At 66.5% G+C, this 46,828-nt stretch carries 46 protein-coding genes, 1 tRNA gene and 1 pseudogene (1 of these 48 cut by a window edge); 16 read left to right on the top strand and 32 right to left on the bottom strand.

Annotated features, from left to right (window positions below):
* The 8 genes from BM199_RS14500 to BM199_RS33870 form a co-directional block, all read right to left on the bottom strand.
* Positions 1–367: hypothetical protein (locus tag BM199_RS14500; RefSeq protein WP_218160346.1), on the bottom strand; the 367-nt coding region annotated here is incomplete at its 3' end.
* A gap of 70 nt (positions 368–437) precedes the next feature.
* Complete coding sequence (locus BM199_RS14495; RefSeq protein ID WP_091673701.1) at positions 438–974, bottom strand: hypothetical protein; 537 nt, start codon at positions 972–974, stop codon at positions 438–440.
* 187 nt (positions 975–1,161) lie between these two features.
* Positions 1,162–1,761, bottom strand: a complete 600-nt coding sequence (locus BM199_RS14490) for a YiiX/YebB-like N1pC/P60 family cysteine hydrolase (RefSeq protein WP_143101831.1) — start codon at positions 1,759–1,761, stop codon at positions 1,162–1,164.
* Positions 1,762–2,167: 406 nt separating this feature from the next.
* The gene (locus BM199_RS33875; protein ID WP_245788361.1) at positions 2,168–2,935 is read right to left on the bottom strand and encodes a CHAP domain-containing protein; all 768 of its coding nucleotides are present in this window, start codon (positions 2,933–2,935) and stop codon (positions 2,168–2,170) included.
* 219 nt (positions 2,936–3,154) lie between these two features.
* A complete protein-coding gene (locus BM199_RS14480) occupies positions 3,155–6,076 on the bottom strand; it encodes an AfsR/SARP family transcriptional regulator (RefSeq protein WP_091673698.1) in 2,922 nt (973 codons plus the stop codon).
* A 131-nt stretch (positions 6,077–6,207) separates the two neighbouring features.
* On the bottom strand, positions 6,208–8,847 hold the full coding sequence (locus tag BM199_RS14475) for a M48 family metalloprotease (RefSeq protein WP_091673697.1): 2,640 nt from the start codon (positions 8,845–8,847) through the stop codon (positions 6,208–6,210).
* Entirely contained in the window at positions 8,844–9,314 is a 471-nt protein-coding gene (locus tag BM199_RS14470; RefSeq protein WP_091673695.1) for a hypothetical protein, read from the bottom strand. Before BM199_RS14470 ends, BM199_RS14475 begins: the two co-directional genes overlap by 4 nt.
* Positions 9,315–10,062: 748 nt before the next feature.
* The gene (locus tag BM199_RS33870; RefSeq protein WP_177242618.1) at positions 10,063–10,203 is read right to left on the bottom strand and encodes a hypothetical protein; all 141 of its coding nucleotides are present in this window, start codon (positions 10,201–10,203) and stop codon (positions 10,063–10,065) included.
* 328 nt (positions 10,204–10,531) lie between these two features.
* On the opposite strand from BM199_RS33870, the gene BM199_RS33295 reads away from it, so the two are divergent.
* Both BM199_RS33295 and BM199_RS33290 read left to right on the top strand, forming a co-directional pair.
* On the top strand, positions 10,532–11,467 hold the full coding sequence (locus BM199_RS33295; RefSeq protein WP_143101830.1) for a hypothetical protein: 936 nt from the start codon (positions 10,532–10,534) through the stop codon (positions 11,465–11,467).
* A 467-nt stretch (positions 11,468–11,934) separates the two neighbouring features.
* A complete protein-coding gene (locus BM199_RS33290; protein ID WP_143101829.1) occupies positions 11,935–13,977 on the top strand; it encodes a hypothetical protein in 2,043 nt (680 codons plus the stop codon).
* Between the two features lie 81 nt (positions 13,978–14,058).
* Here BM199_RS33290 and BM199_RS14465 read toward each other — a convergent pair.
* The 3 genes and pseudogenes from BM199_RS14465 to BM199_RS14455 all read right to left on the bottom strand — a co-directional run bounded on the left by BM199_RS14465 (position 14,059) and on the right by BM199_RS14455 (position 16,157).
* Positions 14,059–14,436: pseudogene (locus BM199_RS14465) on the bottom strand (NUDIX hydrolase).
* 48 nt (positions 14,437–14,484) lie between these two features.
* Positions 14,485–15,273: an inositol monophosphatase family protein gene (locus BM199_RS14460; protein ID WP_091673693.1), complete on the bottom strand. Its 789-nt coding sequence runs from the start codon at positions 15,271–15,273 to the stop codon at positions 14,485–14,487.
* Positions 15,270–16,157: a DUF5919 domain-containing protein gene (locus BM199_RS14455; RefSeq protein WP_091673691.1), complete on the bottom strand. Its 888-nt coding sequence runs from the start codon at positions 16,155–16,157 to the stop codon at positions 15,270–15,272. Before BM199_RS14455 ends, BM199_RS14460 begins: the two co-directional genes overlap by 4 nt.
* Before the next feature lie 203 nt (positions 16,158–16,360).
* Here BM199_RS14455 and BM199_RS14450 point away from each other — a divergent pair, with 203 nt between their 5' ends.
* From BM199_RS14450 to BM199_RS14440, 3 genes are read left to right on the top strand one after another with little or no spacing between them, the layout of a single operon-like run.
* Positions 16,361–16,543: a hypothetical protein gene (locus BM199_RS14450; protein ID WP_091673689.1), complete on the top strand. Its 183-nt coding sequence runs from the start codon at positions 16,361–16,363 to the stop codon at positions 16,541–16,543.
* Entirely contained in the window at positions 16,543–16,851 is a 309-nt protein-coding gene (locus tag BM199_RS14445) for a hypothetical protein (RefSeq protein ID WP_091673687.1), read from the top strand. The genes BM199_RS14450 and BM199_RS14445 overlap by 1 nt, the downstream gene beginning before the upstream one ends.
* Before the next feature lie 29 nt (positions 16,852–16,880).
* Positions 16,881–17,120 (top strand): AMED_5909 family protein, encoded by a 240-nt coding sequence (locus BM199_RS14440; protein ID WP_281245697.1) that lies wholly within the window; start codon positions 16,881–16,883, stop codon positions 17,118–17,120.
* Between the two features lie 198 nt (positions 17,121–17,318).
* On the opposite strand, the gene BM199_RS14435 is transcribed toward BM199_RS14440, so the two are convergent.
* Both BM199_RS14435 and BM199_RS14430 read right to left on the bottom strand, forming a co-directional pair.
* Complete coding sequence (locus tag BM199_RS14435; protein ID WP_091673686.1) at positions 17,319–17,840, bottom strand: hypothetical protein; 522 nt, start codon at positions 17,838–17,840, stop codon at positions 17,319–17,321.
* Positions 17,841–18,050: 210 nt separating this feature from the next.
* Positions 18,051–18,124 (bottom strand) — tRNA-Ile (locus tag BM199_RS14430).
* Between the two features lie 185 nt (positions 18,125–18,309).
* On the opposite strand from BM199_RS14430, the gene BM199_RS14425 reads away from it, so the two are divergent.
* Positions 18,310–18,717, top strand: a complete 408-nt coding sequence (locus BM199_RS14425; protein WP_245788360.1) for a hypothetical protein — start codon at positions 18,310–18,312, stop codon at positions 18,715–18,717.
* A 4-nt stretch (positions 18,718–18,721) separates the two neighbouring features.
* Here the strand turns inward: BM199_RS14425 and BM199_RS14420 are convergent, their stop codons facing one another.
* The gene (locus BM199_RS14420; RefSeq protein ID WP_245788359.1) at positions 18,722–19,078 is read right to left on the bottom strand and encodes a winged helix-turn-helix transcriptional regulator; all 357 of its coding nucleotides are present in this window, start codon (positions 19,076–19,078) and stop codon (positions 18,722–18,724) included.
* Between the two features lie 124 nt (positions 19,079–19,202).
* Between BM199_RS14420 and BM199_RS14415 the strand changes: the two genes are divergently transcribed.
* Positions 19,203–20,066 (top strand): SDR family NAD(P)-dependent oxidoreductase, encoded by an 864-nt coding sequence (locus tag BM199_RS14415; RefSeq protein ID WP_091673681.1) that lies wholly within the window; start codon positions 19,203–19,205, stop codon positions 20,064–20,066.
* Positions 20,067–20,259: 193 nt separating this feature from the next.
* On the opposite strand, the gene BM199_RS14410 is transcribed toward BM199_RS14415, so the two are convergent.
* From BM199_RS14410 to BM199_RS14400, 3 genes are read right to left on the bottom strand one after another with little or no spacing between them, the layout of a single operon-like run.
* A complete protein-coding gene (locus BM199_RS14410; protein ID WP_091673680.1) occupies positions 20,260–20,808 on the bottom strand; it encodes a DUF3618 domain-containing protein in 549 nt (182 codons plus the stop codon).
* Positions 20,784–21,215: a phage holin family protein gene (locus BM199_RS14405; protein WP_091673678.1), complete on the bottom strand. Its 432-nt coding sequence runs from the start codon at positions 21,213–21,215 to the stop codon at positions 20,784–20,786. Before BM199_RS14405 ends, BM199_RS14410 begins: the two co-directional genes overlap by 25 nt.
* Positions 21,212–21,841, bottom strand: a complete 630-nt coding sequence (locus BM199_RS14400; protein ID WP_091673677.1) for a hypothetical protein — start codon at positions 21,839–21,841, stop codon at positions 21,212–21,214. The genes BM199_RS14405 and BM199_RS14400 overlap by 4 nt, the downstream gene beginning before the upstream one ends.
* 204 nt (positions 21,842–22,045) lie before the next feature.
* On the opposite strand from BM199_RS14400, the gene BM199_RS14395 reads away from it, so the two are divergent.
* The 3 genes from BM199_RS14395 to BM199_RS14385 are packed head-to-tail and all read left to right on the top strand — an operon-like array spanning position 22,046 to position 23,696.
* Entirely contained in the window at positions 22,046–22,474 is a 429-nt protein-coding gene (locus tag BM199_RS14395; RefSeq protein WP_091673675.1) for a DUF6292 family protein, read from the top strand.
* Positions 22,471–22,935: a DUF2243 domain-containing protein gene (locus tag BM199_RS14390; RefSeq protein ID WP_218160344.1), complete on the top strand. Its 465-nt coding sequence runs from the start codon at positions 22,471–22,473 to the stop codon at positions 22,933–22,935. The genes BM199_RS14395 and BM199_RS14390 overlap by 4 nt, the downstream gene beginning before the upstream one ends.
* Entirely contained in the window at positions 22,932–23,696 is a 765-nt protein-coding gene (locus BM199_RS14385) for a cytochrome c oxidase assembly protein (protein WP_091673673.1), read from the top strand. The genes BM199_RS14390 and BM199_RS14385 overlap by 4 nt, the downstream gene beginning before the upstream one ends.
* On the opposite strand, the gene BM199_RS14380 is transcribed toward BM199_RS14385, so the two are convergent.
* From BM199_RS14380 to BM199_RS14330, 11 genes are read right to left on the bottom strand one after another with little or no spacing between them, the layout of a single operon-like run.
* Entirely contained in the window at positions 23,671–24,813 is a 1,143-nt protein-coding gene (locus BM199_RS14380) for an acyl-CoA dehydrogenase family protein (protein WP_091673671.1), read from the bottom strand. The genes BM199_RS14385 and BM199_RS14380 overlap by 26 nt on opposite strands.
* Positions 24,814–24,857: 44 nt before the next feature.
* The gene (locus BM199_RS14375; RefSeq protein WP_091673669.1) at positions 24,858–25,469 is read right to left on the bottom strand and encodes a hypothetical protein; all 612 of its coding nucleotides are present in this window, start codon (positions 25,467–25,469) and stop codon (positions 24,858–24,860) included.
* A complete protein-coding gene (locus tag BM199_RS14370; protein ID WP_091673668.1) occupies positions 25,469–26,674 on the bottom strand; it encodes an MlaD family protein in 1,206 nt (401 codons plus the stop codon). Before BM199_RS14370 ends, BM199_RS14375 begins: the two co-directional genes overlap by 1 nt.
* Positions 26,671–27,717 (bottom strand): MCE family protein, encoded by a 1,047-nt coding sequence (locus BM199_RS14365; protein ID WP_091673666.1) that lies wholly within the window; start codon positions 27,715–27,717, stop codon positions 26,671–26,673. The genes BM199_RS14370 and BM199_RS14365 overlap by 4 nt, the downstream gene beginning before the upstream one ends.
* Positions 27,717–28,814 carry an MCE family protein gene (locus BM199_RS14360; protein WP_091673664.1) on the bottom strand — a complete coding sequence of 366 codons (1,098 nt, stop codon included), beginning with the start codon at positions 28,812–28,814 and terminating at the stop codon, positions 27,717–27,719. Before BM199_RS14360 ends, BM199_RS14365 begins: the two co-directional genes overlap by 1 nt.
* Complete coding sequence (locus BM199_RS14355) at positions 28,811–29,815, bottom strand: MCE family protein (RefSeq protein ID WP_091673663.1); 1,005 nt, start codon at positions 29,813–29,815, stop codon at positions 28,811–28,813. Before BM199_RS14355 ends, BM199_RS14360 begins: the two co-directional genes overlap by 4 nt.
* Positions 29,812–30,825 (bottom strand): MCE family protein, encoded by a 1,014-nt coding sequence (locus BM199_RS14350; protein ID WP_091673662.1) that lies wholly within the window; start codon positions 30,823–30,825, stop codon positions 29,812–29,814. The genes BM199_RS14355 and BM199_RS14350 overlap by 4 nt, the downstream gene beginning before the upstream one ends.
* The gene (locus BM199_RS14345; protein ID WP_091673660.1) at positions 30,822–32,093 is read right to left on the bottom strand and encodes an MCE family protein; all 1,272 of its coding nucleotides are present in this window, start codon (positions 32,091–32,093) and stop codon (positions 30,822–30,824) included. Before BM199_RS14345 ends, BM199_RS14350 begins: the two co-directional genes overlap by 4 nt.
* 2 nt (positions 32,094–32,095) lie before the next feature.
* A complete protein-coding gene (locus BM199_RS14340) occupies positions 32,096–32,944 on the bottom strand; it encodes an MlaE family ABC transporter permease (RefSeq protein ID WP_091673658.1) in 849 nt (282 codons plus the stop codon).
* A complete protein-coding gene (locus BM199_RS14335; RefSeq protein WP_091673657.1) occupies positions 32,944–33,753 on the bottom strand; it encodes an MlaE family ABC transporter permease in 810 nt (269 codons plus the stop codon). Before BM199_RS14335 ends, BM199_RS14340 begins: the two co-directional genes overlap by 1 nt.
* On the bottom strand, positions 33,753–34,613 hold the full coding sequence (locus BM199_RS14330; protein WP_091673655.1) for an oxygenase MpaB family protein: 861 nt from the start codon (positions 34,611–34,613) through the stop codon (positions 33,753–33,755). Before BM199_RS14330 ends, BM199_RS14335 begins: the two co-directional genes overlap by 1 nt.
* 150 nt (positions 34,614–34,763) lie before the next feature.
* On the opposite strand from BM199_RS14330, the gene BM199_RS14325 reads away from it, so the two are divergent.
* Positions 34,764–35,960 carry a TetR/AcrR family transcriptional regulator gene (locus tag BM199_RS14325; protein ID WP_091673653.1) on the top strand — a complete coding sequence of 399 codons (1,197 nt, stop codon included), beginning with the start codon at positions 34,764–34,766 and terminating at the stop codon, positions 35,958–35,960.
* Between the two features lie 80 nt (positions 35,961–36,040).
* On the top strand, positions 36,041–36,850 hold the full coding sequence (locus tag BM199_RS14320) for an oxygenase MpaB family protein (protein WP_091673651.1): 810 nt from the start codon (positions 36,041–36,043) through the stop codon (positions 36,848–36,850).
* Between the two features lie 194 nt (positions 36,851–37,044).
* Here the strand turns inward: BM199_RS14320 and BM199_RS14315 are convergent, their stop codons facing one another.
* Genes BM199_RS14315 through BM199_RS14300 form a run of 4 tightly spaced genes read right to left on the bottom strand, consistent with a single transcriptional unit; the run spans position 37,045 to position 41,747 of the window.
* Positions 37,045–38,652: a CocE/NonD family hydrolase gene (locus BM199_RS14315; protein WP_245788357.1), complete on the bottom strand. Its 1,608-nt coding sequence runs from the start codon at positions 38,650–38,652 to the stop codon at positions 37,045–37,047.
* On the bottom strand, positions 38,636–38,995 hold the full coding sequence (locus BM199_RS14310) for an AtuA-related protein (RefSeq protein ID WP_091673648.1): 360 nt from the start codon (positions 38,993–38,995) through the stop codon (positions 38,636–38,638). Before BM199_RS14310 ends, BM199_RS14315 begins: the two co-directional genes overlap by 17 nt.
* Positions 38,995–40,335: an acyclic terpene utilization AtuA family protein gene (locus BM199_RS14305; protein WP_091673646.1), complete on the bottom strand. Its 1,341-nt coding sequence runs from the start codon at positions 40,333–40,335 to the stop codon at positions 38,995–38,997. Before BM199_RS14305 ends, BM199_RS14310 begins: the two co-directional genes overlap by 1 nt.
* On the bottom strand, positions 40,332–41,747 hold the full coding sequence (locus BM199_RS14300; RefSeq protein WP_091673644.1) for a CitMHS family transporter: 1,416 nt from the start codon (positions 41,745–41,747) through the stop codon (positions 40,332–40,334). The genes BM199_RS14305 and BM199_RS14300 overlap by 4 nt, the downstream gene beginning before the upstream one ends.
* A gap of 137 nt (positions 41,748–41,884) precedes the next feature.
* Here BM199_RS14300 and BM199_RS14295 point away from each other — a divergent pair, with 137 nt between their 5' ends.
* The 4 genes from BM199_RS14295 to BM199_RS14280 all read left to right on the top strand — a co-directional run.
* Positions 41,885–42,814 (top strand): LysR family transcriptional regulator, encoded by a 930-nt coding sequence (locus tag BM199_RS14295; protein WP_091673642.1) that lies wholly within the window; start codon positions 41,885–41,887, stop codon positions 42,812–42,814.
* A gap of 133 nt (positions 42,815–42,947) precedes the next feature.
* Positions 42,948–43,391, top strand: a complete 444-nt coding sequence (locus BM199_RS14290; RefSeq protein ID WP_091673641.1) for a protein-tyrosine phosphatase family protein — start codon at positions 42,948–42,950, stop codon at positions 43,389–43,391.
* Positions 43,392–43,659: 268 nt separating this feature from the next.
* A complete protein-coding gene (locus BM199_RS14285) occupies positions 43,660–46,143 on the top strand; it encodes a GcvT family protein (protein ID WP_091673639.1) in 2,484 nt (827 codons plus the stop codon).
* A gap of 34 nt (positions 46,144–46,177) precedes the next feature.
* Positions 46,178–46,828, top strand: the 5' portion of a protein-coding gene (locus tag BM199_RS14280) for a glycine cleavage T C-terminal barrel domain-containing protein (protein WP_091673637.1). The gene runs 552 nt beyond the window's last position; 651 of the gene's 1,203 nt are visible here — the first part of the coding sequence; it begins with the start codon at positions 46,178–46,180; its stop codon lies beyond the right edge, outside the window.

The raw sequence follows: 46,828 nt of genomic DNA, 5'->3' as shown, positions 1-46,828 counted from the left end.
GCTGCAGTCCTGACTTCTCGTTCCCGAAACGGGCCAGTCCGTCCTTGCCGAGGATGTAGTCGCGTGTGTCGTCGCTGAAGAACAGTCCGCGCTCCGACCACGCGATATGCGGCTCGTTCATGCCGCTGGTCTCGATCAGCCGTGTGCCGCCGTCGGCCTGGACCAGGACCAGATAGGCCGGGCGCTTCTCCGTCCCGCTCTTCTCGACCTCGGAGTCCGGGCTGAGGTAGAACGCGACGACGGTGTCGCCGAGCGTCACCTCATCGGGATCGACGATCTCTGCCCCGACCGCGCCCTCCGGCGAGGAACACGCCGCCACAACCAGAACGACACCGGCAACAAGCGCGATGAGTCGGAGCAGGCGCACCATCGAGTCCTCTCGGGCGGCTAAGCGGTGCGGCCCGCGCCAGGCAGACCGCACCACACGCTGGATATCGTTACCTGGTGACGCTGTAAATTACGGTGCCGCTGCTTCTCTTGATGTCATCCGGGTACACGGCAGTTCCACCATTGTGATCAAGATCGACCCGCACGGCCTTGTAGGCCCGCCAGACCAGCTCGGAGCTGTTCAGCTCATGGTCGCCGTTGCCCTTGTTCTTGTTGGAATGCGCGTCGTACGGCTTACCGCGAAGCTTCGTGTAAGCGTAGGTGGCTGCCTTGTCGCGGCTGGCCTGATTGGCCTTGACGTACATCTTGTAGACGGGGCCACACTTGTTGAGCGTAGCCGCCGTACGGGCCTGGCTCTTGCTGCCGGGCCCGGGCGCCTCCACGATCGTCTTCGTCGTGTAGTAGATGCCGACGTGATTTGGGACTCCCCAGCCGGGCTCGGCATAGGAGTGGAAGATATCCCCTCGGTACCGTGAGTTTCCGACTGTCACCTTCTCGAAGCAGCTCTGGTCGGAGGAGATGCTGGCATCCGAATTCGGCGCAGCCGCCTCCGCGGCCTGGGCGGGCGCGACGAGCAGACCGGCCATCGCCGATCCCGCCACAACGGTGACCCCAACAGACGAGGCGAAGATTCGCCCAGTTTTCGACATGTATGTCTCCACTCTTAACCGGTGGTCCTAGCCCTCGCCGGCCACGTACTTCGTGATTTCCAGTGCACTGGTGGCGGCCGGTGCGGCCTACCTCCAGCAGGCCGCACCGCACACCGGAATGTCGTTACCTGCGGGTGCTGTAAATGACGGTGCTACCGTCCTCGTTGATGTCGATGGGGAACACGGCGGTGCCGCCGTCGTTGTCCAGTTCGATATTCACGGACTTGTAGGCCCGCCAGACCAGCTCGGAGCAGTTCAGCTTACCGGCGCCATTGATCTTGTTGGCAAGAAAGTTCTTGTCGTACCCCTTGCCGCGGAGCTTGTTGTAGGCGAAGTTGGCTGCCTTGTTTCGGCTGCTCTGCTTGGCCTTGACGTACATCTTGTAGATGGGGCCACACTTGTTGAGCGTCGCCGCGGTACGGGCCCGACTCTTACTGCCGGGCCCGGGCGCTTCCACGATCGTCTTCGTCGTGTAGAAGATGCCGACGTGATCGTGGGGGACCAAGGCGGTCCTGGCGTAGGAGTGGAAAATGTCCCCCTTGTTCCGCGAGTTTCCGACCCGCACCTTCTTGCTGCAGCCCTTGTCCGAGGAAATGCTGACACCCGAATTCGGCGCAGCCGCTTCCGCGGCCTGGGCAGGTGCGACGAGCAAACCGGTCATCGCCGACCCCGCCACAACGGTGGCCGCCATAGACGAGGCGAAGATTCGCCCAATTCTGGACATGTGAGAACCCTCTCTAGTTCCGGGACCTCGGCCTTGGCGTGTGGTGCGTGGTCGGCACCTCACCACCCACGGCGACCACGGCGATGGTTGCCAGCGGGGAGCCCATCGGGCCCCGGCCGGTTGGTGAGCATCTCGCTCCCATCGGGCATTTCCCGATGCTGGGAACAGTGGCAGGTCCTGGAATACGGCGCGTACACGCCGGGAATACGAGGGCAGTGGACGACTCGAGGGATCTTGATCGACCGTACCAGCATCACTCTGGGCATCGGCGCCAGCGCTGGCGTAGCGACACCTCTCCGAGTCGGTTCCGCGCGCGCCGACCCTGGAGCAGCTCGGCCCCGCATACAGCTCTGGTGCGCCCACCCACTGGTGAGCGCACCAGAGCCGCCGCGAACGCGGAGGACGGTTACTTGAACCGGATGAACTTGCTGAACTGCGAGTTCGCGGTCCCCACCGACGTTCTCCGGTGGCTGTACTTGCTCGTGCCGCCGTAGTTGTACTCGTCGACCTGGAATGTGCCGTTCGAGTTGACCCGGGTCACGAACGCGACGTGCCCCCAGGTCCCACCCTCACGCACCGCGATGTCGCCGGCTTTCGGCCTGCTGTAGACCGGAACCCCCGCACGCCGGGCGGCGTCGTCCCATTCCTTGGCGTTGCCCCAACGTGACTGGCCCTTGTACTGATTGCTGAAGGGGATACCGACTCGGCTGTTCAACGCCCACGCGGCGAAGCTGGTGCACTGTCCTTTGTAGAAGTTCCACCGGTCGACACCGCTGGTCTGCCCCTTGTACGGGTAGTCGTCCTTGGCCGGGTACTCGGATCCCCCGCCACCGGAAAGCACCCTGTGGGACGCGTTGTTGTTCTTCAGTGCTGAACTGAGGTTCTTCTTGGCACCCGCCGCGAACGTCTGATACGTACCGCCGTAGTTGCTGTTGAAGTGCACGCGCACGGTCTTGCCCGTGCGGTTCCAGGCCGCCGCGGCGTTGTTCTTGATGCACTGGCCCTTGCCGTTGCCCGCACCCTTGAAGACGTAGCACGATGGTTGACTGGTTCCGTAGTTGGCGAGCGAGCCGCCATGGTCGGAAATCGACCCCTGGTGGTTGCTGTTGTAGTAGAAGCAGAACTCGCCGCTGTTGCAGACTCCGTCGCGGGACGCCGCCTGAGCAGGCGCCACACTGAACAGAGCGGGAACGAGCAGAGCTACAGCAACAGCGCTGACTGCGCGAAGGAAGTTTCTGAACATTTAGCCCTCTTTCCGGGATGCGGCACCGCGTGTTGTGACGCGTACCGCTGTACGGAGAAAGGTAGGAATGAGCGCTGTACCGAGCCTACATTCCGGATATATCGCGGGCGACGTCGCTGGTAGGGGCGAGAAAATCGGCGAGGGGATTCGTCATCGGGCAACGGGTATGGGGTTCTCGAGGCGTTCGAGCGCGCTCTCGGCTTCGGCTGCCTGGCTTGTGTGGTCCGTCGAGCGCCAGAGCATCACGGCTCGCCGCAGATGGCGACGGGCGCTCGGCAGGTCCTTCCGGAGTGCGTACAACCCCCCGAGTAACCGGCAGCACTCCGCTTCCTCGATGCGGTTGCCGTTGGCGGCGAAGACGTCAGTCGCCTGCCGCAGTGCGGGGAAAGCATGAGCGACGTCGCCGTGGGCGGCGTACACGTAGCCGACACGGAGCCGCGTGTGCGCAAGACAGCGCTCGTCACCGATGTTCTCGAAGATCCGCTCCGCGTGCTCGAGCGCGGCGAGCGCGCGGGCGGTGTCGCCGACCCGGTCGTGGAGCAGGCTCAGCTCACGGAGCACGACGGCCTCACGGTGTCTGTCGCCGAGTTCACGACACAGCTCCCACGCCGTGTCGAACGCCGCGCGGGCCTCGTCCAACCTGCCGAGGTTCATCAGTACGACACCGAGCCCGTTGCGCAGGGGCGCCTCAAGCGAACGGTCTTCCGCGGCTGTCGCGATGTGCAGCGCCTGCCAGATTCGATCGAGCGCCTGTTCGTCGCGGCCGAACACACGGTCGATGACGGCCAGGGCGGCCAGGGCCAGCCCCGCACCGCGCTTGTCGCCGATCTGACCGAACAGCGCGAGCGCGTCGCGGGCATTGTCGGCAGCCGCCTGGTACTCGTCGCGGTAGATGGCGATCTGGGCAAGCCCGCGTAACAAGATCGCCTCGCCGCGTAGGTTGCCGTTGGCCCGGCAACTCTCGAGCGCGAGCAGGTGCGTGCGTTGCCAATCCTGATAGCAGCTGCTCAGGTCGTAGTACGGCACCACACTCGCGGCCAGTTGCCACGCCGCCTCGTCCATTCCCCAGTCCGCGGCGAGTTGCACGAGGCCCACGACGGCGAGTCGCTCCGCGTCAAACCATGCCTCCGGATTCCCGACCAGTCTTTTCACCACGGCCTCGGGCAACCGGAAGCGTGGCGTAGCCCCCTCCGGCGACCGGAACAGGCTCGGTTCCATCTGGTCGACAGCTTCGTTGATCAGGTCCAGCCAGGCTCCGAGAAAGCGGCACATCGCCTGCTCGCGTTCCGGTTCCGGGATCGCGCGTGCGTCCTCCACGGCGTAGGTCCGGAGCAGGTCGTGCAGGTGGTATCGGGGTTGGCCGACCGCGTCGGTGCCGACCAGCCGCAGGAGGTTGGCGTCCACCAGAGCGTCGAGTACCTCATCGGCATCCGGCCGGCCGAGCAGCGGTCCGAGCACCCAGCCAGGCACGGCGAGCGGACCGACCAGGCCGAGCAGGCGGAAGGCGTGGAGAGCGTCCTCCGGGAGCAGGTCGATACTGGCGGCAAAACTGGCCCGTACCCCGAGATCGCCGAGCCTTAGCTCGGTCAATCGGCGGGCCTCGTCATCCAGCCGCTCACGAAGCTGGCGCAACGGCCAGGTCGGCCGTCCGACGAGTTTGCCCGCCGCGATCCGGATCGCCAGCGGCAGGTAGGAGCAGGCATGCAGGATCTCCGCGGCCTGGTCGGGTTCGCTGTCGATCCTGCTCTGCCCGATGATGTTGGCCAAGAGCTGATGTGCCGCCTGTTTGGAGAGCACGTCGATCTCGATGTGCCATGCACCGGCGAGGTCGGCGAGCAGTGTGCGGCTGGTAACCACCACCGCGCAGCGGCCGTTCGGGGGCAACATCGGGCGGACCTGCCCGCCGCTCGCGGCGTCGTCGAGAACCAGCAGCATCCGCCGCTCGGCCAGCAGCGCCCGGACCAGGGCTCCCCTGGCGTGCACGCCGTCCGGGATACCGGCACCGGCGACGCCGAGGGTGTGCAGGAGTTCGCCGAGCAACGCGACTGGTTCCCGCGGATGTGCGGTGGTTCCCGCGAGATCGAGGTACAGCTGGCCATCGGTGAAGCTGGCGGCGGCCCTGCGGGCGGCACGCAGCGCCAGGGTCGATTTTCCGATACCGGGGCCTCCGCGAATGACCGCCACCGGTGGCGGTCCATCATCGGCCCGATCTTCGAGCTGCCGCAGCACGGCGTCGAGCTGCCCCCGCCTGCCGACGAAATCGCCGATGTCAGCGGGAAGCTGGCAGATCGGACCCGGTCTCGCAGGGCGCGGCATCGGCGCGGTGTCCTCGTCCAACTCACTGGAGAGGACCCGCTCGTGCAGGCGCCGTAGTTCGCCGCACGGCTCGGTGCCGATTTCCCGGATCAGGGTTTCGCGCAACTCCTGGTATGTCTGTAACGACTCGGCTTGGCGGCCACTGCGATACAGCGCCACCATGAGCTGACCCCACGGTCGCTCGCGCAACGGATTGTCGGCGATGTAGCGGCGCAGCTCCCCAATCAACGCGCCGTGCTCGCCGCAGGCGAGATCCGCCTCGATCCGCGCCTCGAACGCGGCGCAACGCAACTCGGTCAGCCGGTTGGCCTCCGCGGTGACCAGCGGGGTTGGCGGGACGTCGGCGAAGGCCGGTCCACGCCACAGCGCCAGCGCCTGCCGCAGCAACTCCGCCGCCACCTCCGACTCCCCGGAAAGCAGCGCCTCGCGACCGCGGTCGACACGATCGTCGAAAGCGGAGGCGTCGACATCCTGGGCACCAGCCAGCAGTTGGTAGCCCGGTGCGACCGTGCGCAGCGACCGGCCGCTGTCGTCGCCGAGCGCCCGGCGCAACCGCATCACGTAACCGTGGACCTGCGAGACCGCCGTCTTGGGCGGATGTTCAACCCACAACTCGGCGACCAATTGGTCTATCGACACAGGTCCGCTCGGGTGAACAACCAGCACAGCGAGCAGCGCCCGCATTTTCGGCGCTCCGATCGAACGCCACGCGCTACCGTCGAACACCTCCATCGAGCCCAAGACGCGGATCCGCATCCAGGAACCTCCCCGCCCCCAACCGCGACAACCTTGACGCGGACACTACATAGCCTGACCACAAATCGGCCAGCATCAACATTATTATTCACCGTCGACCTGGATCACGCACGCACTTCACCAGCAGTGAGTCATTCGCTCATCGCCCGCAGGGTTGCGATGAGTTCCGTGGCGCGGTCGAATTCCTTCGCCCCGCTGGACAGCATTCGCGTATCGTCCGTCCTTATCGCCGTGTCGATTAGGCGGATCGATTCGTCCACAGTGGACAGCCAGTCGATCCACAACGCGTGAGCCCGCTTTCCTGGCGGGCCAGGCTCGGTCTCGAGCTTGTCGATGGCGCGGGCGGCAGTGCCGAGCCCGGTACGGGCGGCTTCGAAGTCGGGACTGATACCGGCATCCGAGTTGCCCGCAGCCTTGACCATCGCCTGATGGAACGGTTCGAGAACCTCGGCGATCATCCGCTCGCCGTCGGTGTCTCGCCAGAACCGCAGGGCGGCCGGCGAATCGGGGTGCTCGGCCCGCGCAGCGGCCGCCGCCTCGGCGAGCGGTTCTTCTGTCGTCTCCTTCGCGGCGGGTGCGGGCACTACGAGCAGGCAGAGCACGGCGAACACCCCGGCCGCGGCACCGTAGCCGAGCCGCGAGTCGGCCAGCGCGGTGGTTGCTTTCCTTGGCCGGAGCAGGGAAGCGATCGCGTACCCGGCGATGGCGGCGGCGAAACCGCTGACCGTCAGGAGTCCGAAGATCGTCGTTCCGTAGGCGATGTCCACCTGGGCGGGGCAGGTGGTCTTCGCCGCTTGCAGGACCGGCACGCAGGCGTCGGTGACGAACAGCGCCCACAATGCCAGCGCACACATCGTTCCGGTGACAGCACCGGCGAACATGGTGCGCACCAACGACCTGACAAGCCACAGGGACACAACGACGCAGACGGCGAACTGCGCGATGACGACACCGGCGACCTCCCACACCGACAGCACCAATCGAAACGAGGCATCGTCTCTGGCCGGCATCGGCACGTCGGCGCGCAGCGATGCCCGCAGCGCGAGGGAGAACACCGCCCAGACCGCGGCGCCGAGGATCCCGGCAACCAGCGCTCGGCGATCGGCCCGGCGACGCTCCAGGATCAGCGGCACGGCCCACAACAGCAGCAGGCCTACCTTCCCGAGGCCCCCCAGCACGAAAGCCGAGAGGAAGGTCAGCGGGAGCCAGATGCCCATCGTCAGCGGGAGGTCGAGGGCCGTCCAGTCCGCGGCCCCGACCACCTGCTCGATCGGCTGGGCCAGCACCAGGAACGAGCCGACCAGTCCGGGTACGGCCCGCGGCAGGGTGGCCAGGCTGAGCGTGGACACGCACAGGAGCAACACGACCGCGCCGACAGCGACAGCTCCGGTTATGCGTACGCCGCGCTGTCGCAGGCTCACCAGCAGCCCCGAAGTCGCCAGCGCCCATTCGCCGAGCAGGATCAGCGGGATCACCAACAGGACGGCGCCGATAGTGGCGAGTACGCCGACACTCGGCACGTGGGTGTCCACCACCGTTACGTTGTGGCCGATGCCCGTTCCGAGGGCGATGCCGAGTCCGGGCAGCACGACAAGCCGTCGAGCCGTGCCACCCGCCGCGCGGAACTGACGAGCCCGGAGCACGGCGATCCCGAGTGCGGCGGCCAAACCCGTACCCGTCAGGACCTGCCCGATCAACATCACCGAGCCGACCGGTACACCGAAGTAGAACAGGGTGAGCAGGACCTGGGCCACAGCGATCTGCAGGGTGGCGCCCGCGGTCACCGCCTCCCCGAACCCGGGCCGGTACACCAGGGCCGGGTTTGTGAGAACCGCAACCCGATCTGCCGACGTCGGATGTTTTCGCAGCGGTACGGGCAGGCGGCGCCGGTGTGTGCCGGCCAGTCCGGGCAGGAACTCGCTCGGTTCGGTCGAGGCGAGCATGCGCGACGCGGTGATATCCGCGTGGTGCTCGCGAAGCCGCAGAATCGAGTTGCGCGCGAAGAGAACCAGCACGGCCAGCACCGTGACCGGGAGCGTGAGCGTGACCAGCACGTTCGGTTCACGTACCTGGAGCAGGAAGACGCCGACATAGGGCAGCACCGCGGCGACGATGAACGCCCGCCAGATCGCGATCGCGAAGTAGGTGATCGCAACGTCGTTGTTGCGCAGGTGAGCAAGTTCGTGTGTGACCACCGCGCGGAACATGGCCGGGTTTGTCTGGAACTGCGTGACCAGCCCGGCGTCCAGGCAGATCAGTGGTCGCCTGCCACGACCGAACGCGAGTCCGCCGGTGCGCTGGCTGATCGGATCGACCAGGAATCGAGGGCGATGTCGCAACCCCGCGGAAGTGACCATCCGGTCCAGTTCCGTGAGCAGTTCGGGCGCGGCGGTGGACCGCAGTTCGACCAACCCAGCTCGCCGGATTCGCCACCATGGTTGAAGCCGATACAGCAGCGCAGCCAGGGCGAACAGCACCATCAGTCCCGCCGCGATCGACCACGGTCGCCCACCGAACGCGACCGCCTGGCACGCCGAAAACTCGTCGAGCGTTCCCTGAAAACGATCGGCTGTGATCAGGTCGACGGCCGTCAGGTCCGGCCAGCCGGACACCGCCCTGCACCGCTCGACCTCCCGCAGCATTCCGGTCAGCCCAGGAGGAGTGATCAGTAGGTAGAGCACGCTGGCGGACGCCACGGTCATGGCGATCAGCAGCGCCATCCGCAGGGTGGTGCCCGAAGGCATCCGCCAGCGCACGAAGGCGGTGTTCATTCCTCCCCGTGCTGCTGAAGACCGTCCATAATCGCACCGACCAGCAGTTGCACCTGCTCTTCGTCGAGTCCCAGCGCGCGTGCCCGCGCCTCGGCCACCCGGCGCAGTTCGGCGCGCTGTTCATCGGACAGGGGCACATTGGGCACGGGACGACTGGTGTCGATCGCCTTGCGGCGTAGCCGCGCGAGCAGGCGCCCCGCCCCGCGCGTCACCTGCTCGCCTGCCCGATCGACCAGCTGCTGATACACGGCCGCGGCGACCGCGAGGGCAACCGGTGACACCAGCTCGACGATCGTGTCGACGCCGGAGCCAAGCGTCTCGTCGCGGCGCCGTCGCCCGGCGAGCGCCCGTTCGGGATCACGCAGGTAGGCGGAACACGTCGCGGGGAAGAACGGCAACTCCTGCGGTGCCACTGCGGCCACCGCCGAACGCGCGGTCGCCGCGATGAATTCCTCGCCCGAATGCACGACTATGACATCCTCTCGTCCGCGACTGATCCGCGGTAACAAACCGTACCGAAATTCGGACCGCAGCTGGGGAGAAACGTGGGTATCACCCGTTTCGCGCAATGACGTTGCCCAGCGGCACTGCCACGCGTCCTCTAAGTGTGTGGTGTCCAGACAGCGCACGCTGGAAACACCACGGTCCACCTGCTTAGCTACCTCGGCCGCCCCGAACGCACCGCGAATCCCACGGCTTATCGAGGAGACTCGACACCAATCCCAACCAACGAATTCACCGACGCCGAGTTCCGCCGGGTCCAGCAGGCAACTACACGGGCCGCGTGCCACACGATGTCTCAACTGTGGCTATTGGCGATGTGGGCCGGGCGGGGCTCGAACCCGCGGCCAAGGGATTATGAGCCGTGTTGACCTTGAACGGCTCGCATACGCCCTGATTAGGGCATATGCCGCTAGGAAGAGGGCAGGCGCCGCCTGCTGTCCCGTGACTGTCCCGCAGTCCCGGAACCCTCTCCCCTCCCCACCCCGATAAGAAGCCTCGAACGTGGCCGGTGATGCCGTGTCAAGGGTCGTAGATCGCGCAGCGACGCGCCAGCGCCCTTGACGCGGTGTCATCGGCCGTTGTCACGATTCGGCTTCGGGGTGGAGCCGTCGATAACGCGGCGCTCACCGTGAGCGACGACGGAGGGTACGACGCTCAGCAAGGAGGCTCGATCATGTTCCTCCTGGATTGGCGCGCCGCCGTCGAGCGGCGCTACCGGCCCACGACGCCGGGCCGCGCCGCCCGGCCGGTGGGCGGAGCGGAGCGGGAGCCCGCCGTGCCGGGATGGATGCCGCCACGTACGCGACGGGACGGGCCGAGCGCGCCGCCGACGGCGGCGCGCCTTGATCCCATAGAGGCAAATTCGGCAGACATAAGGAGCAATGGCAAAAATTATGCGGAACATGCTTCTTCAAGCCGCTAATCGAGTGACACTCGACGCAAGCAGCTATCATTCCTATAACGCTCATATCGGCTCAATAGCAGGTCACGATGCATACATTAGGATCACAGCTTGCCGATGTTGATCATAAATCGGAGGGGGGAGTATGGCAGTCCGGAGGCACGAGGGGCACTTCGTACCATCAGCGGCCGCCAGTAGACAGCACCTCGCTGCCTACTCATCTGCCGCCATACATTTGAGGCACGCTCGTCCTCATACTCTCAAGATAGGCAGTGGTCGATGACGACGGACGACCTCGCGGATACACCTGCGACCGATCCGGGGGACGCCTTCGAGGAACAGTGCTTGGGGCTCCTTAGACGCCGATATCCACCTTCCGAATTGGTGATTCTACCCGCCCAGATGGGTGGAGACTGTGGCATAGAAGCGTTTTCTACAGACGGAATTGCATATCAGTGTTATGCGGACCGTGAATCAGCATCACTACGGCATCGAACTGACAAGCAGAAGAATAAGCTATATGCGGACACAGAAAAATTAAAGAAAAACGTAAAACGACTGCCAGGAGTACTCGGTGACACTGCAATAAGACATTACTTTCTCCTGGTTCCCGAATATCATGCGGTTGAACTTGTCGAGTACGCGCATAAGCGCAGCGAAGTAGTGCGGCAGTACAATTTACCGTTCATAGACGAACAATTTGCGATCAGAATAAAAACACCACACGACTATCCGACTGAATTTGCAGCCGCACTAAGAGATGACTCGGCAAAAGCACTTGTCCCCGATCCGGAAATTAAAGACAGCAACGTAGACTCATTCGACAAGAGCAAGCCAGAACTAGTGGAACGCCTTGACCAAAAGCTGGCCGTACTTCAACAGCACTCGCCGACCTCAGACGTAGCGGTATTGCGAAACCAGTTTATCCGAGCATTCCTGGCAAAAGAACAAGTGATGGATGGTTTACGTGAATGGCCAGACACATGGGAAGCTGTTGAGGCCAGAAGAACGCATCGCCAGAATACCCTCGAATTAGAAAACGAACTGGACCCAGCGGCTCCATCGCAAAGACTCCTCGACTTGATTCGAAGCTATGGTGAGGAACTCGGGAGTCAGGTAGCAGGAATACGTCTACTTGATGCACAACGGATTTCAATGGGACAGGCGGGCGATTGGCTTATGCGCTGTCCGCTGCGTTTTAGGGCGTTCGAGTAGATGGACGCATGGTACTCCGAGCTTGAATCGGCCCTCAACGTCCCGTTTTCTTTCGAGCGTCGACCCGAACCGCTACCCGCGTCACTCCGGCCTGAAAGGCGCTTACCACTTCTGCTCTTACTTGTCGCAAAGTGTCACGGCGCCAATGCGAGCTGGATGAGCCTTCAGCTTCTTAGTTGGGCTGTCCGTAGTAACGAACACATGAAGCTTATCGTCTCATTGCGGGCCGGTAGCGACGTTCCTGACCGACCCCTCGTGCGTTTCGAGCCAGCTCTAAGTCGAGCAATTGACTTAGCGGTGGGACTAGGTTTCTTGGAACTTAAAGCAAGCCGCACCTATCGACTTACACAAGATGGAAGGCAATTTTTAGGAGAACTACAAAGCAGTAGCGTACTTACATACGAACGCTCACTACTCGATCAGATAGAAGGAAAAATTACTCAGAAAGAAGTGGGTAAGATCTTGGAGTGGCGGCACTTATGAAACTGCGATTTCGCCATCTTCGCCTACGTGCGGAAACACAAAAGGGGCGTTTCGGGGCGGATATACCGCTGTCTGATGGTCTAATGGTGTTACGTGCCGATAACTCGCGTGGCAAGTCGACTTCGATGCAAAGTTTTTTGTTTGCCCTCGGCCTCGAGCGTATGATCACTGCCCGACCTTCAAACGCTGTAACATCTGCCATGCGGGATCGACTAATATTCGATTCAGATACAAAAGGCGAAACACCAGTGCTCTCATCCTGGGTAAGCCTTGAAATCGAAGGTGCCAGTGGCGATATTGCTACACTTACGCGCTGGGTAAAGCACGAGGACATTGATTCAGGACTGGTTCGAGTTACTAGCGGTCCCGCACTCACAGATCCCGGTGATTACGAAGTCCAAGACTACTATGTAGGCCGATCAGGCGCAGTAGCGAACCCTCGCGGCTTTCATAGATGGCTCTCATCTTTTATGGGCTGGCAACTACCGGAGCTGCCCGCGTCGGACGGCCGCTCCGTTCCGCTATACATGGAGCAGGTATTTCCACTGATATTTGTCGAACAACGTCGGGGATGGGGTGGAATCCAAGCTCAAATGCCGTACTTCTCGGGCGTTTCTGACGTGAAGCGACGAGCCATCGAGTTTTTAATGAAATTGGATGTTGGGCGGATTGAATCTGAACGTCTACGACTGCGCGCGGCAGATAAACGCGTTCAGGAAAAATGGCGTGATCTGGTTAAAACGTTCAACGATTCTATTGCAGGACATGGACTGTTGGCTGTACGCTTGCCGACTAATTTGACTATCTCGTGGCCTCCCACTGAAATGCCTTTCGTTGCCGAGAGTCGAGAGGACACATGGGTTCCCTTAGACAACGTGATTAGAGAACTTCATCGGGAAATAGAAATTATCGAAGATGTCCCCGTTTCCGAGGTTGGTGAATCCGCAGGAGAACTAGAGCAGCAACTCGCCGAAGCCGGTGAGCGGTCAGATCTACTAAGACAAGATATCGCCCTGCTGCGAGATGAAGTACTTCAAGATAACAGTGAACTCAGACAAGTACAGAGCCGACTGGAAGCATTACAAGAGGACCTTCGCGAACACCAGGACATATTAACCTTGGAGCGACTAGGTTCGGAAAGCATCTCTCGGATCCATGGCGACTGCCCGGTGTGTCACCAGAATATTCCAACTTCACTACTTGCCACTGTCTCGAATGTTCAGACACTCTCGACCGAAGAGACTGTTAACTACATACGGCAGCAGCTAGATTTATTCACTACAATGGAACGAGACACTCAGCTTACAGTGTCTGCAAAGCGCGAAAGGTTGGCGTCGCTACGACGACAGTCTGCAGAACTACACTCACGCATCAGATCGATTCGTTCAACACTGACATCACCTGATAACACGCCGTCAGAAGAAGATATTGCCTACAAAGTTCGGCTGCGCGATAGAGTCAATGACCTCGGATCTATAACTGAACGGTTTCTTCAGCTCCTAGGAGAATTAGATCGCGTAGCCGAATCCGGCCGAGAAATCCGCTCTGCCCTAGCTGGCCTACCGAAAGATAAGATCTCCGAGAACGACAAGAGGAAGCTCAAATATCTAGAGGGCTCATTCATTAGCCAGTTAAGAGAGTATGACTTCGGGTCGTTCTCCGATGAGCGGCTAGGTATTTCTACCATCGACTTCTTGCCCCGGCGCGACGACTTTGACCTTCAAGCCGATATCTCGGCTTCCGACTCAATCAGGGTAGTGTGGGCCTACCTGCTCGGACTGCTGGAAACATCGGAGAACTTCGACACTAACCATCCACGTCTTCTGATCTTCGACGAGCCTCGCCAACAAAGCGCCAAGGAAATGTCTTTTGCCGCATTACTGAAGAGGGCGTCTGCGGATTCAGACAACAGGCAAATTATATTTGCCACTTCAGAAGATCTATCGTCCTTGCAACGAATGCTGCAAGGCGTTGAGCACACGCTCCACCCTATCGAAGGGTATGTCTTAAAGGCCGTTCAAGAGTGACGTTACCCTCACCTTACTTGACAGGTGGACAACGACTCCTCCTGTATCGATAGGAGTATTCCGGGATATCCGATCGAAACGCTAAGCGTAGTACGGAAGTGGGCGATTCTGGAGTGCGTGTTCGACACGGAGCCTGATCGAGGTGTGAATACCCAGGCTCGGTAGAAAGTCGACGCCCACCCAGTGCACTTTCTTGCTCTCGCTGCTGGTCCGCGTTTCTCCGCCCAGAGGCTTGACACGGAAGCAGATGGAAAACTCCTCGCGGACCTCGCGCACGGCTGCCTGGGTCAGCGTCTCCCCTAGCTCGAGCTGACCGTCCGGAATGGCGTATTAGTCGTTGTCCGTCCGGCGGATCATCAGTATTCGGTCATGCTCGTCCTGGATGAACGCGCTGACGGCGACTGCGATGCTGTTAGCGGCTGGTGCGTTCGGGTCGTGGTAGTAGTCCCTGCGGGCCATTCTGCCTCCTAGAAGGTGACCAACCTCCCTGCCTCGCTGTCGTGCCTGTTACTCCTCCAGCAGGGGACTTAGCTGGGTCCAGATGTGTTCGTTGACCGCGATGGTCTCGGTAGATCGCCTGGAGTGAGGCTTTCCTGCTGCGTCGATCACTAGCGCTTCGCTCTCTCGTGCAACGACTGTTCCGGCTGCCATGTCCCAGGGTTTGTTGCTGAGGATGATGCAGGCGTCGGTGCGGCCTTCGGCTACCCAGGCGAGGTCGAGGGAGGCTGCGCCGATCATGCGGATGCGTTCGACGTTCTCGGCCAATGCCTTGGTGACGGCGAAGCGGCGTTGGTTCTTTTCTTCGGCTCCGGGGCCGGTGGCGTAGTCGCCGATGGTGACGATGGCGCGGTGGAGGTCGGTGGTGTTGCTGGCGTGGATGGGTTGGCCGTTGCAGTAGGCCCCATGGTCTTTGACTGCGTGGTAGCGCTGGTCGAGGAAGGGGGCGGTGATGACGCCGATGATGGGTTCGCCTCGGTGGACGAGGGCGAGTGAGGTGGCGCAGAGCGGGATGCCGTGGGCGAAGTTTGAGGTGCCGTCGATGGGGTCGAGCGCCCACACGTAGTCGGTGGCCTCATCGATCGTCCCGCCGCCTTCTTCTTCGCCGAGGAAGTCGAAATCGGGGGTCGCTTGGTGGAGGTGGTCGCGGATTTCGTGCTGGATTTGCAGGTCGAGGTCGCTGACGTAGTCGCGGTCGCCTTTCGCGCGCACGACGCCGGGGGCTGAGGTGGTCATCAGCTTGGCCCCGATTTCGACGGCTTCCTGGGCGACGCCGAGCAGGTGGTTGAGGTCGTTCACGCGGTGATCTCCTTGCTGCGCGCCCACATGGTGTCGAAGACCTGGGAGAACGTGTCGAACAGTCCCGGCACGCCGGGTTTGCGTTCGGCGACGAGGGTGGGTGACTCGACTCCGCGTGCGTCGGGGAGGTAGGGCTGGATGACGCAGGTGGTGTCGTCGATGACGGTGATGTTGAACCGCACCGGCTCGTCATAGGTGCGCAGCCGCAGGTTGCCGCGTGCTTCTGGGGAGAGTTTGCCGTGCAGGCGTTGCAGGGTCTGGATGTTGAGCGTGGTGAGGGTGGAGAGCACCCCGGCCGGGTGGGACTCTTCGCGCTCGCGTTCGGCGATGTAGCGCCCGTGCGGGTCGAGGAACAGGCACTCGACCACCGTCCCGGTTTCCAACAGGTCGAGTAGCGGCTTGTCCGGGTAGCTCTGGCACAGAATGTTCAGCGACAGCCCGACCATGCTGATCTTCTCGGCGTTGTCGAACAGCTTGTGCGGTGGGATCTCGTGGGAGAACGCGGGGCGGCTGGGGAACACGGCGGTCACGTCGGCCATGCCCTGCGTGCTCGGCAGCGCTGGCTGCGCGGGCGGGGTGGCGGTGTCCTTCGCCTTCGCTGGGGGCTCGGGTACGAATTCGATACCGCCGCTGTGTTCCTGGAAGAGCTGTTCGGCGGTCCAGCCGGGGAACATCGCCTCCAAGATCCGGCAGTGATGCGCATACGGCAGCCCTTGCAGGTCCCGGGCCAGCCACCGGTAGAACTGCGCCTTGCTCGGCCAGCTCCCCACCAGCTCGGCGTCGATCTGCTTGGCGAGCTTGTCGTACTCCCGGCAGAACGTCCGGTGCCCCTGAAGATGCCGTTGCCGCAGCAACACCTTCAGCACGATCGGCTTGTCGGCCATCCCTGTCGTCTCCCCCGGTTGCGGTCGGTCGAGAGACGACCCTACCACCAAGACGAGACACAGACGAGACTCGATGAGTACAGGAAGTTCGAGATGCGACACGCACGGTGACGAGACTGGACCGCCATCCGACCGATTGTGGGGGGTGCCGCCGCACAGGACGGACCCAATAGGAGAAGAACCCACAGGAAAGGTCAACAACAATGGCGATCCCCAAGGGGTACCGGTTCCCGATCGAGTTCGATGAGGCGTTCCCGCAGGGCTTGGTGATGGTGGGCGGGCGCTCGACTCCCTCCGGCAAGTCTTCCGCCGCGTCCGGTTCGGGCGAGTCCACGACCAAGGCCGGCCGCATGAGGGCCGCCGAGTTGGACGCGGAGACGTCGTGATGGCAACCAAGAAGCAGGTCCGGGCCTGGGAAGAAGCCTACCGGCACTACGGCTCGACCTCGGAACTCGTGGCCCGGACCCGGCAGGTAGACGCGGCGACGGCTCAGGACATGGCTTCGGCCTCCTGGGCCGTCGCGGTCTCCTGGCGCGCCATCGCCGGGAACCCGGAGCTGCCGTGGTGGATGCTCGCCGCGCTCGAATCCGCCGCACAGGCCTTCGAGGAACAGGCCCGCCACTGGCAAGCCCGCTCCACCGACAACGCCTGCGGTGTCGCGTCGGTCCGATCTGGCAGCCGGCGGCGCGCATGAACCTCACGCACCGGAAGGGAGGTGACACGGTGAACCAGGACAAGTGGCGGGAGGCCCGGCAAGCCCGCACGTTGATGCAGGCCCACGACGCACTCAGCGCGCTACGCCCGAGCGAGGACGCGGCCCCGGCCGTGTGGCGGGACTACTACCTGCGCAGCGCCCGCGTGTACGCCGAGATCGCGGAAGTCGACCGCGGCCACCACCACGAGGCGCTGTACTGGGCCGACCGTGAGCGACAGAAAGCCATGAAACCGCCATCACAGCATTAGCCCAAACAAAGAGTCCACTGTAGATAATCAACGCAGCTGCAAGGCGTGCCTACCACGTGATAGCCGGGACTTGGACGAGCTATTCACCTACGCCACTGGCATGCCAATACCGCGGGCGAACGTTCTCGCCTCCCCCGACCGGAAATCGGAGCGAGATGGGGGCGCGGTCACGTGAGCACTCGTCTTCGGGCATGCCGGTCAGTGCAGAGGGCACCGGTGCCAGTTGGAATCCAGGTCGCCGGTCTTGATGCCGTTCTCGTCCAGGGCGTTGTAGACGGTTATGCGACCCCCGCTCATCACAAGGCTGAGCGCGATCGTTCCGTTCGCGAGGTCGTCGCGATCGCCGATCCATTCGAGCACGTCGATGGCGTTGAGACGCTCACTTCGGAGGTTTATCTCTCCAGGAAGGACATCTGCACGCCAGGTCAGGCGGAAGTCATGGGAGGTCGGCCACACAGGATCGTTGGTCGTGTCGATGGAGTTCCACGTGATCGAAACTTCTGTGAATTTCCTGTGGTTGACCTCGACCTGTTCGCCGTCGAAGTCGAACACGACCGGGCAGTCCGCGAACCACGTGTCGTTGCTGTGGTCCCAGACAAGCCAGCCGCTAGTGAAACGTCGGCCGATGAGGGACGAGAGCCGCTGGCCATGGCGGGCCGTCACCGAGTCGGCACGGTCGTGCCAGTGCGGTCGGTAGCCCCGGAGACCGAAGTCGAACATCCGGCGAGTGTGCCGGGATCTTCGGCTCCTGTCACAGCGTTTGCTGACTTCGAACATGACTGGAGGTCAGGCCTGATGATCGAGCCAACCATGTAGCTGAAGGATGCGGTGGAACAGACACGAGCGGACCGGATGCCGGTACCGCCAACAGCGGCAGAGCACAGCAGAATCCATGATCGGAAATTCTCGGCGTTTCGCCTGGTCAGAGCGTGGGCCGGGCGGGGCTCGAACCCGCGGCCAAGGGATTATGAGTCCCCTGCTCTAACCAACTGAGCTACCGGCCCCGTCGCGACCTCACGGAGAGCCGGAAACGCCTGCGCACCCGCCCCCTGCGATCGCGGCACTGAACCTACCGTATCGCCGTCGCTCCCTCCCTCAGCGGTCCGCCAAGCCCTCCGTGTCTTGACATCGCATTCGAAACATTGTTTCATAACAGCGTTACCGAGACGAGACGACCTGAGGAGCCCTGGTGTTCAGCCCCGAGACGCACTACCTGGCGGGCGTTGCCCTGCTGACCATCGTGACCATCGAGTTCGGCGGTTGGTTCCTGAGCCGCGTCGTGCGCGGCGCTGTGCCGATGACCGACTTCCAGAAGTCCTTCGCCCGGGCCGGTCACGCCCACGCGGGTGTGCTGGTCATCCTCGGTCTCGTCTGCCTGCTCTACACCGACGCCACGGACCTGACCGGCGCGTGGGTGTGGATCGCTCGGGTCGGGGTGCTCGCCGCCGCGGTTCTCATGTCGGCGGGCTTCTTCCTGTCCTCGATCGGCCGTGACGTGACCCGGCCCAACAGGCTGATCGCCCTGCTGTGGCTTGGCGCGCTGTCCCTGGGTGCCGGTGTGCTCACTCTGGGCGTCGGGTTGCTGACCAGCGCGTGAGTGGTCACGAACCTCCTGCGCGACCGCGTGCCGCACTGATCTCGTCGTGGTGGGTGACCGCCCAGTCGGCGAGTGCGGACAGCGGCTGAAGCAGCGTCGCCCCCAGCCTCGTCAGACCGTACTCGACACTGGGTGGAGTCGTCGGGTGAACCTCGCGCTCAACAAGGCCATCCTGTTCGAGTGTGCGCAGCGTCCTGGTCAGCATTCGTTGGCTGATCCCGTCGACGGCGCGGTGCAGTTCGTTGAACCGGTGCCTGCGTTGTCCCAATAGGACAATCACCAGCACCGTCCACTTGTCCCCTACTCGCCGCAGCACGTCGGTCACGGGGCACGCCTCGTGCTCGCTCGCCGGGACGGGCATTGGTAAATCCGCCGCGAGCACGGAGGGCACATGCGTGTGCGTACCGGACATGAAACTGCCTTCTTCCGCGCTGCCGTTCAGTTCCCGAGTATTGGGGTCCGGACAGAACCTTACTGGAGGACTCATGGCGGACTACCCGGCCAAGACCGTTGTCATCAGCGGTGCGACCGACGGTATGGGAAGGGCTACCGCACTGGAGCGACTCGCTCGTGGTGACACGGTCATCGCCATCGGCAGCAACGAGACCAAGGGGCGATCGCTGGTCGCCGACGCGGCAAGGACCGGGTTCGGTGACCGCCTTCGGTTCGTCCGAGCGGATCTCAGCTCGGTTGCCGAAAACCAACGAGTGGTCACCGAAATCAGCCGCGACCACCCAGCGGTCGACGCCCTGGTGCTCTTCGCCAATCGGCAGAGCCCGCGCAGACAGGAGACGACCGAGGGGCTGGAGCACACCTTCGCGTTGTACTACCTGAGCCGCTACCTGTTGTCGCGTGGCCTCGGGCCCGTGCTGGACGCGAGTCCGGACCCGGTGATCGTCAGCGTCGCCGGCGTCGGCAACACCGCGGGCTCCGTCAACTGGGACGACCTGCAGCTGACCCGCCGCTACAGCACCTTGCGCGCGCAACTGCAGGCCGGGCGCGCGAACGACCTGCTGGGTGTGGCGTTCGCCGAGCACGGTGTCAGCAGGGCCCGCTTCGTCCTGTACCACCCGGGGTTCACCAGGAGCGGCGATCTGTCCCCGCTCAACCCCCTGGTGCGAGTGCTGATCAGGATCCTCGGAACGGTCGCGGCCCGACCCGTCACCGGCGCCGTCCGGCCGGTCCACGGTTTCGTGGACTCTCCACCCCGCGAACCACTGACCGCCATCGACCGGGGAAAGCCGGTGGACCCTTCGCTGAAAACACTCGATCGACACGACGCGCGCCGCCTCGCCGAGGTCACCGAAGAAATCCTGCACGACCTGCCAACGCGAACAAGCCGGGAATAGTCGGCGGCACCCTCTGGTTGTACCCCCTGTCGGCACGTCAACGTGTCCCCCGGGCTCACCCTATTGCCCTCGCGGAGTTCCGTTCGGCTGGAACCGCGTTGCGCCTTCCGCCGAGAGGCGACCGGGCGTGCCGACCCTAAACCCACGAAGGCCCCGCCGTTCACAGTCCGGCGGGGCCTTCGTTCTTCCGGCGCTACATCTGCCGACGCGCCTCGTGCTTGACGTCCTGGCCGGCATGTTGTGCCTGACCTCGTACGTGCTCGGCGGAAGAACCGGCCTCCTGCTTGACCTGCTGCGCCGACTCCTTCGCCCGCTGTTCCACCTGCTGGGCCGCGTCCCTCGTGCTGTGCTTGAGGTTCTCGCCCAACTCCTGGCCTGCCTGGCGGGCCTCGTTCTTGAGCTGGCCCGCGACCGGGCCTGCCTCCTCCGCCAGGGTCTGCGCGGCCTTCCGTTCGGTCCGGCTGGCGGGCGCCAACGACGCCGCCAGCGCGCCCCCACCGAACGCGATCAGGCCCGCAGCGAGCGGGTTGCCCTTGACCCGGCTTTCGGCCTGATGGGCGCCCTCCTCGGCGCTACCCATCACCCTGTCCTGCACGCCGGTCAGGCGCTGCCGGGCACGCTGCTTCCCGCGCTCGGCGATCCGCCGCGGCCGCGTCCGGTCGGTCACCTCGTCGATCGTGTGCCCGAGGTCCTGGCGCGTGCGCTCGATCTCATGCCTCACTTGGTCTGTGCTCGTGCCCACTCTGCATCCTCCTTCAACGTATCCATGGTCTGCCGGGGCATCGGCGACACCTTGCGCATCTGCGAGCGCCCGCTCGCGAACAGCACCGCCGCCACGACCGCGTAGACCACCGCGACGATCAGGAACGCCCAACCGACGTTGAGCACCTCGGCCAGGCCCCACGCCGCGGCGAACGACGCCAGCAACAGCGACAGGTAGCCGATGATGCCCGCGGCTCCGAGCTTGCTTCCGGCCTTCGACGCCTTCGTCACCTCGTCGCGCAGCTCCAGCTTGGCCAGCTGCACCTCCTTGCGCACCAGCTCGCTGACGTCCTGCGTCGCCTCGTTGAGCAACTGGCCGATCGAGTGGCCGTCCTGCGTCTGCTCACTCCCCGGCGCCGTCCGCGTCTGTGTCTGGCTCTGAGTCATCGCGCAACCTCCTGCTGCCGCTGAGCGGGATCCCAGGTCGCACCGGCCGTCCACGAGTCACCCGGTTCGCGGTGACCGTCACCGCTGAACTGCCGCTCGCGTCCCTGGTGCTCCTGCTCCTGGTGAGCCTCGGAACCCCCGCGCAGCGCGCGGCCTGCGAGGAAGCCCGTGGCGGCCGCTGCCGCGAGGAACGCTCCGGGACGCCTGCGGGCGAAGTTCTCGGTGTCCCGCACCACACCGTCGAATCCGCGGGTCTCCACTCGATCCGCGGCCTGCTGGATCTCACCAGCCGCCTGGTCCACGTAGTCCGCCAGCCGGCCCGCCTCCTGGGGACGTCCCTGTGCCAGCGCCGTCACCTGGTCGCCGAGCCGATGCAGCGACTCCGTGACCCTCTTCGTCTGTTCCTGCGCCTGACCGCGAAGCTGGGACTTGGCGTCCTCCATCACATGGCGTGCCTCGGACCTGGCCTGTTCGGCCACCTCTCGGCCCTCGTGGCGCACATCCCGGGACACGTCCCGAGCTTCCTCGGCGGCACTGTGTGCCACCTCACGGCCTTCCTGGCGCGCCGTGCCCGCCGTCTGCCGGGCGGCGTCGGTCGGTTCACGGCGAGTCCGCGTGGAGTGCATCTGAGCTCCTTTCTCCTTCTATGAACGGAAAAACCGAGCTTTGTGGCAATCCGCTGTGCGGAGTCATAGCCGGGCACAAAAGCCACTAAACGTCTCCGGACGGTCGGATAGCAGTCCATTTCACAGCGAGCAGAAGGGTTGGCACAGCAGCAATCGGGCAACCCATGAGGCAGTTATCCAGAGCGACGTCGAGGGGAGCCGCAGATGCGGACCAAGTCAGAAAGAGTTCCGTCGGCGGAGGATGGGCTGGCCGGATACGTCCGTTCGGTGGCAGCTCTCATCGGCGTTCCCCCTGAGGGGACCACCTGCGAGATCAGCGACAGCGCGAACGCCTACCTCGCCGTGGCCAGGCGCTGCCGCAGGCATCCCGACGACGACGTGATGTTGCTGTGGAACGAGCGTGACGGGTGGCACGCCGCGCTCGAAACCCTCCCCGGCGAGCAGCCTGCGGTCCTCGCGTATCTGGGTGGCCCCCTCGTCCCCGCACCGGACGCGGTGGCCGAGTTCGCCGAATCGGTCATCGCAGGCAGGCCGGTCGGGCAACGCAACTCCCCTGATCTCCGCCCCACCGGCACTTCCGATCACCTGGCCTCCGTGCTGGCCGTCTACGCTCCCGACCCCGCGCTCCAGTGACACGTGGCGAGGTCCCCCCGGCGAGGGCCCGCAGACTCAATCTGACGGCCGGCGCCCTACTCGGCCTGGGCACAGCGGCCTTCGTGGACGAAGTGGTGTTTCACCAGCTTCTGCACTGGCACCACTTCTACGACGGTTCCACCCTCGAAGCCGGCCTGGTGTCCGACGGCCTCTTCCACGCTTTCGGCTGGTTCTCGACCGTCGCGGCCCTGTTTCTGACGGCCGCACTTCGCCGAGACGCCGCGGCGCGACTCGCGCCGTTCGCCGCAGGCTGGTTGAGCGCGGCGGGGTTCTTTCAGCTCTACGACGGACTCGTGCAGCACAAGCTCATGGGCCTGCACCAGATTCGGTACGACGTCGATCTGGTGCCCTACGACGTGACCTGGAACGTCATCGGTGCCGTTCTCCTGATTGCCGGACTCGTGACCTGGTACCGCACCCGGCCGAGTACGAGCCAATGACCGCCGGTCTCGTCTTCGCCGGTGTCCTCACCGCCGCGGGTGTCGGCTACCTCCACCTCACCCTGCGGCTGGTCCGTCGAGGAGCCAGCTGGCCACTGCGTCGCCCACTGTTCTGGCTATGCGGGCTGCTCGCCGCAGGGTTCGCGCTCGTGGGGCCACCGGCAACGGCGCACCACGACTTCTCGGCGCACATGCTCGGTCACCTGCTCGTCGGGATGGTGGGTCCGCTGTTCCTGGTCCTGGCCGCGCCCGTGACACTCGCTCTGCGCGCCCTGCCCCAGGAGCGCGCACGCCGGGTTGGTCACGTCCTCCGGTCGGCGCCGGCCACGGTACTCACCCATCCCGCCACCGCGAGCGCCCTGAACCTCGGCGGGCTCTGGCTGCTCTATCGCGGTGGCGTCTACCCTCTCATGTCCGACGACCAGGCCGTGTCCTTCCTGGTGCACCTGCACGTCCTCGCGGCCGGGTACCTGTTCACATACGCGATCCTCGCCGGGCCCGACCCCGCGCCCCACGCACCGGGCCCGTCGTGGCGGGCTGGCTTCCTGGTCCTGTCCGTCGCGGCACACAACATCCTGGCGAAGTCGCTCTACGCCGACCCGCCTCCCGGTGTTCCGGCCGAGCAGGCGGTCGAAGGCAGCCAGCTCATGTACTACGGCGGCGCTCCCGTGGAGATCACGTTGTTCGCACTCGTCTGCCTCCGCTGGTACCGGAGCACCCGACTCGCGGGTCCCGTCACAGGCCGAACGTCTTGCCGATGATGTCGCGCTGGATCTCGCTCGTGCCGCCGTACACCGTGGACACGACGGTCGAGCGCAGCAGCCGTTCCATTCCGTACTCCGTGGCGTAGCCGTAGCCGCCCATCATCTGCATCCCGTCCAGCGCCATAGCCTTCGCGAACTCGGTGGCCTTCAGCTTCGCCATGGACGCCTCGCGCGGGAACAACTCGCCGGGGCTCGCGTCGATCCTGCGCGCGACGTCGTGCACCAGCAACCGGGTGCACTCGAGTTCGGTCGCGTGATCGGCGATCCGGTGCCGCAGCGCCTGGAAGGTGCCGATCGGACGGCCGAACTGCTCGCGCTCCCGGACATACGCCACCGTGTCGTCGAACGCCCGCCTCGCGGTACCCAGCATGAACGCGGCCAGAAGCATCCGCTCGATATTCAGCCCGGCCATCAACTGCGGCCACGCGTTGCCCTCGACACCGATCACCGCGTCCTCGGGCAGCTCGCAGTCGGTGAAGTAGAGGTCGTTTACCTCCCTGCCGCCCATCGTGTCGATGCCGTGCACCGCCAGCCCGTCCACGTTGGCCGGCACCGCGAACATGGTCAGTCCCTCGTGCTTGCCGCCCGCCGTCGAGGTGCGGGCGACGAGCAGGATGTGCTCGGCGATGTGCGCGTTCGAGCACCAGGTCTTCTGACCGTTGATCACCCAGCCCGCGCCCCGCTTCTCCGCCCGGCATGTCAACGCCCCCACGTCGGAGCCCGCCCCCGGCTCGGACATGGAGATCGACAGCACCTTGCCCCTGAGGAAGTCACCGAGGATGCGTCGTTTCTGCTCCTCCGAACCGAACTTCTCGATCGCCGCGGCGGTGATGACCGACGTCGCGAACCCGCCGATCGGCACCTGCCAGTAGCCGGTCTCCTCCAGGAACAGCACCAGATCGACCATTCCCCGACCCGCTCCCCCGTGCTCCTCCGGTACCGCGATGCCGAGCCAGCCGAGCTCGGCCAGCTTGCCGTACAACTCGGCGCTGTGCGGCGACCTGCCTCCGTCCGTGAGCCTGTTCCGCTGCTCGGCGCTGCCCACTTCCCTGCGGCAGAACTCGCCGATCGCGGCAACGAAATCCTGCTGCTCCTGTGTCAACGTGGCGGTCATCGTGCGCCTCCTCTTCAAGTCTGGTTCCGGAAACTCGCCCTGGCTCAGAGCAGCTTGACGTCGTCCACCAGCCAGCGACCGTCCTGCCGTACCAGCGTCATCCGCATCCGGTTCCGGTCCACCCGTGGCTGCGGGCTGTTGGTGTTGGTGATCGTCTGGTCCACGAACAACAACACGACCGCGTGGTCATCCTCCGCTTCGACCGCGCCTGCCGCCAGTACGGTTCCCTCGGACACCGCCTTGTGCTGCTTGATCAGCTCGGTCAGGTTCGCGCCGACCTGGCTGTACTGCTCGGCGAACCGTCCCGTCGCGTTCTCGGTGACACCACTGAAGTTGCCCTCGAGGTCGTTGAAGTCGTAGGACGACAGGTTCGTCGCGAACTCGGTGGCAGCTCCCAGTGCCTCGGCACGGGCCGTCTCCGTCGAACGCAACGACAGGTACCGCACCGCGACGAACACCGCGCCGCCCAGCACCACCGCGATGAGCAGCACGGCCAGCAAGACCCGGGGGCGCCGCCACCTGGTCCTCACGTCGACGGCGGTATCGGAGGTGTCCTCGACCGGAGCTTCCTCCGCCACCTCCTCCGCTTCGTCCTCGTCCACTGTGGTCCGTGGCCGCGGCGAGGGGCTCGGCTTCTTCGTGACGACGTCGCTCATCATTGAACTCCTTGCAGAAGGATCGAGGACCACGAGCGTGGCCCCAACACGGAGTGCTGTCCGCCGCCTGTTCCCACATCGAACGGCAGCGGTCGGCCGGTTTCGGGATCGTGTGCTCGCGAAGGTCGGACAGGCGTGTCCGGCCGGGGCGCGTTCCGCGCGCCCCGCTGCCCGAGGTCGGGGCCCGGCGGGCAGTGCCACGTCAGCACCGGTTCCCGCGCCGCGATGTCCTGCGGTGGCCTGCGCGGCGTGTCGTTGTAGCACACGGGCCCCTGCGTTCCGACGAGATAGAAGTTCGCCGCGTCGCCCTCGACGATGCCACCGAGCTTCGTCAGCGTGTCCGGAAGCGAGATCAGCGTCTGCTCCACCGCGGGTGCGCGGACACTCACCAGTTGCGTCGTCGTGACCAGATTTCCCAGCAGCGTGGTGAGCGCGGGCTGGTTGTCCGCCATCATCCCGGCCACTCGCCGGGCCGGATCCGGCGCGGCATGCAGCAGTTCGGTGAACGCGGGCTCCTGTGCCCGCAAGCCGCTCGTGAGTCCCCGCATCGCCTCGGTGAACTCCCGCAGCCGGGCACCGCCCTCCCCCAGCAGTGCCATCCCGTTTCCGGTCACCCGCTCGATCTGCGGCTGTCTCTCCTTCGCGAATCGCAGCAGCACCTCGGTGTTGTCGAGGATTCGCTCGAGTTCCGGCGCCGTCCCGTTCAGCCCGGTTGCCAGCGCTTCTCCCAGGACCGCCAGGTCCGCGGCGGGCAGGCTGTCGGCCACCGCGAGGAAGTCCTCGAGCAACGTCTCCAGCGGCAGCGGGCGCCGGGTGTTCTCTCCAGGGATGACGCTGCCGTCCTCCAGGTACGGCGGCGCGTCGTTACTGGGCCGCAGATCGACGTGCAAGATCGCGAGTGGACTGTCCATTGTGATCACCGCCTCGGCCGCGCTCGGGATGCGCTCGCCGGGATTGATCTCCAGCGTCGCCTCCACTCCACCGCCCGGGGCGATCCCGAGGTCGGCGACCTGGCCGACACCGACTCCTCGATAGGTGACCTGGGAGGCGACCGAAAGACCCCCGGTGTCGGGCATACGGACCGTCACGGTGATCGGTGATCTGAACGCCTGCGGACCCAGCACATCGGCCGCGACGAAGTAACTGCACACCAGCCCGATCGCCGCGAAGAGAGCCAGCTGTCCCAGCCCGAGCCTGCTTCTCATCGCGTTCCGCCTTCCAGCAGCAGCGCGGCGTCACCCTGCTCCGGCTGCGTGCCGAACAGATCGGGGCTCAGGATCTCGGCGACACTGAGCGGCACGTCCAGCGTCCCGTCGAGCATCAGGTAGTCCCCCGGCGTCGCCTGCCGCAACAGCCCGGCGAACTCGTTCAGCCCGCTCAAGGTCGTACCCAGCCTCCCGTCCAGCGCCCGCAGGTCGTCCAGCACCGGCCGCAGCGCGCGAAACTGCTGCGTGAGGTCGGGACCGCTGCGTTCGATCAGTTCGTGAGTCGTCCGGCCCAGCGAGGTGACGTCCGCGAGCAGGGTGCCGAACCGCTCGCGTTCGGCGAGCAGCACCCGGATCGCCGGTTCGATCTCGGTGAACGCCGCCCGCAGCGTCGGGCGATTCTCGGCCAGTTGCGCGGACACGTCGCGCATCGAGTCGATGACCCCGAGAATCTCGTCGCTGCTGTCGTCGAGCGAGAGCAGTATCGTGTCCAGTTGCGCGATGAGGCCGTTGATCCTGCCCGCCCGGCCGCCGATGGCCGCGTTGGCCTCCGCGACGATCGTGCGTATCTGGTCGATCCCGGACCCGTTGAGCAGCACCCCCACCGCGGCGAGGGTGTTCTCCACGTCGGGCCCCCGGGAGGTGCGCTCCAGCGGGATCACCGCCCCGTCGGCCAGCGCCGCCCCGCCCGCCCGTGCCGCCGGAGGTTCCAGCACCACGAACTCCTCACCGAGTGCGGAGGTCAACTCCAGTCGCGCACCCGTGTCCTCGGGCAGTGCGACGTCGGTGTGGATGTCCAGGTCGACGTGCGCGTGGAAGTCCGCCACCCGCACATCCGCGACCCGCCCTACCGTGGCCTGCCCGATCTGCACCGTCCCACCGAGCGGGAGCCCGGCCGCGTCACCGAAGACCGCCGTCACCCGGTAGGTCGGTGACCCCGGACCGCCGAGCGTGGCCGTGTTCTGCAGACTGACGCCGCAGCCCGCGATCGCACCTGCGAGCAACACGGCCACGATCGCGGCGTGCGCACGTCGCCTTGGCATCACCGGCCACCCCCGTTCATCGCGGCGTCGAGGCCGAGCGCATCCGGCAGGTGCGGCGGGAACGGGATCGGGTTGACGATGCCCGCGCCGGAGCAGAGCGGCAGCGGAATCCGGGCACACAACCTCGCGGTGGCCGGGAACTGCGCGAGGTTCGTCGAGATGTCCAGCCGGATGCGAAGCCTCTGGTCGTCGGTCACCGCGCGGCCGAAGTTGTCCAGCGCCAGCGGCAGGGTGTCGAGCGTTTCGGCGAGTTCCTGTTGTCGCGCCACCAGTGTCGTGCTCAGCTCGGTCAGCTGCGCGAGATCGCCGGTCAGTTCCGCACCGTGCTCGTCCAGCAACCTGCTCAACGCCGCCAGCGTGCGGGAGAGCTGTCCGATCGACTCGGCAACCACGTCCTGCTGACCGGCGAAGTCCCGTGCGGCCTCCGCCACGGTGGCGGTCACGCTGTCCACAGTGGATCCATGTTCGACGAGCAGCCGGGTGAGGCGGTCCACGTCGTCCAGTACGGCGCCGATGTCGCCGGTTCCGTCCGCGACCAGGTCGGTCGCGGTGGCGATGCCGGTGACCGCGTCACGGATCTTCTGTCCGTTCCCGCCGAACGACCGCGCCCCGCTGTGCACGAGATCGCCGAGTCCCTCCCCCTCGCCCGGCGCCCCGGGGCCGAGCGCGGTGAGCAGTTCGTGCAGCGAATCGCTCAGTTCGTTCCAGGTGATCGGTGAATGTGTGCGCCGCACCGGAATCACCGCCCCGTCCCGCAGGACAGGGCCACCGGTGTGCGCGGGAGCCAGTTCGACGAACCGGTCGCTCACGACCGCGGGGCTCATGACGTATGCGTGCGCGTCCTCGGCCACCGCCGTTCCCTCCGGCAGGCTCATCGTGACCCGCACGGTGGCACCCGCCGCGTCCACTGATTCGACGGTGCCCACCGGAACCCCGAGCACGGCGACCCGGCTTCCGGGAAAGATCCCGTCCACGGTTGTGAACTCGGCCGCGATGCGCAGCACCGGTTCCGGTCGGAGCACGACGTACCAGCCGAGTGCTCCGACGAGCCCCAGCACACATGCGAGGACCACGATCCTTTCCGGGCCACGGGTCATCGGCAGCCTCCCAGCAGTCCGGCCACACACAGGAGGTTGTCCGGCAACGGGCCCGCCGGGGCCGAGACGTCTCCCCATGGGCCGTTTCCGGTGGCGTTGGCCAAGTACCTGCTCGCGGGCCCGAGCAGGCGGAGGGTCTCCGACAGTGCGGCCTCGTTGCGGCTCAGGGTGTCGGTGACGGTGTGGACATCGGCCAGCAGTGGGCCGATCAGCGGCTCGTTCTCGGTGACGACGGTGTCGAGCGAGGTGGTCAGCGTGTGTACGTCGGTGATCAGCGCGCGGATCGTCTCCCGCCGGTCCGCCAGGGTTTCCGCGACGAGCCGCGCATCGCCGAGGAGCGCCACCAGGGTGTCCTGCTGGTCCAGCAACGACGTCGTGAGGGCCTGCACGCCGGTGAGGAGCTCACGGAACTGGCCGTTGCGCTCACCGACGATCCCGGTCGCCTGGCTGATGCCGTCGAGCGCGCGGCCGAGCAGATCGCCGTCCGGTGTGGACCGGTTCAGGGTGGTGATCATCCGCCGCAGCAGCGGGACGTCCAGTTCGGCGGTTGTCTTGACGACGTCGGCACCGATGTCGTTCAGGCTGTAGGGCACCGAGGTTCGCTCCAGCGGGATCGTCGCGCCCTGCGGCATCATCACGCTTCCGGCGGGGCGGACTCCGAGATACCTCGTGCCGAGGATGGTTCCGAGCTTCACCTCCGCCGACGTGGACTCACCGATTGACTGGCCACGGTCGAGGCGGAAGTCGACGCGCACGCGGTCCCCCGCCAGCACCACTCCGGTGACACGGCCCGCGGGCACGCCCGCGACGTAGACCTGGTCGCCGTCGGTGAGGCCGGCCGCGTTCGCCAACTCCGCCGAGTACGCGTTGGTACCTGCGCGGAACGTCAACTGCGGAATCGCGACCGCGGCGGCGAGCAGCAGCACGAGGACCGCCGCACCGACGGCTCCGTCGAACGCCGGTCCGCGCCGGATCCGGCGCCACGCGGAGGTTGTGCTCATCGGCACACCTCCGAATGCGGGCCCACACCGAGGTCGATCGGTTCGCCGCCGATGTCGACGCCGAGGTTGCAGACGTAGACGTTGACCCAGGAGCCGTAGTCCAGCGTGCGCCCGAGCGTGGAGGCGAACTCCGGCGCCTCCCGCACCACGGCTTCGAACTCCCGCTCGTTCTCCACCATGGTCGAGGTCAGTGACCGCAGCCGCCGCACGTCTGTCGAGAGGTCCGGTCCGATGTCGGCGAGCAGGCTGGTCAGAGAACCCGCCAGTTCGGCACCGCCGTCCAGGGCCCCCGCGATCCGCTCGCGGCTGTCCGCCGCGAACGAGGTCAGCTCGGCGAGGCCGTCGACCAGACCTGCGAGGTCGGTCCGGTGTTCGCCCATGGTGTCCAGCACCGCGTTCAGGTTCGTCAGCACCTCGCCGAGCACGTCGTCCCGGCTGCCGAGGACCGCGGTCAGCGACACCACCTTGCTGAGCAGTCCGTCCAGTGAGCCGGCTTCGCCCTGGAACACCGCCACGATCTCCCTGGCGAGCTGGTTGACCTCCGCGGGATCGATGGAGTCGAACAGCGGCTTGAAACCGTTGAACAGTGCCGTGAGGTCGAGTGCGGGCCTGGTGCGGTCGAGCGGAATCGTCGCGCCGGGTTCGAGTTCGCCCACGGGCCCGCTCTCGCCCGGAACCAGCGCGAGATGGCGGGCTCCGAGCAGGTCGGCGTAGCGCACCACGGCCCGGACGTCCGCGGGCACCTGCTGGTCCGCTCGTGCGTCGAAGGTGACGTGGGCGCGTCCGTCCACAAGCTCCAGTCGGGTCACCGTGCCGACCCGGACACCAGCGACGGTGACGTCCGTCCCCGGATTCAGTCCGTGCGCATCGGTGAACACCGCGTGGTAGGTGTGGCTTCGCCCGGTCAGCGGGTCGGTGAGCGTGTTCACCACCAGCACCGCGGAGAACACGCACACCGCCACGAAGGCGGCGAGCTTGACCAGAGTCGCACGCACATGCCGGTCGCTCATGGCACCACCACCCGCGTCCCCCGCACGAGCGGGCCGAGCAACAGGGACAACTGGTCCACGGGTTGCTCCTCGGCTGTGGAGTCGCCGTCCGGTAGCAGAGGTGCGAGCTGCCGGATGACCTCTCGCTCCCGCTCACCACCAACAGGCCCGGTGAGCCCGCCGGTTTCCGGGAGCGGAGGCGGTGGTGCCGCCGGTGCCGCGGCCGCTTCGTCCCCCGTCCCGCGCTCCCGCACCGAGTCGCCGCAGTTGGCGCCGTCCAGACCGGGATAGCGGGGACAGTCCGCCGCGGTGTACGGGTAGGGGTCGTCGAAGGTCAGGGCGGCATCGATGGCGAACCGGCCGGTACCGAAGGCACGCTTGGCGCCGTCGAGGAAGAAATCCGCCGCGTCCAGACTCTCACCGACCGCTCCGGGGTGGCGCGTCACCGCCTCCGCGAGCGGACCGGTCGCGTGCACGAGCTGGATGAACCGATCGGCATGGTCGGCGAGCAGCCGTTCGGACTGCCCGGAAAGCTCGATGCCCGCGGTGAGCAGGTCGCTCAGCGCCTGCCGTTCCGCGACCACGGTGCGGGAGAGCGCGACCGCGTCGTCGAGCGAGGCAAGCAGGTCCGGTGCGGCCCCCGCGAGGTCCCTGCCGAGCCGGGCGGCGGTGTTCACGTCCTCGCCGAGTAAGTCGAGCAGCGGCCCGGCGTCCTCGGCGAGCTCGCTCGCCTCGTCGATCATGGTGCCGATCTCCGCGCCACGTCCGCGCAGTGCGTCGGCGAGGGCGGTGAGGGCGACCTGCAGGTCCGCGGGCCGCAGTTCGGTGATCAGTTCGTACAGGCGGGTGTACGCGGCGTAGAGCCGCACGGTCTCGCCCGAGGTGTCGGCCGCGAGCACCGCCCCCTCGACCAGGTTTCCCTCCGCCCGCGATTCCGCCGGGACGGCGAGATCGATGTACTGGTCACCGAACAGCGTGCGGGGCAGCACCCTGGCTCGTACGTTCGCCGGCACCTGCTCCAGCAGGTCGGCATGCATGCGCAGGCTGAGGCGCGCGCCGTCGAGATCGCCGTCCACAGCGGCCAGCCTGCCCACGGTGACCCCCAGGTACTGCACCGGCGAATCGGCGCGCACCGGCCCGGCCGACGCGGGCAGGGTGGTACTCACGGTGGGATCGTCGTCGAACGCGCCGCCGCTTCCCGCGATCGTCACGACGGCGACCAGTACGAACGCCACAGCGGCGGCGAGCCCGCGGAGAGCCAGCGCGACCCTGCTCGTCTGTAAGGCCATGGCTACGCTCCCAGCCCTGGCAGGGTGGGCCGCAGGCCCCAGAACCCGATGGTCAGCAGGACGTCGACGATCGTCACGGTGACGATGCTCGTGCGCAGCGCCCTGCCCGCGGCCCTGCCGACCCCCTCCGGCCCGCCGGTCGCGTAGTAGCCGTATCCACAGTGGACCAAAGTGATGATCACCGCGAAGATGACCGCCTTGAGCAGGGAGTACAGCACGTCGGTCGGCGTGAGCAGCAGCTGGAAGTAGTAGTCGTAGGTGCCCGAGGACTGGCCCTTGATGTGGACTACGGCCAGGCTTGTCGCGGCGTAGGAGGCGAACAGTCCCACCAGGTAGAGCGGGATCACCGAGATGAACGCGGCCGCCATGCGGGTGCTCACGAGGAACGGCAGCGACGGCACCGCCATCGTTTCGAGTGCGTCGATCTCGTCGGAGATCCGCATCGCACCGAGTTGCGCGGTGAAGCCGGTGCCGACCTTGGCCGCCAGCGCGATGCTCGCGACAACGGGAGCGATCTCCCTGGTGTTCACCAGTGCCGACATCAGCCCCGTCATCGGGGAAAGCCCGATGAGGTCGAGCCCGCGGTAGCCCTCCAGCCCGATCTGGGTACTGGCCACGGCGGACATGGCGAAGACGACGCCGATCGTCCCGCCACCCGCCAGCAGCGAGGCGGATCCGAAGCTGATCTCACCGATGAGCTTGAGCACGTGCCGCCAGTACCGGACGACGGCGCTCGGCAGGTGCAGCAGAACCCGTCCGTAGAAGGTGGTGTGCCTGCCGATCCCGGCGAACGTGTCGACCACCGGCGCGGTGACGCGCGCCGGGTAGCCACCGAGGGGACGCACGGCCATCAGTACGCCCCTCGCGCAGGCACGATGACGGAATACAGTTCGGTGAGAACGGTGTTGGCGACGAAAACGAGGATGAACGACAGCACCACCGCCTCGTTGACGGCGTCGCCGACCCCGCTGGGACCGCCCTTGGCCGTGAGCCCCTTGAAACAGGACACGAGCGCGGCGAGCACCCCGAAGGACGCCGCCTTCACCTCCGCGATCAGGAAGTCCTCGACGCGGGAGAACTGGGTGAGAGTGCCGAGGAAACTGCCGGGAGAGTCGTCGAGCACGATCACCTGGAACGCGAAGCTGGCGGATATGCCGACCGCCATGACCAGGCACGCGAGTGCCGTCGTGACGAGAACCGCGGCGATGACGCGGGGAACGACGAAGCGCTCGATCGCGGGGATGCCCATGACCTCCAGTGCGTCGACCTCCTCACGGATGGTGCGCGCGCCGAGGTCGGCACACAGGGCGGAGCCGCCGACACCGGAGATCATCAACGCGCAGATCAGCGGGGAGGCCTGCGCGACGATGACGAACGCCACCACGGCGCCGCCGTAGCCTTCCGCCCCCAGTTGGCCTGCCATGGAGCCGACGTTGAGCGCCACGACGACCCCGAGCGGAATCGTCACCAGGAGGGCAGGTGTGGTGGTCACGGCCGCGAGGAACCAGGACTGCTCCAGCACCTCCCGCCAGGCGAGCTTGCGCCGGAGGACGACGCGGACGGTCGCGCGTCCGGTCTGCACGGCGAAGGCCAGCAACATTCCTGCCTGGGTGAACGCGTCCGCGACAGCACCCCGCCCGGGTGGAGCCTCGGCGCCCATCACACCGCCCTGCGGCGGCGCAGGCGTTCCCGCACGATGACGCCGTAGGCGAGCGGTGGGTAGCGCAGCGGTTCCGGCAGCCTGCGGTCGACGGCGCGGACGACCCGTGCGAGCCGCGCCAGACTGCGTTCGTCCCGCTCGGTCCAGGTCAGGTCCATCCGCTGCCGCAGCACCGGTGGCAGCGAGCCGACCGTGGTCAGCCGGAGAACGCGGCCCGCGGGAAGCGTGAGCAGCTTCCACAGTGGATCGGGGAGGAACCGGGACGGCTTTGCGGGCGCGGTGAGCGCCTCCAGTACGTCCCGTGTGCTCTCGTTCGCCTCCAGGGTGTCGCGGACCACGGCGTCGAAGTGCGCACTCGCGGCAGCCCAGTCGGGCGCGAGATGCTGTTCCTTCAGTCCGAGCGCCAGCCCGATCATCCGGAACTCGCGCCACATCTGCGCTAGTTCGGGCTCGGTCAGCGGATCGCCGAACAGGGCGGCGGTGTCCACCATGAAACGGGCCAGGGTCAGGTGGACCCAGGCGTACGCGTGCGGGTCGAGTGCGTGGTAGCGCCGCCCCGCCGAGTCGACGCCCTTGATGCCCTTGTGCACCTCGATCAGCCTGCGCCCCTCGGCGTGCGCACCCTCGCCCATGCCGTAGACGAACCGTAAGGTCGACAGATGGGTCCGCCACGCCCTCGTCCAGGGCCGGCGGCGGAAGTCGGAGTGCTCCAGCACGCCCGCGCCCACAACCGGGTGGGCGACCTGCAGCAGCAGGCCCGTTCCGGCGAGAAGGACACCTGGGGCCCGGGCGAATCGCCGCCAGGTGACCGAGCCGGGGCCGGGAAGTGTCTCGGCAGCAAGCTGGACGTCGTCGTCCATGGGCATCCTCCCGCGAGAGCATCCTGGGCGGCCATGCGAATCTGAATTAACGTAGCCGACTGACAGGGCACGTTGTCAAGAGACGTGACGCGCTGCCGCGTAGAGTGAAAATCGTTCGCTGCGGCAAGGAACTGCCGATGGAGGTGCGGGATGAGCGAGTCGATCACGGAGCCCGCGGCACCGCCACGGCGCCGCGGTGACCGCAAATCCCAAATCGCCAGGATCGCCGCCGACCTGTTCTGCGAGCGCGGGTACTACACCGTCGGTCTTGGCGAGATCGCCACGGAGGCCGGGATCACCGGGCCCGCGATCTACCGCCACTTCCGGAACAAGCAGGCGATCCTCGCCTACGCGACGGCGGACCTCTCGGCCGCTCTCGAGCGGCTGACGAGCCCGGCGGCGCGCACCGGCCGTTCACCGGGGGAACGACTCGAGAACATCATCTCCGAGGTCGTCGGACTCGTCGTCGAACGCAGGCGCAGTGTGCAGCTCTACCAGTGGGAACGGCGATATCTCGGCAGCGAGGACCATGACCGGTTCACCGCCGCGATCGCCGCACTCGTCGACGTCGTCGCCGAACTGCTCGGCGAGGTGCGGCCACGGCTTCCCGCGGCCGACCACCGGACACTGGCATCGGCGGCACTGAGCGCCGTGGCGAGCCTGTCCACCCATCGCACGCCGCTGACCGCGCGTGCCGCGACCGAGGGGCTGCGTGCCGTCGGACTCGGGGTGTTGGCCACGGGGCTCCCACCCCGGCTGGCCGGGGAACCGGCTCAGCCCGCACCGGAGCCCGCTGTTGGCGAGTTCGGCTCGCGCCGGGAGCGGCTCCTCGCGGCGGCGCTGCGGCCGTTCCGGGAACGCGGCTTCCACGGGGTGACCATGGAGGACATCGGCGTCGCCGCGGGGATCAGCGGGTCGAGCGTCTACCGGCACTTCCCGAGCAAGGCCGATCTGCTCGCCGCGGTCTACTACCGTGCGGCGGACCGGCTCACGGCCACGACGAACGCCGCGATCGAGAACGCCGGGGAACCGGGAGCGGTGCTGCGGGAACTGGTTCGCGCGTACGTCGGCTTCGCCTTCGAGCACAGCGATCTCGCGGCGGTGTACCTGTCGGAATACGAGAATCTCCCCGACGACGACCGGCACACGCTGCGCAAGGTGCAACGCGAGCACGTCGAGCAGTGGGTGCGGCTGCTGACCGCCGTCCGGGAGAACACCAGGGGCGCCCACGCGCGCCTCGTCGTACACGCCGCGCTGAACATCGTGCACGACCTGTCGATGAGCCGGCGCAGAATCACGGACAGCGCACAGGTCGAATATCTGGTGTTCGCCGCGCTCGCAAGCTGAGTCGGTGCGATGCAGCCGATCTACCTGCAACTTATCCCTATGGACTTCCCAGTAAGTTAATTCAGATTTACAGTGCGGTCATGACTTCGCATTCGGTTCCGGTACCGCTCGAGATGCACAGGGTCGTCCGCGAGGGCGTACTGCTGGCGGGAGGCGCGCGGGCGATCCTGCTGCAGGTGGCCAATCCGGGTGTCGGCCGAGGGGTAGCCGAACACAGCGACTTCGCGTACCGCCCGGTCGACCGGCTCCGGACGACACTGACCTACGTGTACTGCATGACCTACGGCAGTCCGGAGGAGGTCCGGCAGGTCAGCCGCATGGTCAACCGTGTGCACGCGAAGGTGCGCGGCCCCGGCTACCGCGCGACAGACCCGGAACTGCAACTGTGGGTCGCCGCGACGCTGTACGACACCGCGACCCTGCTCTACGAAGAGATGTTCGGCCCGATCGAGGACGATGCCGCCGAGCGCATCTACCGCGAGTACGCCGTACTGGCCACCTCGTTGCAGGTACCGCCCGAGATGTGGCCCGCGGACCGAGCGGCGTTCCGCGGCTACTGGGACCACATGGTCGCCACGGTCGAGGTCACGGACCACGCGCGGTCGGTAGCGCGCGATCTGCTGTATCCCTCGCGCGCACCGGTGGCCATCCGCGCGGCCATGCCGCTCAACCGGCTGCTCACCGCCGCATGGCTGGCGCCGCGGCTACGGGAGGGCTTCGGGATCGAGTGGGACGAGCGACGGCAACGGCGGTACGAACGGCTGATGCGGATCGGCGTCGCCGTCTACCCCCGCCTGCCGGTCCTGCTGCGTGAGGCGCCGAAGCGGTACTACCTTCGCGACATGCGCAAGCGTTTGCGACACGGCCGGGCGCCGATCGGCGCGAGCTGAGCGCCAGCACTGTGGCGTAGCGTCACCTGACCTTCGAGATGCGGGACCGTCTTGGCCAGGACAAGTTGGTCATGCTCAACCTGGTCTGTCCCGGGCTCGCCACCTTCGTCGCGTGGGGTTGCTTCGTTCCCAAGCCGTTCGCCGCCTGACGAGGAGGTTTCGTCGGCGACGCCGGTTCCAGTGGCACATGCGGCTCACCGCACAGTCAGCCGCAGCGTCGATCCTGTCGCGCCGACCCGCACCCCGACCTTGCCCGCGGGTGCGTCGGAGTCGATCTGCGGGTGGTCGTCACTGGAAACACGCAGCACCAAGCTGTGCCCCGCGCTCAGGCGGTAGTGCGTCGGCCACACGTGCACCCCGATGTCGTAGATCGCACCGGGACGGACCGGCGACAGCCTGGCGTGCATATCCCGGTGACTGGCCTTGAGCCAGCCTTCGGTGATCCGCGTGCTGGTCCCGTCCGGAGCCTCGTCGTAGAGCACCGCGGCGATGTTTCCGTCGGAGGCGGTGAACGACGCACGGATGTTCGCGCGCACGTCCCCTGCGAGCACCAGATCCTTGCGCAGCGGGGCCGTGCTGAACCGCAACTGCTCGTGCGCCGAGGGAGGCGTCGTTTCGGTGTTGACGTCGAACTCCGCCACACCTTTCCGCCCGGCGGCCCTGCCTAGTGTTCCGTCCGCACCGAGCCGGAGGCTCATCTCCCTGGCGTCCCGTGGCGGCCACTGCTCGAACTGCTGCCAGCCGGTTCCCGCACCGGGGCCGGGAATCTCGTAGGAGGTGACGTGCGTGGCGGGCAGGGGCGCCCGCTGATCCTCCCCCAGCCAGCGATCCCACCAAGCGAGGTACGCGTTCTTGCCGATACCGGCGAACTGCCCCTCGGGGTAGCCGTGCTCCCACGGCCCGGACACCAGCCACACGTTGCCGGGCCGTGCACGGTAGTTCTTCACCATGCCGTCGCGGTACCGGTCGTACCAGCCGTTGATCTCCAGCGTCGGCACGGTGAGGTCGGCCCAGCGCGACATGACGCTGCGTCCCCGCCAGAAGTCGTCATAGAGCGGATGGGCGGCGTAGCTCTCCAGCGTTCCCGGCGCGACAGCTCGCTGCCAGTCCCGGATCCTCGGCGAGTAGATGCCCCCGTGGTAGATCGTGTTCTCGTACCAGTCGTGGATGCCGTTCATCGGGATGATCGCCTTCAGGTGCGGCGGCCGGTTCACCGCTACCAGCAGGGTGCTGTGCCCACCGTAGCTCAGGCCCATCTGTCCAATGCGTCCGGTCGACGACGGGTGCCGTGCGAGCCATTCGATGACGTCGTAGTTGTCCCGCTGCTCCTGCGGGCTGAACGGGTCCAGGATCCCGGGCGACTTTCCCGACCCGCGCGCCTGGCACACCAGCGCGTTGTAGCCACGGCTGACGAAGTAGGCGGCGCCCTCACCGAACGCATCCGCGTTGTCGGCATAAGCTGTGTACTCGTACACGATTCCGGGAAACCTGCCCGCCGCGGGCTCAGTGGCCGAGCGGCCCGGCCGGTACAGCTGGCAGGCGATCCTGCTGCCGTCGCGTACCGGCACCTCGACGTCCTCACGCACCACCCGGTACTCCGCAGGACGGTTGTAGGCGAAGAACGGATCACCGGGAAGGCCAGCGCGTTCTCCTGCCGATTGGGGCACGGGCGAGGCGACCGCGGACGGGGCGGTACCGGGAACCGTGACCACCAGCGACGCGGCGAGCATTACGGCGACACCGACGGCCCGGTGACGCCTCGCCGACTTCGGTGTCCCTGTCGGCTCAGGACGTGGAGGCATGGTCAGCAACTCCTTCGGTGGTGGTCGACGGCGGATCGAGAGACAGCGTGAGCAGGTGGTAGCCGAGCGTCTTGCCGTGGCCGTCAAGGGCGGTGGATCCGGTGACGCCGCCACCGAGTACTCCGGGTACCGAGAACACCAGCGCAGGCAGGTGTGGTAGCACGGTCCGGGTGACCACACCTCGGACTCGCGGGCCGAAGTGCCGGGCCACCAGGTCCGCGGTCAGATGGGCATCGAGCAGGTCGAGGTCGGCCTGGCTGCGCGGGAACACCGACACCATCAGGGTGTCGCCCTTGTCGCCCGCCCGGACATCGGCGAGGTCGTCGAGAACCAATGGGGACATCATGCCTCCACGAGGTACGCGGCGGGGGTGACCAGGTGTCGGGGAAGCAGGCAAGACCGGACCGCGACAACCTCGTTACTGTCCTTTCTGGCCCCACCACCGCCGGCGGGACCGTTGGTGTAGAGCGCTTCCACCTCCCACCCCACGGCCGCGGCCTGTTCGGAATCGGGCACGCGGGCGGACACCCGCAACCGCACCTCGACCGGGTCCCCTGTGGGCGCCAAGCCGCGAAACGCCGCACCCGCCCCGATGTACTCGATCTCGACCGCCTCCCCGGCCAGTCCGTGCACCTTCACGAGTCGTTCGCGCACGACGTCCGCGGCCAGTCTCGCGCGATCCAGAGCGCGGGGCCCCGCGTAGGAGATCTGCCCCTCCCCCAGCCAGCCGCCGCGGAACCCGAGGGTGACCTTGAGTTGCTCCGGCCGGGTCCGCCCGCTCGCGCCAGCCACCTGCACCCGGTGCTCACCGACGGTGGTGAACGCGACGCGGGAGAAGTCGGCGGTGACATCGGGCGTCAGATAGGCACTGGGTTCGCCGACCTCGTACAGCAACTGTTCGGCACAGGTGCGGGTGTCCAGCCTGCCGCCTGTGCCGGGCAGTTTGCCGAGCACGGCGGTGCCGTCGGCTGCGACGTCCGCGAACGGGAATCCAAGTTGCGCCAGATTGGGAACCGGTTTGGTGACCGGGTCGGCGAAGTAGCCGCCGGTGAGCTGCCCCGCACATTCGAGGAGGTGACCGACAACCGTGCCCGCCCCGAGGGGGTCCCAGTCGTCCGCGCCCCAGCCGTGCGCGTGCCGCAACGGTCCCAGGTAGAGGGCTGGGTCGGCGAGACGCCCGGTGATCACCACATCGGCTCCCAGTTCGAGTGCGCTGACGACCGGATCCGCACCGAGGTAGGCGTTGGCCGAGATCAGTTCGTCGCGACATGTCGACAACGGCTCACCGGTCTCCCAGACGACCGGGTCGGCGCGGCGCACCGCGGCGAGGACGTCGTCCCCGGTGACGACGGCGACCCGTGCCGGAAGACCGAGTCTCGCCGCGGTGTTCGCCACCAGATTTCCCGCCGCCTCGGGGTTCGCCGCCCCGGAGTTGGTGACCACTTTGGTGCCGGAACCGAGGGTGTGCGGCAGCACGGCGCGCATCCGGGTACCCAGGAGTGGGTCGTAACCCGTTGCCGGATCGTCCAGGCGACTGGCGTGCCCGGCGGCCACGGTTCGCTCGCCAAGGCACTCGAAGACCAGATAGTCCAGGTCGCCCCGGCGAGCCAGGTCCACGGCGGGGTCGAGACGATCGCCCGCGAACCCGGCCCCCGCGCCGAGCCGCACGACCGCGCCGCTCATGCGGCCCACAGCGGAACGGCGCCCGTGGCGACGGCGACGAGCAGCATCACCAGGCTGACCAGCCACGCCCAGCCGATCAGATGCCTGATGTGTCTACCGATCTGCACTCCGCCGAGGCCCACCAGCAGGAAGAAGGACCCGGTCAACGGGCTGATCGGGAAACCGACCGTCTCCTCGCCGAGGAGCGAGGCCTGGGCGATGTGGGTACCCAGCACGCCGAACTGCTCGCCGACACCGATCAGGACCGGCATGACCCCGAAGTAGTAGGCGTCGGGACCGAACACCAGGCTCAGCGGGACGCCGAGCGCCCCGACGATCAGCGGTAGCGCGGGAGCTGCACCGTCGGGAATCGCACCGGCCGCACTCGACGCCATCGCGTCGATCATCCCGCTGCCCTCGAGGATGCCGAGAAACACGCCTGCCGCGAGCAACGTCGTTGCCATCAGCATGGCGCCCTTGGCGTGCGCCTCGATCCGGGCGGTCTGCCGGTTCAGGCCCGGATAGTTGACCAACAGGGCGATGACCGCGGCCACGAGGAACAGTAGTTCCGGTGGTGCCACCGCGACCACGAGACAGGTGATGACCGCGACCGTCAGCAGGATGTTGAACCAGAGCAGGCGCGGACGGCGCAGGGTCTCGTTGTGCTCGTCGCCGACCGGTGTGCTGCCCGGCGCTGAGCGTTCCGCCGGGTTCGCGTCCTGCTGGACGTGCGTCGAACCGCCCTTGCCGTCCGGCCGCGCGGTCGGTGTCCCATCCGCGAGGACGGTCTCCGATTCGCGAATATCGCCGCTCCCGGCCGTGAGCCGGCGCTGCTCGCGCCGCCCGAGGAACCACGCGACGGCAAGGACCGCGACGACTCCGGCGACCTGCGCCGGAATCAGCGGCACCCAGAGTTCGTTGGCCGTCACGCCGGTCGCGGCCGCGGCGCGAGCGGTCGGACCGCCCCACGGCAGCAGGTTCATCACGCCCGCACCGAGACCGACGCAGGTGGTGAGGACGAGCCGGCTCATTCCCAGCCGGTCGAACAGGGGCATCATCGCCGGGATCGTGATCAGGAACGTGGTGGCGCCCGCGCCGTCCAGGTGTGCCGCACAGGCGAGCGCCGTCGTCGCCATGCACACGGTGACCGGTGCGTTCCCGGCGAACGTCACAATGCGCCTAATGACCGGGTCGAACATGCCCGCGTCACGCATCACTCCGAAGTAGACAATGGCGAAGACGAACATCGTCGTGACACCGACGACTCCGCCAAGCCCGTCGCCGACGAAGTCACCGATCTCGGACGGCGTGAAGCCCGCGACCAGACCACCGACGACCGGGACACCGGCCAGTGCCACCACCGCGGCCACCCGGTTGGTCAACAGCAACGCAAGGATCACGCCGATGGTCAGGAAACCCACCAGGGACAACATCTGCCGGCCTCTCGTTCGACGGCTCACGGACGAGGCCCCGCTTGCGGCGGTCGGTCGCATCGCTGTGACCTCGAACGAGAGTGTGACCGTCACCACCACCCACCGTCCAACATCGGTTTCGGATAGATTGATGCGACATGGGCATTAATCTGGAGATGCGGCATCTGCGGGCCACCGTGGCAGTGGCCGACGCGGGCAGCTATACGGCGGCGGCACGGGAGTTCCACGTCGCGCAGTCGTCGATGAGCCGCACCGTGCTCGAGGTCGAGCAGCGGCTCGGCGTCCCCCTGTTCGAACGCACCACGCGCAGGGTCCGGCCGACAGCGGACGGCGAACAGTTCCTGACGATCGCGCGGCGACTACTGACCGACTTCGACGCGGCGCTGAGCCACTTCGAGGGATACCTCGCCGGAGCACGAGGAGCTGTGTCGATCGCCGCCCTGCCGTCCTTGGCCGCGACACTGCTGCCGCCGGTGCTGTCGGCGTTTCGGGGCGCACGACCGGAGGTCACCGTGTCCGTTCGCGACGGTCTCTCCCGCGAGGTCCTCGACCATGTCACGGAGGGGACGGTGGACATGGCCGTGACGGTGGCCGCGACCGTGCCGTCGACACTGCACGCCCGCCATGTCGCGGTCGACCGGTTCGTCTGCGTATTCCCTCCCGGACACCGATTCGGCGCACGACAGAATCTCAAGTGGACAGATCTGACGGGCAAGCCGTTCGTCGCGTTCGACCGCACCAGCAGCATTCGGACCTATGTGGACCGGACGCTGACCGAGCACGGGATCGAACTGGGACCGGTGACGGAGGCCCGCAACATCGGAGCAGTGGCGGGACTGACCGCCGCGGGGCTAGGCGTGTCCGTCGTACCAGGGCTCGTGCTGCCGATGATGCGGTTCGCCGGGGTCGAGGACCGCCCGCTGACCGAACCGGTCGTCGAACGCGACATCTGCCTGATCCACGACCCGGGACGTCCCCTGTCCCGAACCGCACTGGCGCTGATGGAACTGCTGGTGGACGCGCGATCCCAGAACCTGCGCCTGCCCGAAGAGGTGCGCTGGGTCTAGCCCGTGCCGTCCAGCGCGCGCCCTCGGCGACGTTAGCGGGCTGTGGTCCGGTTCTTGGGTACGCTGTTGTCGTGACCGACGAGCTCCAGCAGATCGCGAGCGGATCGCCCCGCGAACAGGAACCGCAGAGCGCGTGAACAGCCCGCGACTCGACGACACGACACAGCTGCCCAGTGGTTTCTGGGTTCGCGGTCGCGGGCTCGGCCGCCCTGCTCCGAGTGGCGCACAGCCCGACTACGGTCTTTATCTCGGCACCAGCCGCCTGCGCGCTCGGCACGATCACACGCTGACCTGGCCGCACCGGTGGGTCGAATGGCCCGACTTCCTGCTGCCCCGGGACCGAAAGGACGCCGTACAGGGCATCTACGACCTGTATGAGCGAGCGCGCGCGGGCGAGCGTGTCGAAGTCGCCTGCCACGGAGGCGTCGGACGCACCGGCACCGTCATGGCCTGCCTGGCCGTCCTTGCCGGACTGTCGCCGGAAGAGGCCATCACCTGGACCCGGTCGACCTACCAGCCCAAGGCCATCGAGACGCCGTGGCAGCGCCGTTGGGTACTGCGATTCCCCTCGCCCTGACCGCGCACCCGCACTGAGCACTCGAGGCCACCCGGCAGGGGGACCGCCAGGTAGCGGTTGGCGACCTGGGTGATCTTGCTCGGGGGTACTTGCAGGCACTCCATCGCGGCGCACGACGGGGTGCTGTGCACGAAACGCAACAGTGGTGACTCGATTGTCACCGTAATGCAGTACACGGCGTGACTTGACGCACACCTGAATCTGGGAGCACTGTTGCGTATGACGCGATGAGTTGCTCTATACGCAATTAGCTCAGAGGGCGGCCGATATGGACTCCAGCGCGCAGACCGTCGTCATCGGTGCCGGCATCGTCGGGTGCAGCACCGCCTATCACCTCGCCGAGCTGGGCATCACCGACGTGCTGGTGCTCGAACAGGGCCCACTGTTCGCCACCGGCGGTTCCAGCTCACACGCCCCTGGCCTGGTGTTCCAGATCAACCCTGCGCAGCTGCTGAGCCAGCTCGCCGCTTACACGGTTGAGCGCTTCACCACCGACCAGGTCGACGGCAAACCCTGCTTCCATCAGGTTGGCGGCATCGAGGTCGCGACCACCCCGCAACGTTGGCAGGACCTCAAGCGCAAGCTCGGGCTGGCACAGGCCTGGGGCATCGACGCCGACCTGATCGGTCCCGCGGACGTGCACGCCCGGATCCCGCAGATCGATCCCGGGCGAATCCACGGCGGCCTCTACACACCCACCGACGGGATCGCGAAACCCGTTCGGGCGGCCGAGGCGATGGCACGTGCCGCGCAGGCCCGAGGCGTACGGTTCCAGGCCGACACCAGGGTCACCGGTTTCGAGCTCGACCACGGACGGGTTCGCGCGGTACTGACGACCCGGGGACCGGTCGCGGTCGAACGCGTGCTGTGCTGCGCCGGAATCTGGGGTCCCGCGGTCGCCGCACTGGCCGGCGTCTCGGTACCGGCTCAGCCACTGGCACATCAGTACGCGGTGACGACCGCACTGCCCGGACTGAAGGATCCGGCGATGGCTGAGGCCGAGGTGACCCAGCCGATCCTGCGTCATCAGGACCGGTCGATGTACTTCCGCCAGATTCACGACCGGTACGGGATCGGGTCCTATCAGCACCGGGTGATGCCCGTCCGAGCCGAGCGGATAGCGGTCAGCACGCCGGGCACTGGCACCGAGGCGCCGTCCGAGGGCGGAGCCTGGAAGGGCATGCCCTCGGTGCTTCCGTTCACCGCCGAGGACTTCGCCGAGCCGTGGCACGACGCGGTGCGGCTGCTGCCCCACCTCGGGGACACCCAGATCTCCGAGGGTATGAACGGGCTGTTCCTGTTCACCGCGGACGGAATGCCGCTGCTGGGGCCGAGCAGGGAGGTGGACAACTTCTGGCTCGCGGAGGCGGTGTGGATCACCCACGGCGGCGGGGTCGGCCGCGCGGTCGCGGAGTGGATGGCCGAAGGCGTCCCCAGTATGGATCTGCGCTCAGCGGACGTGCGGCGGTTCGAGGACTTCGCCCACAGTCCGTCCTACGTGTCCACCCGCGGTGCGCAGAGCTTCCGCGAGGTGTACGACATCATCCATCCGCAGCAGCCCCCCGAGCAGCCGAGGCCGTTGCGCACCAGCCCCTTCTACCCCCGGCAACGCGAACTCGGTGGTGTTTTCCTCGAGGCGAACGGCTGGGAGCGCCCGCACTGGTACAAGACGAACTCCGCCCTCACCGAAGGACGAACCATCGCCGAACCAGGACCGTGGGCAGGTCGCTACCACTCCCCCGTGGTCGCCGCCGAACATCTCGCCACCCGGGAGCGGGGCGGGCTGTTCGACATGACCTCCCTGGCCAGGGCCGAGGTCAGCGGCACGGGTGCGCTGAACCTGCTGCAACGACTGACGACCAACCAGCTTGACCGCCCGCCGGGATACGTCACGTACACCCTGATGCTCGAGCCGACGGGAGGAATCCGCGCCGACATCACGGTGGCCAGGCTCTCCAGGGACACCTTCCAGGTCGGGCTCAACGGTCGCCGCGACATCGCCTGGCTGCGGGCACACGCCGACGAAACCACATTCGTTCGCGACATCACGGGTGGCACGTGCTGTATCGGGCTGTGGGGCCCGCGCGCCAGGGACGTACTCGGCCCGCTGGCGAGCGCCGACGTCTCGAACGAGGAGTTCCGGTTCTTCCGCGCCAAGAAGTTCTTCGTCGCCGAGGTTCCGGTGACCGCATTGAGACTGTCCTATGTAGGCGAACTCGGCTGGGAGATCTACACCGGCGCCGAGTTCGGCCTGCGACTGTGGGACCTACTGAGTACGGCCGCAGCCGAACAGGGGGTGATCCCCGCCGGTCGCGGTGCCTTCAACGGGATGCGCATCGAAAAGGGCTACCGGGCCTGGGGCACCGACATGTGGAGCCTGCACGATCCGGACGAGGCCGGGGTGGGATTCGCCGTCAAACCCGACAAGGGGGCGTTCATCGGCCGCGACGCGCTACTGCGCCGCAGAGAGCAGCCGGTACGGCGGCGGTTGCGGTGCCTCACCATCGACGACGGCACGGTGCTGCTCGGATCGGAGGCCGTGTTCGCGCCCACACATCCCGGGGTCGTGGGCTTCACCACCAGCGCGGCCTACGGCCACAGCGTCGGCGCCAGCCTTGCCTACGCCTGGCTGCCCGCCGACCTGGCCACCGAGGGTACCCGGCTCGAAGTGTCCTATTTCGATCAGCGACATCCGGCGACGGTCGTCGCCGACCCCGTACTGGATCCAGACATGACCCGGATGCGGCAGTGACACCGCATCCGCCGAAGACCCGAAGGAGCGCATCATGACGATCAATCCGGAACCCGGAATCCTGCAGTACCCGCGGATTCGCAAGTCACCCTTCTTCTACGCCTCGCGCAAGCATCACGTCGGGCTCTACAGCGTGTACAACCACACCTACCATCCACGCCACTACGGCGACCCGGTAGGTGAGTACTGGCACCTGCTCGAGGCCGTGACCCTGTGGGACGTCGGTGTCGAGCGGCAGGTGGAAATCACCGGCCCCGACGCCTTCGACTTCACCAACATGCTCGTTCCCCGGGATCTGTCGAAGTGCAAGGTCGGCCAGTGCAAGTACGTTTTCGTCACCAACGCCGACGGCGGGATCATCAACGACCCGGTGCTGCTCCGGCTCGGCGAGAACCATTTCTGGCTGTCACTGGCCGACAGCGATGTCCTGCTCTGGGCCAAGGGGCTCGCACACAACCTCGGCATGAACGTCCAGATCTCCGAGCCGGACGTGGGTCCGGTGCAGGTACAGGGCCCACGGTCGAGCAAGGTCATGGTGGACCTGTTCGGCGAGTCCATTCTGGATGTGCCGTACTACTATGCGGTTCAACGGCAGCTCGACGGGATGGACGTGGTCGTCTCCCGCACCGGGTTCACCGCGGAACTCGGCTACGAGATCTACCTCCACAACGCGAGCCAGGACGGT

It is taken from the genome of Amycolatopsis marina (assembly GCF_900111885.1).
GTDB classification, from domain to species: Bacteria; Actinomycetota; Actinomycetes; order Mycobacteriales; family Pseudonocardiaceae; genus Amycolatopsis; species Amycolatopsis marina.
The sequence above is the reverse complement of the archived record's forward strand: the minus strand, read 5'-3'. Positions and strand labels throughout refer to the sequence as shown.

What these genes read in the sequence shown, in the direction of transcription:
- BM199_RS14340 (WP_091673658.1), bottom strand. Translation starts at nt 32,944, where the DNA reads ATGGCCGTGCGTCCCCTCGGTGGCTACCCGGCGCGCGTCACCGCGCCG.
- BM199_RS14315 (WP_245788357.1), bottom strand. Translation starts at nt 38,652, where the DNA reads ATGCCTCCACGTCCTGAGCCGACAGGGACACCGAAGTCGGCGAGGCGT.
- BM199_RS14310 (WP_091673648.1), bottom strand. Translation starts at nt 38,995, where the DNA reads ATGTCCCCATTGGTTCTCGACGACCTCGCCGATGTCCGGGCGGGCGAC.
- BM199_RS14495 (WP_091673701.1), bottom strand. Translation starts at nt 974, where the DNA reads ATGGCCGGTCTGCTCGTCGCGCCCGCCCAGGCCGCGGAGGCGGCTGCG.
- BM199_RS14335 (WP_091673657.1), bottom strand. Translation starts at nt 33,753, where the DNA reads ATGGGCGCCGAGGCTCCACCCGGGCGGGGTGCTGTCGCGGACGCGTTC.
- BM199_RS14475 (WP_091673697.1), bottom strand. Translation starts at nt 8,847, where the DNA reads ATGAACACCGCCTTCGTGCGCTGGCGGATGCCTTCGGGCACCACCCTG.
- BM199_RS14355 (WP_091673663.1), bottom strand. Translation starts at nt 29,815, where the DNA reads ATGAGCACAACCTCCGCGTGGCGCCGGATCCGGCGCGGACCGGCGTTC.
- BM199_RS14325 (WP_091673653.1), top strand. Translation starts at nt 34,764, where the DNA reads ATGAGCGAGTCGATCACGGAGCCCGCGGCACCGCCACGGCGCCGCGGT.
- BM199_RS14295 (WP_091673642.1), top strand. Translation starts at nt 41,885, where the DNA reads ATGGGCATTAATCTGGAGATGCGGCATCTGCGGGCCACCGTGGCAGTG.
- BM199_RS14345 (WP_091673660.1), bottom strand. Translation starts at nt 32,093, where the DNA reads ATGGCCTTACAGACGAGCAGGGTCGCGCTGGCTCTCCGCGGGCTCGCC.
- BM199_RS14350 (WP_091673662.1), bottom strand. Translation starts at nt 30,825, where the DNA reads ATGAGCGACCGGCATGTGCGTGCGACTCTGGTCAAGCTCGCCGCCTTC.
- BM199_RS14375 (WP_091673669.1), bottom strand. Translation starts at nt 25,469, where the DNA reads ATGAGCGACGTCGTCACGAAGAAGCCGAGCCCCTCGCCGCGGCCACGG.
- BM199_RS14370 (WP_091673668.1), bottom strand. Translation starts at nt 26,674, where the DNA reads ATGAGAAGCAGGCTCGGGCTGGGACAGCTGGCTCTCTTCGCGGCGATC.
- BM199_RS14305 (WP_091673646.1), bottom strand. Translation starts at nt 40,335, where the DNA reads ATGAGCGGCGCGGTCGTGCGGCTCGGCGCGGGGGCCGGGTTCGCGGGC.
- BM199_RS33295 (WP_143101830.1), top strand. Translation starts at nt 10,532, where the DNA reads ATGACGACGGACGACCTCGCGGATACACCTGCGACCGATCCGGGGGAC.
- BM199_RS14415 (WP_091673681.1), top strand. Translation starts at nt 19,203, where the DNA reads ATGGCGGACTACCCGGCCAAGACCGTTGTCATCAGCGGTGCGACCGAC.
- BM199_RS14385 (WP_091673673.1), top strand. Translation starts at nt 22,932, where the DNA reads ATGACCGCCGGTCTCGTCTTCGCCGGTGTCCTCACCGCCGCGGGTGTC.
- BM199_RS14360 (WP_091673664.1), bottom strand. Translation starts at nt 28,814, where the DNA reads ATGACCCGTGGCCCGGAAAGGATCGTGGTCCTCGCATGTGTGCTGGGG.
- BM199_RS14420 (WP_245788359.1), bottom strand. Translation starts at nt 19,078, where the DNA reads ATGCCCGTCCCGGCGAGCGAGCACGAGGCGTGCCCCGTGACCGACGTG.
- BM199_RS14380 (WP_091673671.1), bottom strand. Translation starts at nt 24,813, where the DNA reads ATGACCGCCACGTTGACACAGGAGCAGCAGGATTTCGTTGCCGCGATC.
- BM199_RS14320 (WP_091673651.1), top strand. Translation starts at nt 36,041, where the DNA reads ATGACTTCGCATTCGGTTCCGGTACCGCTCGAGATGCACAGGGTCGTC.
- BM199_RS14365 (WP_091673666.1), bottom strand. Translation starts at nt 27,717, where the DNA reads ATGCCAAGGCGACGTGCGCACGCCGCGATCGTGGCCGTGTTGCTCGCA.
- BM199_RS14435 (WP_091673686.1), bottom strand. Translation starts at nt 17,840, where the DNA reads ATGTTCGACTTCGGTCTCCGGGGCTACCGACCGCACTGGCACGACCGT.
- BM199_RS33870 (WP_177242618.1), bottom strand. Translation starts at nt 10,203, where the DNA reads ATGGGATCAAGGCGCGCCGCCGTCGGCGGCGCGCTCGGCCCGTCCCGT.
- BM199_RS14480 (WP_091673698.1), bottom strand. Translation starts at nt 6,076, where the DNA reads ATGCGGATCCGCGTCTTGGGCTCGATGGAGGTGTTCGACGGTAGCGCG.
- BM199_RS14400 (WP_091673677.1), bottom strand. Translation starts at nt 21,841, where the DNA reads ATGCACTCCACGCGGACTCGCCGTGAACCGACCGACGCCGCCCGGCAG.
- BM199_RS14300 (WP_091673644.1), bottom strand. Translation starts at nt 41,747, where the DNA reads ATGTTGTCCCTGGTGGGTTTCCTGACCATCGGCGTGATCCTTGCGTTG.
- BM199_RS14490 (WP_143101831.1), bottom strand. Translation starts at nt 1,761, where the DNA reads ATGTCCAGAATTGGGCGAATCTTCGCCTCGTCTATGGCGGCCACCGTT.
- BM199_RS14285 (WP_091673639.1), top strand. Translation starts at nt 43,660, where the DNA reads ATGGACTCCAGCGCGCAGACCGTCGTCATCGGTGCCGGCATCGTCGGG.
- BM199_RS14395 (WP_091673675.1), top strand. Translation starts at nt 22,046, where the DNA reads ATGCGGACCAAGTCAGAAAGAGTTCCGTCGGCGGAGGATGGGCTGGCC.
- BM199_RS14445 (WP_091673687.1), top strand. Translation starts at nt 16,543, where the DNA reads ATGGCAACCAAGAAGCAGGTCCGGGCCTGGGAAGAAGCCTACCGGCAC.
- BM199_RS14330 (WP_091673655.1), bottom strand. Translation starts at nt 34,613, where the DNA reads ATGGACGACGACGTCCAGCTTGCTGCCGAGACACTTCCCGGCCCCGGC.
- BM199_RS14450 (WP_091673689.1), top strand. Translation starts at nt 16,361, where the DNA reads ATGGCGATCCCCAAGGGGTACCGGTTCCCGATCGAGTTCGATGAGGCG.
- BM199_RS14455 (WP_091673691.1), bottom strand. Translation starts at nt 16,157, where the DNA reads ATGGCCGACAAGCCGATCGTGCTGAAGGTGTTGCTGCGGCAACGGCAT.
- BM199_RS14405 (WP_091673678.1), bottom strand. Translation starts at nt 21,215, where the DNA reads ATGACTCAGAGCCAGACACAGACGCGGACGGCGCCGGGGAGTGAGCAG.